Below are 55448 nucleotides of genomic sequence, written 5' to 3'. Positions count from 1 at the left end.
ATGAAGTACCTCCCCGCAGCGGGTGACTAACTATGAGTGCATTTAGCGCAATCGGCGACGACCGCGAGATAGAGCGAGACGAGTTCACACCGGGAATCGAACCGCAGGCGACCTGGTGTCCGGGCTGTGGCGACTTCGGCGTCCTCAAGGCGCTGAAACAGGCCATGCCGGAGGTCGGGCGCAACCCCGACGAGGTCGCGCTGTTCACCGGTATCGGCTGTTCGGGCAAGCTGAACAGCTACTTCAACAGTTACGGCTTCCACACCATCCACGGCCGCTCGCTGCCCGTCGCCCGGGCCGCGAAGCTGGCCAACCCGGACGTGGAAGTCATCGCCGCCGGCGGCGACGGCGACGGCTACGGCATCGGTGGGAACCACTTCATCCACACCGCTCGTGAGAACCACGACATGACGTACATCGTGTTCAACAACGAGATCTTCGGCCTGACGAAGGGGCAGACCTCGCCCACGTCGCCGAAGGGTCACAAGTCCAAGACCCAGCCCCACGGGTCGGCGAAGACGCCGATCCGACCGCTGTCGCAGTCGCTCAACGCCGGTGCGACCTACATCGCCCGGACCGCCGCCGTCAACCCGAACCAGGCCAAGGAGATCATCGCCGAGGCCATCGAACACGACGGCTTCGCGCACATCGACTTCCTGACCCAGTGCCCGACCTGGAACAAGGACGCGAAGCAGTACGTCCCCTACACGGACATCCAGCAGTCCGACGACTACGACTTCGACGTCTCGAACCGGCAGGAGGCCTCCGAGATGATGTTCGAGACGGAGAACAAGCTCCACGAGGGCGAAGTGCTGACCGGCCGCTACTACGTCGAGGACGGCCGCCCCTCCTACGGACAGGAGAAGCGCCAGATCGGCGAGATGCCCGAGGAGCCGCTCGCAGAGCGGTACTTCGACGAGGACGCCGAGTGGGAGCGGACCTACGACAACCTGCTCGAACACCACAAGTAAGGGTCTCCCGGTCAGGGCGACCCCACCTTCGACGGCCAGAACGCCGGTTTCTGGTTCGGAAGATATTTTTTCTTGCATCGTAAATATTGCTCCATGAGTGCCGAGTCTACGGAGCGTCGGATCCTGTCGGTCCTCGAAGAGGACGCACAGGCATCATACGCGGAGATCGCCGATCGGGCCAACGTCTCGAAGCCGACGGTCAGAAAGTACATCAAGAAACTCGAAGACGAGGGCGTCATCGTCGGGTACTCCGCGGATATCGACCCGAAGAAACTCGCCGGACAGTCTATCGCGATGGTCGGCATGGACGTCGCGAGCGAACGCTACGTGGAGGCGACGCGCAAGCTCAAGGACGTCCCCGCCGTCGAGGCGCTGTACACGTCGAGCGGCGACCACATGCTGATGGCGGAGGTCCGAGCGGACGACGGGGACTCGCTGGCCGCCGTCATCGAGGAAGAGATACTCACGCTGGACGGCGTCACCGCCGCGCATCCGTCGTTCCTGCAGGAGCGATTGAAGTAACGGGTTTTTAGGGACTCCGACGCCGACAGAGAGCTATGCCGTCTCGGTTGGTACTGGGAGCCGGGTCCACCGCGCTCGCCCTCGTCGACGCTCTCAGTGACGACAACGGATCGATTCACGTCGTGACCGCCGACGAGCACCGCGCCGAGACGTTGCGAACCGAGGGAACCGCCGTCACCGTCGGCGACACCGCGGACCGCGCCGTTCTCGACGGGCTCGACGTCGTCCCGGAGACGGTCATCGTCGCCACCGAGGACGCCGCCGACAACGCCGCGGCGGCGGCCGTCGTCGGTGAGCTATTCGCCGACGCGTTCTGTCTGTGTTACACCGGCTACGACGTCTCGATGGAACAGCGGGCCGAGATCGAGGCGAACGCCGACAGAGTCGTCGACCCGGCGAGCATCGTCACCGAGCGACTCGGTCGGACGGTCGGGACAGACGGGACCCGCGCCCGACAGCTCCAGCGCGCTCTCCGGGACGTCGAGGGCCACCTCGCCATCGTCACGCACGACAACCCCGACCCCGACGCCATCGCCAGCGCCGTCGCGCTCGGGGCCCTCGCCGAACGGGTCGGCTGTACCGTCTCGGTCTGTTACTACGGTTCGATCTCCCACCAGGAGAACCGCGCGTTCGTCAACCTCCTCGAGTACGACCTCGTGAACTTAGACGCCGAGGACCCGGACGCGCTGGACCACTACGACGGATTCGCGCTCGTCGATCACTCCCGCCCCGGCGTCAACGACCAGCTACCGGAGGACTTAGACGTCGACGTCGTCATCGACCACCACCCGCCGCGGTTCCCGGTCGAAGCCCGGTACGTCGACCTGCGGAGCGCGGCCGGAGCGACGAGCACCCTGCTCGTCGATTACTTCCAGCGCTTCGAGATCGAGATCCCGGAGCCCATCGCCACGGGACTGCTCTTCGGCATCCGGGTCGATACCAAGGACTTCCGGCGGGAGGTCTCGGCCGAGGACTTCGAGGCCGCCGCACACCTGGTCTCGCGGGCAGACATGGGAGCGCTCCAGCGCATCGAAGACCCGAGCGTCAGCGCCGAGACGCTCTCGATAATCGGCCGCGCCATCGACAACCGCGAACAGGAGGGGTCGGTGCTGTTGAGTTGCGTCGGCGAACTCTCCGACCGCGACGCGCTGGCACAGGCCGCGGACCGGTTGCTCGACCTCGAAGACGTGCAGGCGACGATGGTGTACGGCGTCCTCGACGGAACCATCTACGCCTCCGCTCGGGCGCGCGGAGCCGACATCGACCTCGGCGAGGCGATGCGCGACGCGTTCGGACAGATCGGCTCGGCGGGCGGTCACGCCGACATGGCCGGCGCACAGATCACCCTCGGCGTCCTCGATTCCGTCGAGGACCGCGAGGAGTCGCTCGAAGACATCGTCCGCTCGGTCGTCAACGATCGGTTCCTCGACGCCGTACAGTCGCGATCACACCGCCTGCTCGGGAGCGTCTACACCGCCACGGAGTTCGGCCCGGAGAAGTACGCGGAGGTCACGAGCGACGCGGACCCGACGCTGCTAGAGGACGCCGACGCCGACACCGACACCGAAGAGGAGTAGCCGAGGCTTTTTCTCGCTCGGTGGAGTAATCGGAGCGATGGAAGAACCGAGTCGTCCGACGGTCGGGGAGTACATGACCCGCGACGTGGCGACCGTCGAACTCGACGACACCGTCGCCGAGGTGGCCAAACGGATCGCCGAGAGCGACGACTTCAGCGGCTTCCCGGTGACGGACGGCCGGCGCGTCGAGGGGTTCGTCAGCGCGCGCGACCTCCTGCTCGCGGCCGACCACGAACCGATGTTTCGGGTGATGAGCGAGAACATCCTCGTCGCCCACCCGGACATGGCCGTTCAAGACGCCGCTCGGGTCATCCTCCGGTCGGGCATCCAGAAACTGCCGGTAGTCGACGACGCGGGTCACCTCGTCGGCATCATCTCGAACGCCGACGTGATCCGGTCGCACATCGAGCGAGCCACGCCGGACAAGGTCGACAAGCTCGGCCGGACCTTGGAGAACATCCACGATATAACGTCCCACGAGGACCACCGGCAGGTGACGCTTTCGGACCTGACGCCGACGCAGACGACCGTGTACGCGGACGAGCTGGAGGGGCGGGTCTACGAACTCGAACGTGGACTGGCCGAACCGCTCGTCGTCATCGACAACGACGGGGACCTCCTGTTGGCCGACGGACACCACCGCGTGAAGGCGGCGGCCCGCCTGGATATCGACGAGATGGACGCCTACGTCATCGTCCTCGACGAACCGGTCGAACTGGGGATGGCCGAGACGGCCGCCGACTCGGACCTCGAACGCATCGACGACATCGAAGTGGTCGACTACGGGAGACATCCGCTCGTCGAGACGACACAGCGGTTACAGGACGAGGAGTGAACCTTCGGGCGGCGCGTGCGTACACTCTCGGTCGCCCGAAAACTCTTGCTAACTGGTGACAAATTGCGCGGTATGTTCGACGAGGAGGACCTCCGGTCGATTCGGGAGTCGAAGGACGAGTGGGAAGCCGAGACGCTCGATCCCGCCCTCTCGACCCACGGCGAACGGCGCGACCGGTTCGCCACCGTCTCTAACCTCGAAGTCGACCGCCTGTACACGCCGCTTGACGTGAGCGATATCGACTACGAAGACGACGTCGGGTTCCCGGGCGAGGAGCCGTACACGCGCGGCGTCTACCCGACGATGTACCGCGGTCGTCAGTGGACGATGCGTCAGTTCGCCGGGTTCGGCACCGCCACCGAGACCAACGAGCGGTTTCACTACCTCATCGACGAGGGACAGACCGGGCTCTCGACGGCCTTCGACATGCCGACCCTGATGGGCATCGACTCCGACGACGCGATGGCCGACGGCGAGGTGGGCAAGGAGGGCGTCGCCGTCGACACGCTCGCGGACATGGAACGACTGTTCGACGGCATCGACGTGGGCGAGGTCTCTACCTCCTTCACCATCAACCCCAGCGCGCCGGTCGTCTACGCGATGTACCTCGCGCTGGCCGACCGGCAGGGCGTCCCTCGCGAGGAGATCCGAGGCACCCTCCAGAACGACATGTTCAAGGAGTTCATCGCACAGAAGGAGTGGGTCGTTCCGCCGGAACCGTCGCTGAAACTCGTCACGGACGTCATCGAGTTCGCCTGCCGAGAGACGCCGAAGTTCAAGCCCGTCTCCGTCTCGGGCTATCACATCCGCGAGGCCGGATCGACGGCCGTCGAGGAACTGGCCTTCACCCTCGCCGACGGCTTCGCCTACGTCGAGGACTGCATCGAACGCGGCCTCGACGTCGACGAGTTCGCGCCCCAGCTCTCCTTTTTCTTCAACTCGCACAACTCCATCTTCGAGGAGGTCGCGAAGTTCCGCGCGGCCCGGCGCATCTACGCCCGCGCGATGGACGAGTGGTACGGGGCCGAAGCGGACGCGAGCAAGCAACTGAAGTTCCACACCCAGACCGCCGGGCAGTCGCTGACCGCCCAGCAACCGCTCAACAACGTCGTTCGCGTGACGATCCAGGCGCTCGCGGGCGTGCTGGGCGGCACGCAGAGCCTCCACACCAACAGCTTCGACGAGGCGCTGGCGCTCCCGAGCGAGGAGGCCGTCCGGGTCGCGCTCCGCACCCAGCAGATCATCGGCGAGGAGTCGGGCGCGGCCGACATCGTCGACCCGCTGGGCGGCAGTTTCGCCGTCGAGGCGCTGACCGACGAGATGGAGGAGAAGGCGATGGCTCACATCGACCACGTCCGCGAGGAACTGGGCGACGGATCGGTGAGAGAGGGCGTCCTGACGGGCATCGAACAGGGATACTTCCAGCGGGAGATACAGGATTCGGCCTACGAGTACCAGGAGCGCGTCGAACGCGAGGAGGAAGTCGTCGTCGGCGTCAACGCCTACGCGGTCGAAGAGGAGACCGAACCCGAGGTGCTGAAAGTCGACGAGGCGGTCCAGGAGCGCCAGCGCGAACGGTTGGCCGAGGCGAAGGCCGATCGGGACGAGAGCGAGGTCGAGGCCGCGCTCGACGACCTCCGCGAGCGCGTCGAGGCCGACGAGAACGTGATGCCCGCCGTCGTCGACGCCGTCAAGGCGTACGCGACGATGGGCGAGATCATGGCGGTGTTCGAAGCGAAGTACGGGAGCTACCGCGAGACGGCGGGCGTGGCGTGATACGAACTGCTGTGGTTTTCAGATAGCGCCGACGAGGTCGACGCGTACCGGTAGATCGCTACGGCGATCCGGACGAGCTACTGCGGCTCGCGCTCGCCGCCCGCGCCCTCGGTTCGCCGCGAGACGTAGACGACCAGCGCCAACAGTATTCCCAGGCCGGTCCCGACCGTTCCGACGCCGTACAGCGCCACGCCGAACGGCGTCGGCGGGAGTTGGATGACCCCGAACAGTTGCGGGTCGAGGTCGGCGGGGCGGATGGTGCCCAGTACGAATCCCATCACGCCCGATAGCGCGACGATGATCACGTACAACTGGGCGACGACTTTCTCGCCGGGCGTCCCCGCGTGCTGTTCGGTCATGGTCGGTGGTAGGCGGGCGAGACGATTAGCCTTTTTCACTTCGGTCCCGTAGTCTCGCTATGTCACAGAAAGAACTGCTGTTCGTCGTTCTCTCCGGTATCGCGCTGATGATGTTCGTGACGGCGATCGTCCTCGTCTCGGGCGCGGCGTGATCTCACCGTCGAACGATCGCACGCGAAAAGGCTTCGAGCGTCGCCGCCGTCAGTCGTCGTCTTCAGGCCGCCCGCCGTCGGGCAGCATCGACTGCTCTTCCTCGTCTTCGCCGCCGTCCGTGACGGCGGTCTGAAGCTTTCGGTCGAACCACTGGAACTCGCGGTCCAGCATGTCGTCGCGTTCGAGGTTCCACGGGTCGCCGTCCTCGACTTTCGGCGCTTCGAGCCAGGACTGGACGATGTTCCAGACGAAGAACAGCTGGCCGATGAAGAGGATGACCGCACCGACGGAGGCCAGGATGTGGAACGTCTCGACCTGCGCCAGCGGCGCGATCGCACCGTTGAATTCGTAGGTCGCGTACCGGCGCGGCATTCCGAGGTAACCGAGCGCCAGCATGGCGAAGAACGTGACGTTGGTCCCGATCATCGAGAGCCAGAAGTGCGCTTTCCCGAGGGTGCGCTGGTACATCCGGCCGGTGAAGATGGGGAACCAGTAGTAGATGCCGGCGAAGGCCGCGAAGCCGATGGCGCCCATCACGACGTAGTGGAAGTGACCGACGACGTAGTAGGTGTCGTGAAGCACCATGTCGACGGGAATCGAGGCGAGGAAGACGCCGGTGACGCCGCCGATGATGAAGTTAGAGACGAACCCGATGCAGAACAGCATGGGCGTGTTCAAGCGCAGCCGGCCGTTCCACAGCGTCGTGATCCAGTTGAACGTCTTGACGGCGCTCGGTATGGCGATCGCCAGTGAGACCGCCATGAACGAGGCTCGCAGGCGCGGGTCCATGCCCGTCGAGAACATGTGGTGAGCCCAGACGCCGAACGAGAGGACGCCGATAGCGAGCGTCGAGTAGACGACGAACTTGAAGCCGAACAGCTTCCGACCCGCGAACTTCGGCAGGATGAGGCTCACCAGTCCCATCGGCGGGAGGACGAGGATGTACACCTCGGGGTGGCCGAAGAACCAGAACAGGTGTTGCCACAGCAGCGGTCCGCCGCCCTCCACGGCGAAGAACGCCGTCCCGAGGTTCCGGTCGAGCAGCAGCATGACGATAGCGCTTCCGAGCAGCGGGAACGCGAAGAGGATGAGCGCCGACTGGGTCAGCATGGTCCACGAGAAGATGTCGAGGTTGGCCCAGGTCACCTCGGTGTCACGCTCGGTGAAGATGGTGGCGATGAAGTTGATCGCACCTATGGTGGCGGCGACACCGGAGAGGTGCAGCCCGAGCAACATCAGGTCCACGCCGGGGTTCGCCTGCTCGACGGACAGCGGCGTGTACATCGTCCAGGCGGTCTGGGCGGGTTCGATCATGTTCTCGGTGACCGGTGCGAGGAAGAACCCGGCCCAGATGAGGAGTGCTGCCGGAGGAAGCAACCAGAACGCGATGGCGTTGATGCGCGGGAACGCCATGTCGTCGGCCCCGATGAGCAGCGGGATGAAGTAGTTCGCGAACGCCGCGATGATTGGCGTCCCGAACAGGAACAGCATCGTGATGCCGTGGCTGGTCAGGATGGAGTTGTACGCGCTCGTCCCCATGAGCGCGCCACCCGGGGTGACCAGCTGGAGGCGAATCGCCATCGCCATGAGACCGCCGACCGCGAAGGCGATGATGCCGTACGTCCCGTACAGCAGTCCGATGTCCTTGTGGTCGACCGTGGTTAGCCAGCGAATGATGCCTGTGGGCTTCTCCCGATGCACGACGGTTTCGCCCGTCGCGGTCCCGCCGCCCGCGAGCGGCGTATAGGACCGCCAGTTCTCGATGCGCGTGAGTAGCGCGGCGACGGCGACGAGGAGGAAGGCCATCAACCCCGTCAACACTAGATCTCCTGCTGCCATGGTCGCACCTCAGGACTGGGCGATAATGAAAGGGGCGGTTCCGGCGCGGTTCGCTCGACCGCTCTCGATTAGTTGTCGTCGCTCTCGCCGTCTTCGAGGGCGCGTTCGTCCTCGACGCCGGTGTCGTCGAGACCGGTCACTTCGCCCGGCGGTTCTTCGACGGCGCTGGCCTGCTGGGCGTTCCGCTCCTCTTCCTCGGCGCCCTCGATAGCCCGGCCGGCGTAGTACGTCAGAATCGCCAGCAGAACGACGTGGACGAATATCAGGAGGAACTGGAGTGTGCTGAAGAGAACGTTGGTCCCGAACGCGGGCACGACCAAGAACAGCCCGATGAAAAAGACCATGATACCTAGCGGGATGACGTTGACGGTAAGGTCGAGCAGGGTATCCCTTTCGAACCCGAGTAGTGCCATGTATGTTCCCGGGTTAGCGTAGGCCGGTAAATAGACTGTTGGTTTCGCTCAGACTTTGGTCTGTTCGAGAACCGATCCGACGCCGCCCATCGCCATCATCACGACGCCGGCGACGACGACGGCCACGAGCCGGGTAAACAGCGGTCCCTCACCGACGTTCGCCACCGTGAACGCGGACATCGGTAGCTGGAGGACGCCGATCGCGAGCGCGAGGACGGAAAGAATCCCGCCGACGGCCAGCAGCGTCGGCCACGGCCGCTCGGCGTAGCCCGACTCGGTGAGGATGCCGGCGATGCTCCCGCCGAAGAGAATGAGGCCGAACACCGCGACCGGGAACAGACCGATGAAGACGCCGATCTCCGAGAGTGTCAGTCCGAGGGCGACGAACACCGGCCACGGACTGGCCGTTCGATACTGGTCGCTCAACCCCGGTTGCTCTTCCATACCCGACGTTGGCAGTCGGGCGACATATGCCCATCGGAGTCCCGCGCCCGCAACGCGAGCGCGAGCGGCGGCGCGGACCGGCCGTTCCGCCGAGCGTCTGACGGGGGCACAAACTATTTGTCTACCATGCGGTTTGATGAAGGTAATGAGCACGCGCACGGTAGAACTGGTTTCAGAGTGGGAGTCGGTGCCCTTCGAGGGCGGCTACGAGGGGCTTCGGGCTCTCGCCGCCGATGAGTTCTCCGGTGCCGTCGTCAGCGGGCCGACGCGGCTGTTCATGGTGGGCGGCACGGTCGTCGGCATCTTGGAGGGCGATATCGAGGACTTCGAGGGCGGGGACGGCACCGCCCGGCGAGCGCCCCACGAGGCGCTCCCGTTGCTCGCGGTGATGCAAGAGCGCGCCGACGAGGTCCGGGCGAAGTACTACACGCAGGACACGCCGCTCTCCGAGGTGAACGAGACGCTCTCGGACGGCAACTTCACCGGGTTCGTCGAGCTCTCGGAGAACGTCCTCTCTGGCGATTACTACCAGGTCTACCACGGCGGCCGGTCGATGAGCGTCGCCTGGGTCGGTAGCGCCGACCGCCTCGTTACCGACGACGACGCGTTCGAACAGGCCGACGACGAAGTCGGCATTTACGAGGTCAAGCCGGTCGACATCTCGCCGGTCGAAATCCCGGAACCCGCCGAACCGGATACCGGCGGAGCGGCGGCCGGGGCTGTCGGGACCGCCGAAACGGACGACGCCGACGCGAACGAGGCCGAGACGGAACCGGTAGCGAGCGAGGGAGAGTCGGCCGACGAGACCGCGGAACCGATCGGCTCGGGCGAGGCGGTCGATTCCGACGATTCGGTCGAGACGGCCGACCAGTCCGAGTCGCCGACGGCGGCCGACGCGGCGGATGACGCGAACGACGACCCGGCGACCGAACGGAGATCTGGACCGGCGACCGGCGGGCCGCCGGGGTCGAAGGCGGCGGGCACCGACCAGGGAGTCGCGGGCCCCGATGCCGAGAGACGGCGGTCGAGTTCGGCGGCACAGCCGACCGAGCGCGAGCAGACGGACGGAGCCGAGGCGACCGAGACCGGGGAGTCGACGACCGACGGCTCGACGACGGGTTCGTCCGAGTCGTCGCGGCAGTCCGCGCCGGAGACGGCCGAGACGACGGCGAGTGCGGAGCGAGCGTCCGAGACGAACGGTCCCGCGTCGCAGTCCTCGCCCGGCGGCGATTCGGCGGCCTCGGGTCCGACAGATCCGGCGCAGCCGCCACAGACGGCGCCGAAAGCCCGTGAGACCGCCCAGTCGCCGACAGCGGCGAGCGGCACCGGCGGCGCGACGACGACGGACCTCGAAACCCGGTCGATCCCCTCGCTGGACCCCGACCGCTCGACGGCTGCGAGTACGAGGGCGGCCGAGTCGGCGGTCGTTTCGAACGACGTCGAATCGTCGGCCGCCCCGCAGGAGACGGAAACGACGACGGAGCGTTCGGCGGACGCGGCGAGTTCGGCGGCACGGCCGCGGGCGACCGACGAACAGCGAGACCGGCCGGCGGCGGACCGGCAGCGGGAACGGGTCGAGGAAGTCGAGAGCGAACTCGACGCCAAGGAGGCCGAGATCGGTCGGCTACGCACCGAGCTGGACGACCTCTCGGCGACGAACGACGACCTCAGAGCCGAGCGCGACCGGCTCCAGACCGAACTCGACGAGGCGAAGACCGAGATCCAACGGCTGGAGCGGCGGCTGGGCGACGCGCAGGAGGACGCCCCCGACGCCGGCACGCGGCTGTCGCCGGCCGAAGCCATCGACGGGACGAACCTCTTCGTCCGCTATCACTCGAAGGGCGAGGCGACCCTGGAGAAGGCCCACGCCGGCGACGCCGACCGCTCGCAGGTCGAGGAGAACCTCCGACTGGAGTACCACACGCAGTTCGACGGGACCGACGCCGTCGTGGACGGCGAGGAGTTCGAGACGTTCCTCCAGGAGAGCATCCACTACCGGTTCGTCGACTGGCTCGTGCGGAACTTGCTGTACGAGATCAGAGACACCGGGCACGCGAGCGCGATGCGTGACCTGTACGACGCGCTCCCGGAGATAGACCGCGCCGAACTCAACGGAAACGTCTCGGTCACCTACACCGAGGACGGGAAGCAACACCGCTCACAGGAGCAATTCGACGTGGTCGCTCGCGACCGGATGGGCAACCCGCTGGTCGTGGCGAACATCAACGACTCCCGGCAACCGGCGACGGACGGACAGATGACCGACATCGTCCGCGACGCGGAACGGGTCGGCAACGCGTCGGGGTCGCTCGCGGCGGCGTTCCTGGTCACGAGCAGTTTCTTCGAACCCGGCGCGCTGGAGACCGCGGAGGAGGCGACCTCGAGCGGGCTGTTCAGCCGCGATAAGCGAAAGAGCTTCGTGAACCTCTCGCGGAAAGACGGCTACCACCTCTGTCTGCTCGAGGCGAGAAACCGGGAGTTCCACCTCGCAGTACCGGAACTGTAGAGAACGGGGTTACCCTTCGATCTCGGCGGCGTCTTCGATCTTCATTCCTTCGAGCTTCTCGATTATCTCGTCTATCTTCTCGTCTAGGTCGTCGACGAACTCGCCCGTCTGTTCGGTCGTGATGGCTCCCTGACTGGAGGGCTCGATGAGGTTCTCCTCCTCGAGGACGCGAAGCGAGTAGCGGACCTTGTGGTGGGGGTAGCCGGTCTCGTTGGACATCTTCACGATACCGATAGGCTCGTTCTCAATAACCATGCGCAGCACCTGCAGATGGCGCTCCAGCATGTCGACTTCCTTCTCAAGCCTGTCTATCATGGCAATTGTTAACTTGTGTTTGGAGGGTTTAAAAGTTCCCCTCGGCTACCCGCCTTTGCCGGTTTCCGGCTTCGGAGAGCGGGGTATTAAAGCCGTCGTAACGTCTCACATGGGAGACGATAGCGTTCTGATACTGGTTTCCAGCCGACGAGGGACCGTAATCTGTTTATCACGGCCCCCGAAAGGTGCGGGCGATGACCGTAACCATCGTCGGCTCGCAGCTCGGCGACGAGGGGAAGGGCGGCATCGTCGACCTGTACGGCGACGACGCGGACGTCGTCGCGCGCTATCAGGGCGGCGACAACGCCGGCCACACCGTCGTCCACGAGGGCGAGGAGTACAAGCTCTCCTTGGTCCCGAGCGGAGCCATCCGCGGCAAGGTCGGCGTCCTCGGCAACGGGTGCGTCGTCAACCCGCGTACGCTGTTCGACGAGCTAGATACGCTGCAGGAGCGCGGCCTCGACCCCGACGTTCGCGTCGCGGAGCGCGCCCACGTCATCCTCCCCTACCACCGCGTGCTCGACGGCATCGAGGAGGAGGTCAAGAGCGAGTCCGGCGACGAAGTCGGGACGACCGGTCGCGGGATCGGCCCGACCTACGAGGACAAGGCCGGACGGCGCGGCGTTCGCGTCGGCGACCTGCTGGACTCCGAGGTCCTCCGGGAGCGACTGGAGTACGTCGTCCCCCAGAAGCGCGCGCTCGCCGAGGACGTCTACGGCCTCGACGTCTCCGAGTTGGAGGACCCCGACGCCTTCGACGTCGACGCGCTCTACGAGGAGTTCCGCGAGGTCGGCCGCCGTTTCGAGGAGGAAGGCATGACCGTCAACGCGGGCGCGTTCCTCACCGACGCGATGGCCGACGGTCAGAACGTCATGTTCGAGGGGGCACAGGGGACCATCATCGACATCGACCACGGCAACTACCCCTACGTCACGTCCTCGAACCCGACGGCGGGCGGCGCGGCCGTCGGCACGGGCGTCAGCCCCGGCGTCGTCGGCGGCGGCGAAGTCATCGGTATCGTGAAGGGGTACCTCACGCGCGTGGGGAGCGGCCCGCTGCCGACCGAGCTCGGCGGCGTCGTCGGCGACACGCCCGGCTACGACGAGCAGGGCGAGGGCGACGACGAAGAGCTGGCCCGCTACATCCGCGAGGAGGGCGGCGAGTACGGCACCGTCACCGGTCGCCCGCGTCGGGTCGGCTGGCTGGACATGCCGATGCTCCGCCACGCGACTCGCGTCTCCGGCTTCACCGGGCTGGCGATAAACCACCTCGACGTGCTCGCCGGACTCGACGAGGTGAGGGTCGGCCACACGTACACGCTCGACGGCGAGGAGCGCGAGTCGATGCCCGCGACGACGGAGCAGTGGGCGCGGTGCGAGGCGAACCTTCGGACCTTCGACGGCTGGGAGGCGTTCGACCCCGCCGAGACCGCCGCCGAGGGGTACGAAGCGCTGCCCGAGAACGCGAAAGCGTACGTCGAGTACATCGAGGACGAACTCGAGACGCCCGCCTACGCCATCGGCGTCGGGCCGGGCCGCGGCGAGACGATCGTCCGAGAACGTCCCTTCTGAGACGAGCGAGTTCGGATTTTCCGGGCCGCCGGTCACGCGGCACGCGTACTCAGAGACCGAGCCTTGCAACCGACAGTACAACGCTCAAATGGCTCCGCCTCGAAGGGCGGGTTAGCCAGATGACCGCAGCACACACGCGCCGGGTGGTCCTCACGGGCATCGTCTTACTCCTCGCGTTGGGGGCGAGCGGCTGTCTCACGCTCCAGCCGACGGTCGCGGGACCGAGCGACTCCGCCGTCTTCGACGGCATCTCGACGAGCGAACCGTGGAGCAGCGGGCACGTGACCACGACCGTGAAGCTCTCGGAGGCGGCGACGACCGACAAGGGGGTCACGAAGCTCACGGTCGTCGACGCGAGCGGCGAGTCCTACGACACCGCGACGCTCGACAGCGGACAGACCACGACGACGATGTTCTTCCCGACGAACCAGACCTCGACGCTGCTCGCGACCAACACCGTCAACGGCACCGTCGTCGAGAAGCGTTCGGTCACCACCAGCGGGAACAAGCTCATCTGAGGGCGCTATCGGAGCGGTTCGCCGTGATCCGTGGCGACGCTTGGCAGACAGTACGCTTTTAGGGACACCGGACCCACTCTCGGGTATGAAAGAGGATCTGATGGACATCATCTGCTGTCCGCTGGACAAGCACGACCTCGAACTGGAGGTCGAAGAGCGCGACGACGAGGAGATCCTGTCCGGTCGACTGGTCTGTACGGAGTGCGGCGAGTCCTTCCCCATCGAGGACGGCATCCCGAACCTCCTCCCGCCGGACATGCGCGACGAAGCGCCGGCGTGACCCGGACGCACTCCTGAACCTTTTTCTCGGGTCCCCGCGACTTCCGAACGTGCCCGACTCGTTGCCCGTCCACATCAACCGGCAGGAACTCCACGGGCTGGAGGTCCCGGATACCTTCGAGACGAGCGATAGCTTCGACGTGCGCCTCATCAACCACGGCGAGTCGACCCACGTCCACTTACATCTCGACGATTCGCTCTCGGAGCTCGCCGCCCTCGAAGCCACGAACTACCACGTCGACCGGGACAGCGAGCGGCGCGTCCGCGTGACGGTCGACGGTGACGGCGAGACCCGCGGGAACCTGAAGGTCGTCACGGCCTACGGGAGCACGACCCGCTACGTCGACGTTCGGATCGCGGAACCCGAACCCGAGGACGAACCCGTACAGGTCGACGAGGACCTCGCCAAGCCACAGCCGAAGCGCGACTCGAACTCGGAGTTCGCGCTGGCCGACGTTCCCGACGAACAGGTTCTGGCGGCCGGCGGTGCCGTGCTGTTCTTCGCGGTGCTGGCCGCGTTCCTCTCACAGAACCTCCTCGTCGTCTCCCTCGCGCTACTGGTCGCCATCGGCACGCTCGTCGCCGTCTACGCGGCCGCCGCTCGGTGAGTCGCTTCGCTCGCGTCGCTCTCAGTCGTCGGTTTCGACGCCCGAGAGGTCGCCCTCGTCGTCGAACAGTTTCGCTCGGAGGAACCGCGTCCGATAGCGGTTCGCGCCGTCGTAGATGTCGGCCTCCCGGACGTCCGCCGTGCGGCCGTCGGCCACGGCGTCGATGATCTCCTCGACCTGTTCCTTCTCGCTGGGCGTCAGTTCGAACTCGTAGGTCCGCGATTCCTCGCCCTCGAGTTTCGTCCACTTGCGAGCGGCGGTGATGACGAGCGAGCAGGGTTCGCGACAGGGGAACTCGCCGGCGTCTCGCTGGTCGCCGTCGGGGTCGAGTTCCGTCTCCTCGTCGTACTCCCACTCGCGCCGCTTCAGACACTGCGAGTCGTCACAGCAGGCCTCCGCGACCCAGTCGACGTGTTCGTGGCCCTCGCCGCGGTCCCACGTCTGGATCACGCCGTAGATGCCGGTCTGGCGCTCGACGGTCTCGTGCCAGTGGTTCACGTCCAACTCGCCCTCGCGCTCCCGATACCAGTTCTGGACCGTCGCCGGGTAGAAGGCGTGGACCGCCTCGACGAGGTCGGCGGCGTCGAGTTCAGTGAACTCCCACCCCGTCTGGAGGGTGGGTGCGGTCTTGAGCGGCCGGTACTGTCCGTCGTCGTCGTACTTGGCGAGCTCGCGGGCGTCGAGCGGGTCCTCGTAGGTATCGAGCGACGGGTCTTCGCCGCGGTCGATCTCGGCTTGGTCGTCCTCGTGACGGAGGTCGTAGACGCGGTCGCCGCCCTCGCTCAGCGAGGCGGTGACGGCGAGTTGTCCCCACGTCGTCGTCAGGCCCGCCCGCAGGCGGTCGTACCGCTCGGGGACCGGCGTCGAGTCGGCCCCCTCCACCCACCGGAGGAACGCCCAGCGAGCCCCGGTCTGCGGAGCCGTCGCGTGCCAGAAGTACCAGTTCGTGACGTACTCGTCGTACTCCGCGGCCACGTCGGCGAACTCCTCGGTGGCGACGGCCGTCGCCGACCCGTCGGCCGCCTCGACGGCGTATCTGTCGCCCTCCACCCGCGCCTCGATGCCGTCGAACGCGACGCCGTCCGACGCGGCGTCGGCGAACGCTTCGACGTGAGACTCGTCCATGTCCGCGAGGTAGCGGTCGGAGCGCAAAAAGCCGCTCGTTCCGGCAGGGCGGCGTGACGGCGGAGATTCCGCGCCCGGATCAGTCGCCGCTCGCGACGCGCTTTCTGGTCTCCTCGCGAACCCGTTCGATGGCCTCGCGCACGTCGGCCCCGGCGTCGGCGGCCTGTTCGAGTAAGACGTCGGCCATCAGCGGCTCGGTCCCGACGGCCCCCGAGTACCAGATGCGGTGGCCGTCGACCTCGGCGGGCGTCTCCCACCCGGTCCGGTAGTCCTCGGTCAGCCCCATGTCCTCGGGGATGTCCTCCTGCGTGTGGTAGCCGTCGGCGATGAACAGCGGGACGACGACGACATCCTCGCTCTCGAAGAACTCGGTCACGTCGTCGACCTCGGGGTCCTCGTCCATGAACAGCGCCTCGACCTCGTCGAAGCGGTCCATCCCGCGGATGCGGTCGGCGTGGTACTCGATGGCCTTCGCCGAGTTCTCGTTGCGCTCGGTGCCGTGGCCGACGACGGCGAGACCGAACCCCTCGCCCACGTCGGGGTCGCCGGTGACCGACTCCGCCCGCTGGACGATGACGTCGCTCATCGAGTCGTGGGTGCCGACCGGCCCGCAGTAGTGGACCGTCTGGCCGGTGTCCGCGGCGGTGAGCGTCGCGTGCGTGGCGCTGGTGCCGTCGGAGTCCCACAGGTCCGGGTCCCACCCCTCTAGGCGGAACTCTCGGGGGATGACCTGCTCGGTGAAATAGCCCTCGGAGACGAACAGCGGGACGAGATACACCTCCTCGGCGTCGACGGTGCGGAGCCCCTCGCGGAAGGACGGCTCCTCCTTCCAGAACGTCTCGCGGACCTCGTCGAACGCGCCCGTGGCGCGGATCGTATCGGCGTGCGTGAACGTCGGCGCGCTCGACTCGGCGTTCAGATGCGAGCCGTGAGCCGCGATGACGAGTGCCTGTCTCATACGATTCGCTTGGGACGACCCGCTCTTAGGGGCTTCGTTGGTTTCGTCGGGTAGACTTTTGATGCCGCGTCGCACGCTACTTCGTATGTCACTCGCCGCCGCGACGCGCGACGCCGTCCGCGAGCGCCCGTTCCTCTACGACGCGCTCCGGGCGGGCGTCGTCAACTACACCGCCGCCGCTCGAACACTCGACGTGGCGGGGGAAACCGACGCCGTCGCCACCGCGCTGCGCCGCTTCGCCGAAGAGTTATCTGACGACCCGGCGCACGACAGCGAGGCCCGCGTCTCGATGAACAGCGGCCTCGGCCGAACCGACGAGACGGCCGACGATACCGAGGCGTCGCCGCTGCTCGTCGTCGGCGACGCGGCGTTCGCCGACGGAGCCGGGTCGCTCACGGGAATCGTCGCCAGCGGCGACCTCTCACCGGCCGCGCTCGGCGACGTTCTCGGGCGACTGCGGGCCGCCGACGTGCCCGTCGAGGCGGCCGCCGTCGGCGACGAGACGCTCGCGGTCCTCGTCGAACGCCGTTACGGTCCGGACGCGCTGCGAATTACCGAGAGCGCCGTCGGGCGGTGAGCCCGCACCAGCGGTCTCGCACCGGGTATCCGACGGCTTAAAGCGGCCCGGCGCAGTCCACTCCCACAATGACGCTGCGCGTGACGAACACGCTGACCGGCGAGACAGAGCCGTTCGAGCCGCGCGACCCCGACTCCGTCCTGCTCTACTACTGCGGTCTCACGACCTCTGACCCGCCGCATCTGGGCCACGCCCGCGGCTGGGTCCACGTCGACGTGATGTGCCGCTGGCTGGAGTGGCTCGGCTACGACGTCCACCACGTCGAGAACTTCACCGACGTCAACGAGAAGATCGTCGCCCGCGTCGGCGAGGACGGCGACAGCGAGGCCGACGTCGCTCGCCACTACGTCCGGCAAGTCATCGAGGACATGCGCTCGCTCAATCTCGACCGGGCGGAGGTGTACCCCCGCGTCTCCGAGCACATCCCCGAGATCATCGGTCTCGTCGAGCGACTCGTCGAGGGCGGCCACGCCTACGAGGCCGACGGCTCGGTGTACTTCGACGTGACGAGTTTCGAGGAGTACGGGAAGCTCTCGAATCAGTCCGTCGACGAGATCGAGGCGCAGGGCGAGGACGCCGAGTCCGAGAAGCGCCATCCGGCCGACTTCGCGCTCTGGAAGGCCGACGGCGTCGCGCCAGAGGACATCGAGGAGCACCGCCATCCCGAGGCCGCGTCCGCCGAGGAGGCCTGTCAGACCGCCCAGACGTGGGACTCGCCGTGGGGCGAGGGGCGACCGGGCTGGCACATCGAATGCTCGGCCATGTCGATGACCCACCTCGACGAGACCATCGACATTCACGTCGGGGGGCAGGACCTCGTCTTCCCCCACCACGAGAACGAGGTCGCCCAGAGCGAAGCGGCGACCGGACAGCGTTTCGCCGACTACTGGCTGCACGTCCGGCTACTGGAGACGAAAGGCGAGAAGATGTCCTCCTCGCTGGGGAACTTCTTCACCGTCAGCGCGGCCGTCGACGAGTTCGGCCCCGACGTGCTTCGCACGTTCCTCCTCTCGACGGCGTACACCTCGCGGGCGACCTACAGCGAGGAGACCATCGCCGAGGCCGAGGAGCGCTGGGACCGCCTCCGGCGCGGTTACGAGCGAGCGGTCGAGGCCTGCGACGACGTCGACGCCTACGCGAAGGTCGAAGACGGGGCGTTCCGCGACGCCGTCGACGCGGCGCGCGAGGACTTCGAGGCGGCGATGAACGACGACTTCAATACGCGCGAGGCGACGACGGCGTTGCTCGACCTGACGAGCGCGGTCAACACGCACGTCGACGGGACGGAGGAGTACGACTACCGCGCGCTCCGCGAGGCCGTCGAGACGTTCGAGGAGTTCGGCGGCGGGATTCTCGGCCTCTCGTTCGGCGACGCGGGCGGCGAAGGCGACGTGACGCTCGCCGGCGATATCGTCGAACTCGTCCTCGACGTGCGCGAACGGGAGCGGGAGGCCGGCAACTACGAGCGGGCCGACGAGCTGCGCGACGAACTCGAAGCGCTCGGCGTGGAGGTACAGGACACCGACGACGGCCCGAGCTATCGACTTTGAGAGCTGCGGCGGGGGACTTATCTTTCCCGACTGTATCACTTCTCGTATGCGTAAACCGCTACTGGGTGTCCTCGTCGCTCTCCTCGTCGTCTCCTCCGGCTGTGTCGGCCTCATCACGGGCGAGACCGTCGCGTTCGAGTCCGCGCCGACCAGCGTCGACGACAGCGTCCTGGAGTCGACGGGGTACGAACTGACCAACTCGACCGAACAGAACGTCACTCGAACCGTCGAGTTCGCCGGACAGGAGCGGACGATCCGCGTCGTCAGTCACGTCGACCAGTACCGGCGCGGCATCGACTTCGGGCCGCTCGGGACGGTGCAACTGTCCCGCTTCGTCGTCGTCTCGACGCCCAACGCCGAGGTGGCCGGGCAGAGTCTCAATCCCGCCGCGCAGTGGTCGAACCGAGAGGTCGTCGCACAGGTGGCCGCTCGCGCCGGCGGCGTCCGCGACATCCAGTTCGAGAGTAACCGCACTACTCAGTCGCTCGGCGAGTCCCGACAGGTCAGCACGTTCTCGGGAGTGATGACCGTCTTCGGACAGGAGATCGACGTCCGAATGCACGCTGCTTCCTTCGAGCACGAGGGAGACGTCATCGTCGTGTTCGCGGTCCATCCCGACGAGATAGACGAGCAGGCCCGCGTCGACACGATGCTTCGGGGTCTGGAACACGAGGGGAACTGAGTCGGTCCGCGGCGTGGAGTACGCTTTTCATCCGCCACTGTGATTACAGCGCCATGGATTCCGTCTCCCTCGCGGGGGCGGCGCTGACCGGTGCCGGCCTCGTGGGCTACGTCGCAGGCGTCGTCGTTCCCTATCCCGGCCGTGAACTGTCGCTGCCGGCGCTCATGGTCGGCTTGACGGCGGTCGCGGTCGGTCGCTCCGGGAGGGCGGAGACGGCGTGATCTCCGCGCTGGTCTACGCCGACCGGGAGGCCGTGGCCTACGACGACCTGACCGCCGCCCGCCGCGCCGTCGGGACGACGTGGGTCCACGTCGCCGACGCCGACGACGAGGAGTTCGCCGCGGTCACCGAGGCGTTCGACCTCCACCGCCTCGCTATCGACGACCTCCGCAACGGCGTCAGAGCCAAGACCGAGGAGTTCGCCGACCACACGTTCGTCCTCCTCAAGAGCGTCACGCTCACGCCCGGCGAGACGACCTTCGAGAAGGAAGTCGCGACCAGCCCCGTCGGTATCTTCATCGGGCGAGACTGGGTCGTCACGCTCTCGCCGGGGCAGGTCGGGGCGGTCCAGCGCGTGATGGACGCCGCCGAGCGCGGCGACGAACGCCTGCTCCACCGCGGACCGGACTTCACCGCCTCTCGCGTCGCCGACGTCATCGTCGACGCCTACTTCGACCTGCTCGACGAGGTCGAGACCGACATCGAGGAGATAGAGGAGGAGGTGACCGTCTCGACGGACATCGAGACGCTGGAGAAGATAAACGACGTGCGCCGGGACCTCCTCTCTTTCCGTAAGCAGGTCTGGCCGGCTCGCGAGGCCGTCGGCGCCCTCGCTCGGGGAGACCCGCCACAGGTCCAGCAACAGACGGAGAAGTACTTCCGCGACATCCACGACCACCTCGTCCAGATCGTCGACCTGACCGAGACGTACCGCGACTTGGTGTCCGGCGCACGCGACATCTACCTCAACACGCTCTCGCAGTCGACCAACGAGGTGATGAAGGTCCTCACCGTCGTCGCCACGATCTTCATCCCGCTGACCTTCGTCGTCGGCGTCTACGGGATGAACTTCGCCGGCGGTCCGTACAACATGCCGGAACTTGGCTGGACGTACGCCTATCCGGCGACGGTACTCGGGATGGCGCTGATGACCGCCATCATGTTGGTTCACTTCCGCCGTCGGGGGTATCTTTGACAAAGAAATAGAGCACATGCCTCCGCCTGAGGGCATGGATCGAACGGTAGGCGGCTACCCGCCGTCAACTAACTACTGCTCGTCCCACTCATCCATCCACAGACATCTTTCTCTCTTTGAGGAGAATCCCCCCTGCCTAAGTCCGCGGTATTTTAGTTCTCTTAGTCGATCCTACTTTCATCGAATTCTGCCCACATCTTAATGTACTGGATTAATCATATGTTTATATATGTTTTCAACCCAATGAGTAGTTGATGAAGCGGGCCAACACGTTTGTTGTACGCCCCCAATCCGAACAGGATCGGGAACTGCTCTACGAACTATTGGACGCTTCTGCCAGCCTCTGGAACGAACTTACCTACGAACGCCGCCAGCACTATTTTGAGGGCCAAAATGTTTGGGATACTGCCGACTACCGCAAACGGTATGTCGGCGTCCTCGGCAGTGCTACTGCTCAACAGATTATCCAAAAGAACAAGAGCGCGTGGAGGTCTTTCTTCGCTCTCATGGAGAAAGACGAGAACTGTTCTCCGCCGGGCTATTGGGGGAACGAGGACGACGGACGCACGTTACGGACCTACATTCGCAACGATCAATACACACTAGAGAATAGCGATCGCTCACGTCTCGAGATCCCGGTTGGGAAACAACTCAAAGAGAAGTATGAACTCGGCTATACCGAACGTCTCCGTCTCGAAGTTGCGGGTGTTCCAAAATGGAATGGCAAGCAGGGACGGTTGGAACTGTACTATGACGAATTCTCGGACCAATTTCGAGCCTTTCAGCCAGTCACCGTGGATGATTCTAGACTGGATTCACCACTGGCGGACGAAACCGCCGCTCTAGATATTGGTGCGAACAATCTCGTCGCCTGCACGACTACGACTAGCGAGCAGTATCTATATGAAGGACGCGACCTCTTTGAGCAGTTCTGTGAAACGACGCGAGAAATTGCACGTCTTCAGTCGAAGCTTCGCGACGGTCGGTACTCGTCGACTCGAATTCGGCAACTCTACCGACGCCGGACGCGACGGCGTAACCATGCACAGGACTCGCTTGCACGCGATTTGATCGAACGGTTGTACGCCGAGGGCGTCTCGATAGTGTACGTTGGCGATCTCACAGACGTACTGGAAACGCACTGGTCAGTGCGGACAAATCAGAAGACGCACAATTTCTGGGCGTTCCGGCAGTTCGTCGGACGACTCGTCGATACCGCCGAAGAGTATGGTATCACCGTCAAAGTCCGGTCCGAGGCGTGGACGTCACAAGAGTGTCTGAACTGTGGATCCACGACAGAGACGACGCGCCACCAAGATACACTTACCTGTCCATGCGGATTCGAGGGGCATGCGGATCTGGTCGCGTCAGAGGCGTTCTTGAGGCGGCACGAAACAAACTTCCCATGGCCGATGGCACGGCCCGTGCGATTCGAGTGGGACGACCACAGGTGGTCGGGGATATCACACCCTCACGAAAGTCCCAAAGAAGTGCGCACAAACCGAAGTATTCACGGGTAGAAGAAAGTCGCTCGCGTGGTGGGTCGGCATACGCCGAGACTCCAGCGCGAGGATTCCCGCGCCGTTAGGCGCGCGGTGGATGTCAACGGGAACATACGCCTGTTGACCCTGCTCCGGTACTTGAACCTCCGGACGACGTAGAAACAGCGCCGCGGCTACCCGATCGCGCGAAAGAAAATGCGTGTCTGGAGCGCCGAATTAACCGAAGAGTTCGCCGAGGCCCTCGCCGCTGGCCTCGTCGTCCTCGTCGTCGTCGCCGTCGTCTTCCTCGGCGGCTTCTTCCTCTTCGGCCTCGTCGGACTCCTCGTCGACTTCCTCGTCTCCGGCGGCAGGTGCACCACCGGCAGCGCCGCCTGCGGCGGCGGGTGCGGCGGCGGCCTCCTCGACGGCCTCCTCGATGTCGACGTCTTCGAGGGCCGCGACGAGCGCCTTGACGCGGGATTCCTCGACGTCGACGCCGGCGGCGTCGAGCACGTCGGTGAGGTTGTCTTCGTTGATCTCTTCGCCCGATTCGTTCAGGATGAGTGCAGCGTAAACGTATTCCATTGTTCTGTCGTGTGAGTTGTGTTAGAACATCGCTCCGAGCGCGTCGCCGGCGTCTTCGTCGTCGTCATCGTCGTCCTCGGCCTCGTCGGCTTCGGACTCGGAATCGGCTTCGGCGTCGTCCTCGGAAGCGGTGTCGTCGTGGTCATCAGCCTGTTCCTCTGTCGCCGGAGCGGTCTCCAGCTCCTGGAGTTCCTCCGGCAGGGCCTCTTCGTCGTCGATCTGCGCGGCGAGCGCACGGACCTGCGCGTCGGCCTTGCTCACGAGGTCGGGGACGACCTCGGGGTCTTCGATGGCGGCCGCGAGCGCGAGGCTCTTGGCTTCGCCACGGGCCGTCTGCAGCATGGTCGTGACGGTCGTCGAAGTGGGGAACTCGGCGTTGACCGAGAGGTTGAACGCCCCGCTGACGGCCGCCTTGATGTCGCTCTCGTACTCCTCGACGTCGAGTTCCAGTTCGTCCGGCTCGAAGCGCACGCCGTCGGCGTAGACGGCGCGCAGGTCGAGACCGACCTCCTTGGGCTCGATGCCCAGTTCGTTGAGGACGTTGGCGAGGTCCTGTGAGACCTCTTCGCCCGTCTCGAGGACGGTCGAGTCGGAGAGGACCTGAATCGACCCCTCCTGGATCCGAGCGTCCGCGCCGATGCTCTGGAGTTCGCCGACGAACGGGCCCGGGTCGACGCCGGTGTCTCCCTCGGGGATGACGATGTCGTTCGGGGCGGTCTCTCCGGCACCGATCGGTGCGGGCGTCTTCGACGCTTCGAGTTCCTGGTACAGCGAGAACGGGTTGCTGTCCGTGCCGATGAGGCCGACCTGTCCGGTGACGAACTCGGTCAGCTCTTCGAGGCCGTCGTCGACCTCCTCGAGCGCGCGCACGAGCAGCGTGTTCCGGGAGACGCGGAGCTCCGCGGTGCCGTGAAGGTCACGGCGCATGTCCTGGAGCTGTCGGGAGGGAATGCCGGTGATGTCGACGACGCCGACGCTCTCGTAGGACTGGAGCATCTCGGCGATCGCGTCGACTTCCTCCTCTTTCCACTGCGGGATGGTCTCCGTTTTGCGTTCGCTCTCGGCGCTCATATCAGGCCACCTCCATGGCGGGACCCATCGTCGTCTTCACGAAGACGGAGTCGATGTTGAGCGGCCCCTTCTCGAGGTCGGCGTGCAAGCGCCGCAGGATGACGTCGATGTTGTCGCCGATGTCCTCGGCCGACATGTCCTCGGCACCGACGCGCGTGTGGAACGTCCGTCGCTCCCCGCTGCGGAGCTGCACGGTGTTTTTCATGCGGTTGACGACCTCGACGACGTCGTCGTCGGGGTCGAGCGGCTCGGGCATCTTCCCGCGCGGTCCCAGCACGGTCCCGAGGTATCGACCGATGTCCTGCATCAGGTCTGTCTCCGCGATGAAGAAGTCGGTATCATCGGCGAGGTCCTTGGCGGCGTCGTCGTCGCCACCCAGTTCCTCGAGGTCGTTCTGGTCGAGTACGTCGTCTGCGACCTCCTCGGCACGGAGGGCGGTCTCGCCCTCTGCGAAGACCACGATGGTGGTCTCCTGTCCGGTACCGGAAGGAAGGACGACAGACTCGTCGACACGATTCGACGGGTTGTTGAGGTCAAGGTCGCGCAAGTTGATAGCGAGGTCGACCGTCTCGCGGAAGTTCCGCTCAGGTGCGTCCTCGAGTGCGCGAGAGACTGCGTTCTCTATTTCCTGGTCTGCCATTGTTCACCTCCGTAGTGCGCCAAACGGCTTCTACGGGTCAGTGAAACAGGCGGATGCCTGTCTCGTACGGTGAGAGGCCAATGCAACACTTAAAGCCGTCGAACCGTCTCCTCCGTTTCCTACGCGGCGCTGTCGCTATCACGTAGTCTCAGACCGGCGAGCGCGAGAAAGAATAGACCGCCGTCGAGAGGGTCGTATAACGCTCGTGCCTTCCGCTGACACATCGTCAGAGCGACACCGAAAACTCGCTTCGCTCGCTTTCGAGCGTTCGCGGCTTACGCTGCCGCTTCCTCAGCGAAGATATCGTCGTACTCGCCCTCGTCGATCCGCTTCTTGAACTCGCGGGGGTTGTTCCCCTCGATGGTGACGCCGAGCGAGGTACAGGTGCCGACGACTTCCTTCGCGGCGTTCTTCAGGTCGTAGGCCAGCAGGTCGGACTGCTTCTGCTCTGCGATCTGTCTGATCTGGTCGGCCGAGAGGTCGGCGACGAAGTCCTCCTGGGGTTCGCCGCTGCCCGTCTCGAAGCCCGCCTCGTCCTTGATGAGTTCGGCCGTCGGCGGCACGCCGACCTCGATGCTGAACGAGCCGTCGTCGTCGTAGTCGACGGTGACGGGGACTTCGGTGCCGTCGAACGCTTCCGTCTGGTCGTTGATCTCCTGAACGACTGCCTGCACGTCCACAGGCGTCGGTCCCAGTTCGGGACCGAGAGGCGGGCCAGGGTTGGCCTGCCCACCGGGGACGAGCACTTCGATAGTTCCAGCCATGTACGGTCAATCCTCCGCGGCAGTTTAAAGGATTGCGTTTCAGCACCGTGCGCGTGAGGGCGGCACACGGTCTGGGTGGGCTAATTCGTCGTTGGCAGCGTTCCGGTCTGGTAGCAGTATCGCGCGATATCCGTGTCTCGTGGCGTCGACAGAGGAACTCGCCTCTCGGACGCCGTCAAGCAAGCTATAACGAGCGGAATTACTCCCCTCGCTTTCCGTACGCTTCCTCGCCCCACTCATAATCGGCGGCTTCGTCGTCCCGTTCGAGGTAGTCCTCCAGTACCTCCCGTACCGCTTGGCCGAGATCAGCTAACTCACCGTCGATCATCGAAACCGTGCTCGAATCGAGCGACTCGGTCGCGTTTCGCTCCCGCCAGTCGTCCGGAATCACTGGAGTGTCGAAGCGAAGGCGGTCTTCGGTCGGGTCCCAGTAGAAGTCGAACGCCCGGAACAGGCCGAGGTCGCTGACGATTCGAACGTGCTCTTCGTCGAGGTTCGTGTACTCGGCCCACTCGTCGAATCCCTCCTTCCACGCGCCCTCTTGGAGCAAATCTTCGATGTCCTCGCGGTAGAAGTCCTCTGACCCGAGCGTCTCTTCTTGCCACTCAAAGTCGCGCGGCGTCCCTCGGTTCGACAGGTCCGGTGGTTCCGGGTCCTCTATATCGAGTGCCATACCGGTAGTTCCATTGACAGCACAATAAAGCCCATAGCGCTACCCGACCAGACGAATGAGATGCCTCTCGCGAGAGAGATTCGCCGTCAGAGCGAAGTCGTCCGAAAGACGCAGAGCGCCCTTCGGAACGAGTGTGGGACTCGCCGAGTCCACGGAATCCTCAACGGGCGGCGAAACCGCCCGTGAGAGGACGGCGAGAAGGCGTCGCTCTCTCGAATTACCCGTCAGGAGCCTACTTCTGGCCGCTTTCGCGAATGAGGGTCCGTGAACACTCGTAGCAAGACGGTTCAAGCGAAGGTGACGCCGTTCATCGCCAGGAAGTCACCGGCGTCTTTGATCTCCACCGGAGAGCCGATAATTCGCACGTGCTCGCCTTCACGGCGAATCGTAACCGTGAACCGGTCCTCGAGTTCTTCGCGAATACCCTCTAGTGTTCCTACTGGCAACTGGATTTGCGTGCTGTCACGGAACCGGTCAGCACTCGCCATTATCGATTTCTGTTCGCGGAAGTCGTATAGGTGTGTCGAAATCTCTAGCACAGGCGTTCGACGCGTCCGAGCCGTTGCTATCGACTGTGCTCTCCGCAGAAGTATTCTCGAACGCGATATTGTGGCTTTCACGCGGTGAGCGGGTCCCGACTGGTCGGTTCCGTTCGGCGAGGGAAGAAAGTCTTATTCGGCGCGAGAGGCCGACGTACAACTGATGGGGCTCGACGAGGAGATACAGGAACTCGAGGAAGAAATCGCCAGTACGCCCTACAACAAGTCCACAGAGGCCCATATCGGCCGACTGAAGTCGAAGCTCGCGGAGAAGAAAGAGAAACTGGAACAGCAGTCCGGATCCGGCGGTGGCGGCGGCTACGCCGTCGAAAAGCACGGCGACGCGACCGTCGCGCTGGTCGGATTCCCGAGCGTCGGGAAGTCCACGCTGTTGAACGCGCTGACGAACGCCGAGTCCGAGACCGGATCCTACGAATTCACGACGCTCGACGTCCACCCCGGTATGCTGAAGTACAAAGGCGCGAACATCCAGATTCTCGACGTTCCGGGGCTCATCGAAGGGGCGGCCGGCGGGCGCGGTGGCGGGAAGGAGGTGCTGTCGGTCGTCCGCACCGCCGACCTCGTCGTCTTCCTCGTCTCCGTCTTCGAGATCGAGCAGTACGACCGCCTGCGAGAGGAACTGTACAAGAACAAGATTCGCATCGACACCGAGCCACCGCGCGTGACGATTCGGAAGAAGGCCAAAGACGGCATCTCGGTCAACAGCTCCGTCGATCTCGACTTGGACGAGGAGACGATAAAGAGCGTCCTCCGCGAACACGGCTACGTCAACGCGAACGTCACCGTCGGCGAACAGGTCGACATAGACCGCCTCATCGACGGCGTGATGGACAACCGCGAGTACGTCCCCTCCATCGTCACCATCAACAAAGCCGACCTCATCGAGCCGGACTACCTCTCGACGGTAAACGAAGAGCTAGAAGAGCGAGACATCGACCCCGAGGAGGCCATCTTCATCAGCGCCGAAGAGGAGAAGGGTCTCGACGGGCTGACCGAGCGGATCTGGCAGGAACTCGGGCTCATCCGGATCTACATGGACAAGCCGGGGCGAGGCGTCGATAGAGAGGAACCGCTCATCCTCCGGCGAGGCGATACGGTCGACGACGCCTGCGAGAAACTGGGCGGGAGCTTCGACGAGCGGTTCCGCTTCGCCCGCGTCTCCGGTCCGAGCGCGAAACACGACGAACAACAGGTCGGCCGCGACCACGAACTGGCCGACGAGGACGTCCTGCGCATCGTCGCTCGAAAGTAGCGACCGCACTTTGCTTTTGCCTTCCTGTCCAACGTTACCGTCTCCCTCCGCTAGTGAGGCGTATTTGGACAAGAACTCTCCTTAGAAGACGATGACGTGCGATGAGACGGAATGTGGGAACACCCTCGCGTAGACTGGCCGCTACCGAGCGTCTGTATGCCCCTCCGATAGCGCACCCAGATCTAGTCAATTCCCGGAGTAGTTCCAAGGTTAGCGAAACCGGGAGACGGTGCCAACCTTGGACTCGTCTTCACTGAAAGTAGTGCGATATCAGACATACTCGGCGGTCGAACGACGGAGACTCGATACGCAGAAAAGCCTTCTATAGGCGGCCTGAGGGGGCGTTATCGCTTCTTGAATCCCCATGAGACGCGATCACATATTCGTGGTTTCAGCGGCGCATAGGTACTCTGACTGTCAGTCTAATTCCTATTGGCGGGGCGTCCGGCCAAGGTTGGTCGACGAAAGGGAGTCGTGACCTCTCTCCTGCGATAGGTGGGTCACTCCCGTTACTATAGGGGATTCTGAATCGCGCACGTACGCGAACAAAGCACCTTTCCCTCTCTCAGGGCTCGGATATGCATATGGTCGCTGGCCCTCGTCGTCGACTTTTCGCAGTGGTCGTCGCCGGCCTCGTGCCGTGGACCGTCCTGTTCGTCGGCGGCGAGCTGACGATACTGTTCACGTTCGGTCTCTTCACGACGAGCCCGCCGGAACTGCTCCCGATATACGACTATTTCTTCCGGTTCACGCGGCGGCTGCCCCGATTCATCGAGTCGTGGGGCACCGGCGTGCTGTTGTACCTGCTCGCCCTCGCCAGCGCGCTCTCGGGAGCCGTCTGGCGAGAGGACCCCCGCATCACGGCGCTCTCGCTCGTCGGCGCGGCGCTCTCACAGATCGGGGTCGTCCTCGGGTTCAGCCGACGAATCGGGTACGTCGCGCTCCCCGTCGGAACGGTCGTCCTGTTGGGCGTGGCGTGGTGGTACTACTGGCCGTTGCTCGGATTCTCGGCGGACGGAGAGCCCGCGACAGAGTAACCCGTCGCTCGCCGCGTGCGGTACTCTTTTCGCTCGTCCGGCCCACTCGCAGAGTATGCTGACACTCGACCACACGATGATGCGCGTCGAAGACTTGGAGGCGTCCATAGACTGGTACCAAACCTATCTCGACTACGAGGAGAAGAGCCGCTGGGAGGCCGACACGTTCACGAACGTCTTCCTCGGCCCGGAAGACGTCCACGACGAGGGGGCACTGCTCGAACTGACGTACAATCACGACGGGCGCGCGTACACGATGGGGGATTCGTGGGGCCACATCGCCGTCCGCGTCGAAGACGTCTACGACGCCTACGAGGAACTGATGGACGCCGGCGTCGAGGACTACCGCGACCCCGACTCCTGTGGCGGCTCGTATGCCTTCGTCACCGACCCCGACGGCCACGAGATCGAGATCGTCGAGCGGGACCACGGCGCGAAGTGGTCGCTCGACCACACGATGCTCCGCGTCGAGGACGCCGACGAGGCGATCGGCTGGTACACCCGCAAGCTGGACTACGAGATGTTCCGCCGCTCGGAACACGACAGTTTCTCGCTGTACTTCCTCAAGCCGAGAGACGCGGCCGACGAGGCGATGTCGGTCGAACTCACCTACAACTACGACGACCGGTCCTACGAGCTGGGCGACGCGTGGGGACACGTCGCCGTCAACACCGACGACCTCCACGAGACGTGGGACGAACTGCTGACGCGCGGTGCCGAAGACTACCGCGACCCCGAGAGCTGTGACGACCGCTACGCCTTCACGAAAGACGCCGACGGTCACGAGATAGAGATCGTCACCAACTAGCCGAAACTCGCAGTTCGACAGACAGAGCCCACTTTTTCTCGCCACTCTCTCGTCAGTTCATCCCGCTTTCGACGCCGCGTCTGACGGACGTATGACGAGATTTTGAAACGAACCACAAAGTGCTTATAATCCCACGATATCGCCTGTATCGGTCGAAAACCGGCATGATATGTTCTCTCATCCCGCATATCTGACCACAAAACATTTATAATGTCCCGCTTTGGTTAGAAGCGTACCCCTACCCAAGGCGACAGAAGTGAGTACACGGGTTCGGTCTATGCGCGGTCACGTGGACCGCGCACCGACCAAGTGGAAAACGGCTGACGCCGCCCGATAGCAAACCTACAAACTATGACAGATACAAACGAAAAAATCCGCAGCCTGTTCCTGACAGCGCTGATGGTCTTCGGCGTATTCGCCGGGACCGTCGCGTTCACCGGGGGCGCTGCGGCAGCGAACATTTCCTCCTCGACTTTCTACAGCGGTCAGGAAGTCACGGTGGAAGACTTGCCCAGTAACAACATTGACTACCAAGTTCGTACCGTTGACGAAGACAATAACGTCGGATCACTCGCTCGTACCCTCACGCCTCAGAATAATGAGGTTACCTTCGACACTGACGGTCGTCTGAGTGAGGGTTCCTTTGTCATCGTCCGAGCAGACAACCAGAATGTTATCGACCTTTACGGTGATGGTAACGCCTCTGCGGCCAATGACCAGTTCGAGGTCGTCGCACAGGACCTCACCGCTGAGTTCGACGACGACACGGCTGGCACCAGCGGTGACAGTGCCAACGTGGACTTTGAGATCGCCTCCGACGTTCGGAACGACTACGACGTGAACGTTTCCGCTGAGGGTCTCGACGCCGAAGAGCTTGAGAGCATCTTCGGTGAGAACAACGTCAGTAACGTTGACACCGAGGAAGAACGGATCACCATCGACAACGCTGAAGCCACGTGGGAACTTGACTTCACAAACGTCGACACTGGCAACTACACATTTGAGACGAACGTGACCGACGCTGACGCGTCCGACGCTGACACCATCGAAGTGGTCAGCACGGACGACGAGAACGCAGGCTTCGCACAGTCTGTCGTCGAGGAGCAGCGCGGTGACGTCGCCGAAGTGACCGTCCAGCTCGAGAACACCGACACTGCGCTCGTGCAGATCGGTGACGAGTCTGACGACGGGTACTACCTCACCGCGGAGGTCGAGGACGGTAACGACGACGGCGAGGTTACCGTCGAGTTCAACAGCTTCCTCGCTGGTGCTGTTGCTGGGGACGATGTCGTCTCCCCTGCTGACAGCGACGACAACGTTGACGCTCTCTCCCAGGGTGGCGACTTCACCGACGTCACCAACAAATCCGCCGGTGGCGACGTCCTCGCAGCCACTGACTACGACATCCTGGCTGCTGCTGGTTCGCAGAGTTCCGACGCCTACAACAGCACAACCGGTACCATCGAGGATGAGCAGTCCTTCGCGACGCTCTCGCTGACCGAACGGTCCACCGACGGCCTGCAGGTCTGGACTGCTCCTGAAGACTCACTCAACAACGACCTCAGCGATGCTGACGCCGCTGATGTCTATAGCCTCGTTGAGAGCAACAACCTGACGCAAACTGACACGATTGCCGAGGAAGACGTCGCAGTCATTCAGGTCCAGGCCTCCGGTCTGGAAGGTGCTGTCGAAGCAGACTCCTACGCGAACCTGAGCGGTACTGCCTTCGAACACGAGATCGAGGCCGCCGCAGCGAACCCGAACTCGGACTCTGCCTCCGTGTCCGTTGCGAGCGTCTCTAGTGATGTCATCTACGACGAAGCAAACGACACGCACTTCGTTGTTATCGATAGTACGGCAATCACTAACGAGTTCAACCACGACGATGGTGACGAGTACGAAGCTAACTTCACGATGCTGGACACCACTGACCTGAGTGAGGATAACGTCTCAGTCAGTGACTCTTTCACCATCGAAGACCGCGACGCGACGCTGAACGACGGTGAGGACATCACCGTCGAAGCCGCTGACGACCAGCAGGTTACCGGTCAGACGAACGTTGCACCCGGCACGGAACTGACCGTCCGGATGCGCAGCACGACGTCCGGTAGCCCGTTCCTGGTCCAGCCGACGACCTACGTTGGCGCAAACGGTAGCTACACGGCTACCGCGGACTTCAGCGACTACAGCCCCGGCGCGAACTTCACCGCACAGACCCGAATCAGCGGTGACAACCTCGGCGACGAGGTCGACGGCTCCATCGTGGAAGCCACCAACGACTCGGACAACGGTACCGCCACGCCGACCCCCGGCACCGAGACCGAGACCGGTACGGACATGACCGAGACCGAAACCGGCATGACCGAGACCGCGACCGAGGGTGGCGCATCGCCGACTGAAGGCGGCATGAGCCCGACCGAGGGTGGCGACACCCCGGCAGCTGGCACCGAGACGCCGACGTCCGGTGACGGCCCCGGCTTCACGGCCATCGTCGCTCTCGTCGCGCTCGTCGCCGCTGCGCTGCTCGCAGTCCGCCGCGACAACTAACGGGAACTTCCCGTCCCTGACTTTCGCCCTTTCTTTGGCGCGCTACTCCGAGTAGCGATAGCTCCATCGCGAGTGGCTTCGATCCGCACGCGTCGGCACAACGACAAAGCATATAGGCCGGATTGGCCAACGTAGGCACGAATGAGGCCTCCGCTCTTGCAGTCTACCGTGACGTTCGGCGGGCTGTCCTTCGACCCGCTCGTGTGGTCGGAACCGCTGATGTGGCTGGTACTGTCGGCGTTTCTCGGCAGCGCCGCGCTCGTCAGGTACGATGAAGCGTGGGCGCGTCGCGTCGCGGTCGCCGGCTGGGGGCTGTTCGCGCTGTTCTGGCTGGTGCTCATCCCGCACTTCACGCTAACACAGAAGAGCGTCGTCGAGGGCATCGGGAGCCTCGCGGCGGTCCCGCTCTCGCTGTACGCGGGCTATCTCCTCTGGAACGGCCGCGACTCGCTGTTCGCGCTGACGCGCGCCATCGGCGTGATGGGCATCGTCTACGTCCCATTCCTCACCATCGGGCCGCTCAGACAGTGGCTGGTCGAGGTCGTCACCGACCAGACGGCGTTCCTGATCTCCCTGACCGGCGCGGACCCGCTGGTCGTCGACGGCTACTCGCACAACGGCATCGAGATCGCGACGAAGCAGTACCCCTACGAGAGCACGTTCTGGTTCGACCACGAGGCCGGTCCCATCACGTACAACATCCTGCTGGCGTGTACGGGGATGGGGAGCATCTCCATCTTCGCGGGCGGCATCCTCGCGGTGTCCGCGCCGTGGCGGCGAAAGCTGCGGGCGCTGGCGCTGACCGCCTCGCTCATCTACGTCCTGAACCTGTTTCGGAACGTCTTCATCGCGATCATGTTCGGCCAGCAGCGGATGCAGTGGTTCGAGGGGACGATCATGTCGCTGTTCGGCCTGAGCGACCCGCGGATGGTGTCGTACTACATCGCCGACCGCATGCTGGCGCAGTTCGGCTCGGTCGTCGCGCTCGTCGTCATCACGTGGTTCCTCGTCCGCGAGCTGCCGGAGATAACCGTCCTCGTCGAGGACCTGCTGTATCTCGTGACCGGGACGGAGTACGACCTCTCGAGCGCGTTCGACATCGAGCGGGAGCCCGGTGAGGCCGTGACCCGGCCGAGCGACGACTAAGCGTCGGCGATCGCGTCGAGCGTCTCTTCCTCTACCGGATGGAGTTCGCCCGGGATCACGAGCAGATGGAGGGGGTCGCCGAAAGAACGCTCCGCGAGTTCGGAGAGCGTCCCGGCGGCGACGACCGGATTCGGACTCCCAGCGCGGGCGACGACGACGGCGAGCGTCTCCGGGAACTCCTCGGCGAGCAGCGTCGCGGCGCGGTCGGCGGTCATGTACGTATCGTCGCCGTCGTCCCAGTGCGGGTCGTCGACCTTGATATCGAGGTAGACGAGGGTGTGGAGGTCGCGCGAGCGGTTGTCCTCGATGACTCGGACGACGCTGTCTGGGACGCCATCACCGCCGTGAGCGCGTTCGAAGGGGAGCGTCGTCGCCTTCCCGAAGCGGTAGTTCTGCAACCCGGTCAGCGATGCCGCGGCGGTCTGTGCGGTCGTGCCGTGGACGACGTGCGTCTCGATGCCGCGCTCTTCGGCGCGCAGACGGAGGTCCGTGTGCGTCGTCGAGACCATCGTGTCGCCGGCGGTCAGAAACGCCACGTCCTCGCGCTCTGCGGCGTCGAGGATCGGCTCGGGGTCCCGTTCGATACCGGCGCGGTCGCGGACCTCAATGTCCGTCTCGTGGAAGGCTTCGAGCGATTCGAGGTCGGTGCCGACGAGGCGGCTCGTGTAGAACTCCGCGAACACGCGGTCCGCTTCCCGAATGGCGTCGCGTCCGGCGATGGTGACCGACCGCTCGTCGTAGAGACCGAGACCGACGAAGGTGAGCATACCCATCGTGGGACGGCGGCGGAGATAAAGGGCGCGAAGCGTCAGGCTTACCGCCCGCGCCGGGGGAGAGGTGGTATGGGCGTTCCAAGCGTTCGCGTCGCCCGCGAGGACGGCGAGGCGACCCGCACGCGACTCGCGGAAGCCGACCTCGTCGACGACGGTCACGACATCACGGTCGAGGACGGGTCGCTTTACATCCCGGTCACGGATCCGGCGGCCGTCCCCGACGAGTTCGACGTCGTGGAGTTCGACGCGCCCGTCCGCGAGTCACAGACGATGCCTGCCGACCGCCTCGGGTTCGACCCGAGCTACGAGCGGATCGGCGACATCGTCATCGTCGACGAGGACGACCCGGAGCGTGCGAGGGAGATCGCCGACGCGATCGTCGCTTCCGATTTGCCAGTCGAGGGCGTGTTGAACCGCGCCTCGAAGATCAAAGGCGAGACGCGCGTCCGGGACTGGGAGGTGCTCGCCGGGGACACCACCGAAGTCGTCCATCGGGAGTACGGCTGTACGTTCGCGCTCGACCTCGCGGAAGTGTACTTCTCGCCGCGGCTCGCGACGGAACGCCACCGCGTCGTCGAACAGGTCGAGGCGGGCGAGCGGGCCTTCGACATGTTCGCGGGCGTCGGCCCGTTCGTGATTCCGTTCGCCAGGGCGGGCGCGACCTGCGTCGGGACGGACATCAACGAGACGGCCGTCGAGTACCTCCGCGAGAACGCCGAGCGAAACGGCGTCGCCGACCGGGTGACCGCCATCTGCGGCGACGTCCGCGAGGTAGCGGCCGACTACGAGGGATGGGCCGACCGCGTGGTGATGAACCTCCCGCACAGCGCCGACGAGTTCCTCGAGACGGCCGTCTCGCTGGTCGGGGACGACTGCACGCTTCACTACTACGACATCCAGTCCGACGACGACCTCTACGGGCCCGGCGAACGAGCGATACGGACGGCCGCCGAACCCGAGTACGAGGTTACTATCGAAACCCGGCGAGCGGTTCGGTCCTACGCGCCGGGCGAGCAGAACGTGGTTCTGGACGTTCGACTGCGCCGTTGAGTGGCAGGCCAAACGATCGGCTAAAACCCACCGTTGAGCCGTCGCCACCGTGTGAGTCAGTGTCTCGTCGCTGTTGATTCGCAATCCTTATTGCGGCTATCGGCACAACGTACGAGTGCCGAGTGACACACTGACGACGTGCTGTTGGCACGCGAGACCGGTCGTCGTGTGTCTGTCGCGCCGGTGTAGCTCAGACTGGCAGAGCGAATCCTTCGTAAGGATTAGGCCGAGGGTTCAAATCCCTCCACCGGCTCTCTTTCGTTCGAATGATACTAAGTTCTGTAGAGAATCTGAATAAGTGAAGCGGCGCTCCTCTGCTGCTGCGATCTCTCGGAGAAAGGGTTCATCGCCTTCTGCGACCGCAACCGATGTGACTCAGTCCGCGCTGTGAGGCGGCAGGAAGCCGCAGTTCGAACAGCCGGTGTGTTTCGTGCGCTGATAGCTCAACTCGGTGCCGCAGTCCGTACAGTCGTACTGAACGTGTTCCATCAGGACACAATCAATTCTATTTACACATATACTTTGCGTGAGTCCGGTTCACGTCCGTCGTGGTCGGTCCGTCAGGCGGTGTCGTTAGCCGCCGTCGCGTTCGAAGGGGCCTCTGGCTGCGTCTCGGCGGCCCCCGTCGGGTTGATCGGGACCGTGGTCCCGGACTCGCTGATGACCGGTTTGAGGACGTACTTCCCGCTGTTGCCGGCTTTCACGACCGAGATGTCGAAGACGAAGTTCACTTCGGTGCCGTCGCGGACGGTGAACTCGTCGTTCAGTTGCAGTTTCTCGCTCGGGAGTTTCACGCGGACGCGCTCGCCGTCTTCGAGCGTCGCGTTCACCTCGCTGACGTAGACGAAGACCTTCCCGTAGGTCGCGTTCGGGAGCCTATAGGCGTCGACGAGCGTGGCGTTTTCCCCCTGAAGGGTCGTCAGGTCGAGGGTCGTGTTGCCGGCGGAGAACTCGACCCAGCCGCCGCTCTCTTCGCCCGTCCCCGTCCGTTCGAAACCGACCCGCGAGACCGTCACGTTGAGGTGTCGGAAGTCGCCGATAGCGTTCTTCTCGTCGCTGACGTAGAACGCGACTGTGCCGCCGGTGGTCGCGGTCGTCGTAGTTGTCGTCCCCGACGTTCCGGAACGGTCCGCCGAGGCGGTCGGTGAACCGGGCGAATCGGAGATACCGCCGGCGCATCCGGCGAGGAGGAGCGCACCGACGATCAGTAGGACGCGGAGTGAGTGGCGTGGCATACGACTCTCGTAGCGACCCCGATACCCTAAACCACCCAGACCGTTCGCCGGCTTTCAATCGGTTCAGGACCGTTCATTCGGCGGCGTCAGCGTATCCGCGTTCGGTATCGGCCCGGCCGTTCACTCGCCGAGGTCGAACTCGAACCGGGTGATACGCCCGCGCCAGTACGGGAGATCGCCGCTCGGGAGGTTCCACTCGACTTCGGCGCTCGTCGGGACGAGCATGCCGTCCCGCCGTTCGTAGTCCGCGAAGCGGCCGGTCCATTTCGACCGTTCGAAGCCGTCGCCGACCGCGCGGAACCGGTTCTCGGCGACGACGCGGTCGACCAGATTCGCCTCGTCGAAGTGGAAAACGAGCGACACCGTCGTCCCGCCGTGAGTGAGCGTCGCCCGCGCGGCGTCGTCGTCGACCGGCTCCCACTCGACGCCGTTCGTCGGGAGGAGCGCGGTGGGGAACCAGACGGCCTCGGCGAGATAGCGGCTCAGTTCGCCCGCGGCCAGCTCCGGCGTGGGGGCGGCGTCGGCGACCGGCACCGTCCAGAGCAGGCGAGCGGAGAGCGTGGGTATCCCGTCGACGTAGCTATCGACGACCTGCGTCGGGAGGACCGACCCCAGCCGTATCGTCGCGTCCCAGACGAAGCCCGGCGGCGAAACCGCGTAGTGTTGGGTCGCTTGCAGCGGATGCCACGCCGACTCGCTGTCGCCGAGGCGGAACTCGCCGCGTTGTTTCAGTCGCGCGGTCCGGATGTGGGACTGACCTGGTTCGAGAACCGTCTCGAAGTATCGACGCACCGGGTCGGGAAGATCGGCGTAGTCTTCGGGTGTGACGGTCCCCACTGGTCGCTCGCTGGCAGTTTCCTGTAACTCCTCGACCAACTGCGCGCGCTGGCGTCCGGTCCGTCGCCTGCCCGCGAGGACGCTTCCCAGCGACAGGCCGAGAAAACCGTAGAGGGCGGTTCGAGCGGAGAGACCGGGGAGCCGGCGGTCGCGTTTCGAGGCGGAGGGTTCGTCCGACATCGGGATCCGATACGTCGTCCGGGCAAAAATAGCTGGCTGGCGGCCGCGGAGACTGCCGCTCCGGCGATCAGCGGTGAACCGCCTCGGGGTCAAGCCCCGAGGCACTCGGCCTGCTCCGCCTGTAGATAAACGCCCCTCACAGGTGGCGCAGTAGAGCGAGTAGCTACCGGCGTGAATCGTCGAACGAACGCCATGAGGCGACTCCACCACCGACGAATCGATTCGGCGACCGGTTCCGCGTCCCGGGGAGGTCGCTGACGTGTCGTACCGGAACGCCTGGCACCGCGAGGACTCGACGGTCGTCTGTCTCGCCTGCGGAGAGGCGGTCTCGCGCGACGACGCCAGGGAGTACGACAAGCACGGCGACCGCTGGGACAGAGAGGAAAAGGAGTTCGAATACCTCTGCAAACCGTGTTACCGTGAGTGCTCTCACAGTCCGCGGCGGGGGTTAGAGGACCGACTCGTCGAGGCCGGCGCAGGCACGGTCGACCGCGCGACGTTTCTGCGGCGGTACTGTGCACTCTCGAAGGAGGACGCGCCCCCCGAGAACCGCCGCGGTTAAGCGACGCCGACCTACGGCGTGATGACGGCCCGCCCGTCGATCTCGCGGTGTTCCAGTTTCTCGGCGACGGTGTTGATCTCGTCTAAGCCGTACTGGGTCGTGTGTAACTCGACGGCGTCGCGTTCGACCAGCGCGACCAGTTCCTGGAGTTCGGCGTAGCGGCCGACGATGTTGCCGACGAACGAGAACTCTCCATTGACAAGCGCCTGTGCTGGTTCGTGGATGTGGCCGCCGTAGCCGATGATGTGGTGGTCGCCCCCGGCCGCACAGACGTCGGGAGCCAGTTGCGTCGTCTCGTCGGCCCCGACGAAATCCAGCACCTGGGCCGCGCCGACGCCGTCGGTGATGTCCTCGATTTCGCTCGCCACGTCGTCGCTTTCGGGGTCGAGCGTGTAGTGCGCGCCGAGGTCCGACGCGAGGTCGCGCGCGGACTCCTTGAGGTCGACGGCGACGATGTCGGCGGGGCTCATCGCTTCGAGACACTGGAGACCGATGTGACCGAGCCCACCGACGCCGATGACCACGGCGGTGTCGCCGGGGTTGAGACCGTCGTCGGCCTTCTTGACGGCGTGATAGGCGGTGATTCCGGCGTCGGCGTGGGGCGCGATGGTCGTCGGGTCCACGCCGTCGGGGAGCGGAATGACCGACCGCTCGTTCGTGAGCAACTCGTCGGCGAAGCCGCCGTCGGTCGTCAGGCCGTTGAACGACTGGTTCTCGCAGTACATCGTCTCGCCCTGCCGACAGGGCCGACACGTCCCGCAGGTCTGGACCGGGTGACAGATCACTTGATCGCCCTCCGAGACCAGTGTCACTTCCTCGCCGACGGCGACCACCGTCCCGGCGTTCTCGTGGCCCAGCGTCATCGGGAGCGTCTGCTCGACGTAGTCGGTCCACATCCCTTCGATGATGTGGTTGTCCGTCTGGCACCAGCCGGCCCCCTCGACTTCGACCACCACGTCGTCGCTGTTGGATACCTGCGGTTCGTCCACTTCGTCGATGGAGAGTCCGTTCGCCATGTCGTCGGTGTACTCGTGGAGTCTGGCGGCGTGCATCGCGTGGCAGTACGTAGCACACGAACAAAAACGTCCGCCGTGGCAACTCCTCGATGCGTCGCGGTTGTCGTCAGTGGGTGAGCAAGAGCAACTGTTCGTCGGTCCGGACGAGACAGATCGGGCTGCTCGGCTCGCCGAAGGTGTTCGTGCGATTCTCGCTGACGAACAGGCGGTCGAAGGGGTCGCCGCAGGCCGGACAGGCGAAGTCGTTCCGATTCTCGAGGGTCATCGACCCGCGGTCCTGTTTGAGCAGCTTCAGACCGTGGCGGTAGTCGTGGACGTCGAAGCCGCCGCTGACGTCGAGTCGCTCCATAGAACAGAGAGTTCCGCGGGTCGCTTAAGGCTTAGACCAGGTTCGCGCCCATGTAGAGGACGACGACGAGGAAGATCCAGACGACGTCCACGAAGTGCCAGTACATCGAGGCCGTCGAGACGGAGGTGTGCCGTTCGGGGGAGTACTGCCCGTAGTACGCCCGGACGAAGACGATCCCGAGCAGAACGGCACCCATCGTGACGTGGAGACCGTGCAGACCGGTCAGGCCGTAGAACGCGGAGCCGTAGATTCCCTCGCCGAGACTGAAGCCCTCGTGAACGATGAACTCGTAGTACTCGTAGACCTGCCCGGCGATGAAGACGATGCCGAGCAGCAACGTCACGCCGAGGAGTTTGAGGAACCGCGAGCGCTTGCCGTTCAGCAGGGCGACGTGGCTGTAGTGCAGCGTCACCGAGCTGATGATCAGGATGACGGTGTTGACGACGACGAGCGATCCCCACACTTCGGGGATGGCGGCGTCGAGCCACACGTCGGAGCCCCGGACGAAGAAGTAGTAGGCGAAGCCGGCGCCGAACGTCGCCACTTCCGAGCCGAGGAACAACAGCATGGCGAACTTCAGGGTGCGCCCGGAGTGGTGGTCAGTCCCCCGCTCCCAGAAGTTCGAGACGAAGGCGTGATACAGCCAACCGTAGATCCCGACCAGGAACAGGCCGACGCTGGCGACGGTGGCGGCGGCACCGATGGTCGTGCTCACGAGCCCCGAATCGCCCAGCGCGAGGACGAAGAGCGCCGCGCCGACGTAGATGCCCGACGCGCCGATGGCCGTGACGAACGGCCACCAACTCGCCTCGCCGAACCCGTGGGGCCAGTCCTCCGTGGCCGGGAGGTGGTGCTCCCCGTGTCCGCTGTCCGTGTGTTCTTCCGGCAGACTCATACCGGCCTCTTATGGAGCGATTACTAAAAGCCCATCCAATTACTCGCGCGGGCCGCGCGCCGATGTCGGAAGCTACTCGGGAGCGAGTGACCTAGGGCCGTCGATGACAACGCGCCGACGCCCCGCGGGGACGCTGGCGGGGACGATTTGCCTGCTCGTCGCCGTCGGCACCGCGAGCGCCCACGGCGGCGCGCTGGCCGCCGGCGGGCGCGAACCGCTGACGATCCCGACGTGGCTCTTTCTCACCACCGGCGGGGCGGCCGTGGGGGCGTCCTTCCTGCTCGCCTCCTTCGTCACCGACCGCTCGTTCGTCGAGCGCATCCACGACTGGGGTCGCCCGCTCCTCGACGGCGGGGCGCGCGTACCGACGCTGGCGGGTCGAGCCATCGGACTGGTGGGACTGACCGCCGTCCTCGTCGTCGGCTTCGTCGGTCCCGATACCCCCCGAACCAACCTCGCCATTCTCTTGGTGTGGGTCGGCTGGTGGGCCGGACTGGCGATGACGACGTATCTGATCGGGAACGCCTGGCGCGTCCTCAACCCGCTGACGACCATCGCCGCGGCGCTCCCCTCGCTCGACCGGGACTACCCCGAGCGACTCGGCGCGTGGCCCGGCGTCGTCGGCCTCCTCGCGCTCGTCTGGCTGGAGGTGGTGAGCCCGCTGGCCGACGACGCCGAACTGCTGGCGACGGCGGTGCTGGGCTACTCGGTCGTGACCCTCGCTGGCGCGGTGGTCTTCGGCCGCGAGACGTGGTTCGCCGAGGCCGACCCGGTCGAGCGCGTCTTCCGGTACTACGGCCGCGTCGCGCCGATCGGCCGCGACGAGAACGGACTCCGGTTGCGCCTGCCGGGGATGGACCTCTCGACGCCGCGGCTGGTCGACGGAGCCGACGAGGTCGCCTTCGTCGTCGCCTTGCTCTGGGTGACGACCTACGACGGCCTCGTGACCACGCCAGCCTGGCGCGACCTGACGACGCCGCTGGTCGCGGCCGGACTCCCCCCGCATCTGCTCTACCCGATCGCGCTGCTCGTCGGCTTCGCGCTCTTTCTGGGCGTCTATCGACTCGCCGTGCGAGCGAGTACGCGGGTCGCCGAGACCTACCTCGCGCCCGCCGAACTCGCCGAACGGTTCGCGCCACCGCTGTTGGCCATCGCCGCCGGCTACCACTTCGCGCACTACGTCGGCTACTTCCTCTTTCTCGCCCCGGCGCTCGGAACGGCCGCCCTCTCGCCGCTTTCGAGCCCCGCGACGGTGCCCGTCTACCAACTGCCGGGCTGGTTCGGCGGCCTCTCGCTGGCCGCCGTCATCGTCGGCCACCTCGTCGCCATCTGGGTGGCCCACGCCGCCGCCTACGACCTCTTTCCCAGCCGCCTGCAGGCCATCCGCTCGCAGTACCCCTTCATCGCCGTCATGGTGTTCTACACGATGACCAGCCTCTGGGTCGTCTCCCAACCGGAGGTGCCCCTCCCTCACCTATGAACTCGGAACGCTTCGACGACGACCGCGACTACGAGTACAGGTACGACGTGCCCGCCGACGCCCCCGCCTACGACTGTGCCTACTGCGGCCGCCCGTTCGCCCGCGAGGAATGGCGCACGCTCCACTACGGGCTGGAACATCCAGCCGAACTGGACGACGAGGAGGTGCGGGCGTTTCGGGAGGCCTACGAGGACGAGGCGGACGACCTCGGGACCTTCCGCCTGCAGGCGCTCGCGGTGTTGGTTGCGATCTACTTCTGTCTGCTCATGGTCTACGCTCTAGTGTAGGCGTTTGAACGACGTGCTCTCGCCAGTTCGCTAGCAGTCGCTGAACCGCACGACGTGACCTCGAAAGCCCTCGACCGCCCGCTAGATTTCGTTTCCGTACGGAACGCTACGTCCTCGAAAGCCCTCGACCGCTCGCGGGTGCTGTGCGGGATATTCTCGCTACGCTCGGATAGGGGTCGCGCAGCGCCCGCCACCGGTCTCGCCCTTTCAATCCACCGAGGACAGCACCACAATACCGCCACATGCCTCCCCAACCGACTCTGTCGCTCCCGTTGGTCGCTCCGTCATCCCTCGCACAGTTTCGTCGCTCGGCGGAGCGAGCGACAGCGCGCGCCGGGCCGAGAGCGCGTTTCATCGCGCGAAGGCGGGGAAGGGCAGGCCTGCTGTAGCGGTTTCCTCGGCGGACTGAAAGGGCGAGACCGGTGGCGGGCGCTGCGCGGGCACTATTCGAGCGAAGCGAGAATATCCCGCACAGCGCCCGCGAGCGGTCGAGGGCTTTCGAGGACACGTCCCTCCGTCGAAGTGCAGCGCTCCACGAACCAGAACCACGCGAAACAGAAGCTAGAAGCGACACGTTGATGGGTCGGAGACGCACACTGAGGGGTATGGACCTGCGCGTCATCGACAAATCTGACACGGAGCTCTCTCTCGAGATCGCGGGCGAAGACCACACGTTCATGAACGTCATCAAGGGCGCACTGCTGGAGACCGAGGGCGTCACCGCGGCGACCTACGACGTGAACCCCGAGCAGTCCGGCGGCCAGACCGACCCGGTCCTGACCGTCAAGACCGAGGAGGCGGTCGACGCACTGGACGCCTTAGAGGACGGCACCGACCGCGTCATCGAGAAGGCCGACGACTTCACCGCGGCGTTCGAATCGGCGGCATAGAGCGTACCGGCCGACGCGAGCGTCTTTTCAGCAGACGACGTACGTGACGAAGACGGTGCCGCCCGGCGCGACGTGGACGTCGACGCCGACGGTGCCCGCCTCGGCGGTACGGAACGGCGTCCCGCGCTCGACGTAGCTATCGACCAGCGAGGCCGCCAGCGCGCTCTCGTTCTCGAAGTCGCCCACCGACCGACCGGTCCGCTCGTAGGCCACCTGATAGGCGACGATGGACGGTCGTTCGCAGGCGAGTCCGAATCCCGCTATGGCCTCGCGGTCGGGGCCGGAGCCGTCGCCGACGCGGGCGTCGACGAGGGCCTTGTTGTAGTAGGCCGCCGCGGCGTCGGCCGTCTCGTTGCGGGTCAGCGCACTCGCGCCCGCGTTCGCCCGGCGGTCGTTCAGCGCGTCGACGTAGGCGTCCTCGACGGCGGCCAGCGAGAGACCGTCGGCGGTGTCGGCGCTGCCGGGCGCGCTCGGGATCTCGGGCGGTCCCGAGGAGCCGCCGAGAGTGGGCAGGGAGACGACGCCGAGGACGCCGAGGAGGATGACCCCCAAGACGACGGCGACGGCGGCGTAGCCGAGGACGTACTTCGTTTCCAGGACGTCCAGCCAGCCGGTGCCGATCTCGTCCAGCGGGTCGGTTTCGGGCGGGCCGACGCGGCGCTCGAAGTCGGAGCCGCCGCAGCGACTGCAGGGCGGAGAGTGTTTCTGATGCTCGCGGCCGCAGTTCTGACACACCCACACCGGCCCGCCCTCGACCACTTCGTGGCTGACCTGTTCGACCGCCCGCTCGAAGGTGCCGTGGCCGCAGTTGTCGCAGGGCGGGTCGTTCTCCTCGTGTGGTTTCCCGCACCACTTACACCGCCATTCCATTGGGTTACCCTAGGTGACCGAGCTACAAAGAGTGCGCGGACGCGGTTCTCCGGGCGCTTTCGGTGCGGTCGGTCCCTATCCGTCGAGGGTCGCGCTCGAGCGTCTCACAACCGTACCGGAATGCCCTTGCTATCGAGATACTGCTTGGTCTCTTCGATGGAGTACTCACCGAAGTGGAAGATAGAGGCCGCCAGCCCGGCGTCGGCACCGGCCTCGACGAACACCTCTTCCATGTCGGCGGGACTGCCACATCCGGAGGAGGCGATGACGGGCGTCGAGACGGCGTCGCAGACCGACTTCATCAGCGGGATGTCGTAACCGTCCTTGGTGCCGTCGGCATCGATGGAGTTGACGAAGATCTCGCCCGCACCGCGCTCTTCTGCTTCCATCGCCCACTCGACGGCGTCGAGTCCGGTGCCCTCGCGGCCGCCCTTGACCGTACACTCGAACCAGCAGGACTCGCCGTCGACTGTCGCGTAGTGTTCGCCCTCCTCGTCGAAGCGCCGACGGGCGTCGAGCGAGATGACGATGCACTGGCTGCCGAAGGCCGCCGCGCCCTCGCCGATGAGGTCCGGTTCCGCGATAGCACCCGAGTTGATCGAGACCTTGTCCGCGCCCGCCCGGAGCGTCTCTTTGATGTCCTCGCGGGTGCGGATGCCGCCGCCGACGGTCAGCGGGATGAACACCTCGTCGGCCACCGACGAGACGGTCTCTAGCATCGTCTCGCGGCCGTCGGCGGAGGCGGTGATGTCCAGGAAGACGAACTCGTCGGCCCCCGACTCGTTGTAGGCCTTCGCCATCTCCACCGGGTCGCCGGTGTACTCTAAGTCCTCGAAGTTGACGCCGGTGTAGACGGCGGCGTCCCCGTTCTCGTCGACGTCGACGTCGATACAGGGGATGATGCGTTTCGTGAGCGTCATTCGATACCCGGGCGTTCGCCGCAGGGCCGTTTGACCGTTTCGGCTGGCGCGATACCCGCAGCGGAATCCGACAGCTACAGGTGTCCGCTCTCGGTAGACGCGAATATGGCAGACGAACACGCCGAGGAAAACCGTCCGAACTACGACCCCGAGAACGTCGAATTACCGGACAAACAGGCCCCGCTGCGCTCCACTTCGCCGCAGAGCCCGTTCACGATGGGGCAGGTCGGGCAGGGCATCGCCGTCACGCTCGTCGGCCTGGTTCTCACGTTCGGTATCGCGCTGGCGCTCGTGTGAACCGCTTCGGGGTCAAGCCCCGAGGCACTCGGCCTGCTCCGCCTGTAGAAACGATGGGCTTTGTTTTCGGCGCGGTCAGGCCAGTTCGTCGGTGATCGTCGAGCGCAGCGCGGCGATCTCCTCGGCGTCGTACTGCAGCGTGTCGTCGTTGACAGTGATATCGAGGTGGTTCGACCCGTTCGCCTCGCCCAGTTCCGTCACCGGCGCGACGCCGTCGAACAGTTCGTAGACGGCCTCGGGGTCCGTCGTCTCGAAGACGACGCGGCCGGGCTGCTCGTTGAAGAAGAGGCGCTTTCGCGTGCCGCGGTCGACGGTTTCTATCTCCACGTCCGCACCCGCGTCCCCGTGAACCATCTCGGCGAGCGCCACCGCGAGGCCGCCGTGGCTCACGTCGTGACTCGTCAGGACGTGGTCGGCGTCGGCTACCTCGGCGATCGTCTCGATCAGGCTCGTGGGGTCCGCGGGCAGGTTCGGGAAGGCGTCGGTGCCGCCGAACTGCGCGGTGTACTCGGAGCCGCCGAGACGCGGGTCGGTCTCGCCTTCCAGCGCCCGGTCGCCGACGACGACGAGCGTCCCCTCGCCGGAGAGCTTCGCCGGCGGCGCGTCGTAGCCCTCCTTGACGCCGACCAGCGCGAGCGTCGGCGTCGGCGGGATGGGACCCGCGTTCGAGTCGTTGTACAGCGAGACGTTGCCGCCGACGACGGGCACGTCGAGTTCGGCGCACATGTCGGCGAGTCCGTCGACGATTCCCTTGAAGCCGCCGTAGACGTCGGGTTTCTCGGGGTTCCCGCCGTTCAGGCAGTCGACGGCGGCGTGGGGGAGCGCACCCTTCGCGGCCACGTTGGTGGCGTTCTCCAGTGCGACGGCCCGCGCGCCCTCGTAGGGCGCGGCGTCGGTCCAGTTGGGGTCCGCGCCCGCGGAGAAGGCCAGTCCGGTCCCCGCCTCGCGGATCGCGAGCAGCGAGGCGTCGTCGCCGGGCAGGACGCTCGTCCGGACCTGCACCTCGTGGTCGTACTGGCGGTAGACCCACCGCTTCGAAGCGGTGTTGGGACTGGCGACGATACGCTCGAACGCCTCTTCGAGGGCGACCGTCGGCAGGTCCCGCTCCTGTGTGGCCGGGTCCTCGGCGGGCAGGTCGTTCATCGGCGCGCCGTCGCCGAGGAACTCGGCGTCGACGTCGACGACGATCTCGCCGTCGAACGTGCAGATGTAGTTCGTCCCGGCCTCGGTGAGGTCGCCGATGACCGAGCAGCCGAGGTCGTAGCGCTCGGCGAGTTCGGCGACGCGGTCGACGTTCTCGGGTGCGACCTCGTAGACCATCCGTTCCTGGCTCTCGGCCAGCAGGTACTCCATGGCGTTCATGTTCGGTTCGCGCTCGTGGACGCGGTCGAGTTCGATGCGCGCGCCGAGGCCGCCCTTGGCGACGAGTTCGGAAGAGGCACCGCCCAGCCCCGCCGCGCCGAGGTCGCGGGCCGACTCGACGAGGTCTTCGTCCAGCAGGGCCTCGTTGCACTCGATGAGCAGCTTCTCCGTGTAGGGGTCGCCGACCTGCACCGCGGGGCGGTCCTCGGTCTCCGCGTCTTCGGCGAGGTCCTCGCTGGCGAAGGAGGCCCCGCCGAGGCCGTCGCGGCCGGTCGAGTTTCCGACGAGGACGAGCTTGTTGCCGGGCTCCTGCGCCTCGGCGGTGATGGTCCGCTCCGGCTCCAGCAGGCCGATACAGGAGACGTTGACGAGCGGGTTCCCCTCGTAGCGGTCGTGGAACGCGACCGACCCCGTGACCGTCGGGACGCCGATGCAGTTGCCGTAGTGCGAGATGCCCTCGACGACGCCCTCGAAGAGGTAGCGGGAGTGCTCGCGCTCGAAGTCGCCGAAGTACAGCGAGTCGGCGAGCGCGATGGGATAGGCTCCCATCGAGAGGGTGTCGCGGACGATGCCGCCGACGCCGGTGGCGGCCCCGTCGAACGGGTCGACGTAGGAGGGGTGGTTGTGGGACTCGACGCCCATCGTGATGTACCTCTCCTCGCCGTCGTGGCTCGGGAGCGAGACGACGGCGGCGTCGTCACCGGGACCGATGACGACCTGGTCTCCGTCGGAGTCGAACGCCGAGAGCAGCGGCCGCGAGGAGCGATAGGCGCAGTGCTCGCTCCAGAGGTTCTCGAAGAGAGCGGCCTCCGCTCGCGTCGGCTCCCGACCGATCTCCTCGACCACGACGTCGCGGTCAGCGTCGGACAGGCTCATTAGGTGGTGGTGGCCCCCGGCCGGCTAAATCGCTTTCCATGCGCCCGCGTTGTCGGCGCGACGGCCCGGAGCCCCTCGCGGAGGTCCGTCTCCGGTACGACGCTCACGGAGGACCTCTCCGCTGTGGTCCTATCGGTGGTCGGGAGACCTCAATCCGGCCGAAGGTCCTCCGAAGTTCGGAGAACTGTCGGCCCGATGGCGAGCGTCCGCTTCGCGATAGTGGCGATCCGAAGGACGTACGAGAGGAGGACGAAGAACGGAATCGTCCCGATGGTTATGCCCGCGGAGACGAGCCACACGAGGTTATCGATGCCGAGCGTCGCCCCGGGAAACGTCGTCGCGTCGACGTAGAAGGGGACCGCATAGACGATGGTGAGCGCTGGTACGGCCGCGTATATCACTCGGCGCGAGAGGTCGACTAGCTCCCACTGGAAGTACATCGTCTTGATGTGTTCCCGGAGGGGACTGAAGAGCTCGAGCGTCGTGATGAGCTCTTCTAAGGTGTCCTCTATCTCCGGGGGGAATCGCCGTCGCCCTCGTGCTTGATTCGGCGGGCCTGGTAGATCTTCCAGGAATAGGTCAACTACCACACCCTACTTCGCTCACCCTGACGGGTTCGCTCGTGGAGGGTGGGGCTTGTCCATGAACTCGGCCTCGAACCCGTTCGGGTGGGCGGTGAATTCGCCACTCGGCGTTCACGAGAGCGGAGCTCTCGTGCAGCCCATCAGGTTTCTACGAAACCTGAGGACGTCACAGTTCCAGACTTTAGGGCAAGCTGACTGTTGCCCGTCCGCCGAGACGACTGTTGGCCCCGGCGGACATACCGCATCCCGATGTTCTTCGCCGCATTGTAGTCCGCGTTCGCTTCCGACTCGCACTTCTGACACTGGAAGTCGGTGCGAGTCGGGCGATTCTCGTCTGCCGTAAATCCACACTCGGCGCACCGTTTCGACGTATATGCCGACCCGACTTGCTTCACCGAGATACCTTCCGCTTCGGCCTTGTACTCCACTTGCTCGTAGAGCGTTCGGAACGCCCACTTGTGTCCCCACGACGCCCCTGTTCGGTCGCGAATATGCGTCAAGTCCTCGAACGCTATCACGTCGCACTCGTACCGTAGTGCTTCGTCTACGATGGCGTTCGACGCTCGGTGGAGTACGTCACGGACGTATCGTAGTTCGCGTCCACTCGACTGTTCGAGCGTTCGGTGGGCGCTTCTCGTCCCGGTCTGTTGGAGTCCGGCGCGTACCTTTTCGAACTCGCGGAGGTGGTGGGTTAGCTCCCGCCCGCTGAAGAAATAGGCGGTGCTGGTGACGGCGAGGTTTTCGATACCGAGGTCAACCCCGAGAACCGTTCCGTCCTCGGCGGTGTTCTGCTCGGTCTTGTTCTTAAGTCGGCGGAAGCCGATATGTAAGAAGTAGTCGCCGTCACGGGCGGTGAGTGTGCTTTCAGTGACGCTCCATTCATCCGAGTCGAGGTACTGTCGCTGGTAGCCATCGGTGTCCTCGGGTAAGGCAAGGTCGCATCGGACGCGACTCTCCGTGGTGGCGAGCGACACCGTGTCGTCGTCAAACAGCGTCATGGTCCGGGTGTCGTACTTCACCGTGGGTACGGTGAAAGTCGGCTTGCTAACCTTCTTTCCGTTGGCGCGGCGCTCGATACAGCCGGTGATGGCTTGTGAGGCTTGGTGCGTAGCGAGAATCGCATGTTGACTACCGAGGTCGGTGTGTTCGCGCACGTCGTCATATGCGAGGGGTTGTACGTCGCTCTTGGCGTTGCACTTCCCCCACGCCATATCCGTGGCGATTTGGCAACCACGCTTCCACTCAGAGATGGTTTCCTCAAGCAACTCGCGTTGCTCACCGTCCACCGAGAGGCGGGTGATTGCTGTTCGACGTACGTAGTCGTCTACCACAGTTTCAATGTAGTTGTATGGCTATTTATAGATTGGTGTTTGTATCCGATATGAACGCGCTCCTCCCCTCCCTACTCGCTCCCTTTGGTCGCTCGTTGAGGAAAGGGGCTTAGCGCCCTCAATTCAGCTAAGACGTAGAGGTAGTACTCGCTCTCCCCGGCGCGCTTTCGCATTTTGTTCGCGATTCTACGGCTCATCGTTCGTTCCGACGTTCGGTGGTCCGAAGGTTAAGGAGAGGGGTTCAGAGAGGGACGTGTCGGTCACGGTTCCGGGAAAGGGCAATACCGGAAGCGAAGCGGCGGTCAGCGAACGTACAGCGAGTAGAGGATGATGCCGAGACCGATGGCGGTCAGGGAACTGGAGACGAAGACGCTCGTGTAGATGAGGTCGCCGGCCGTGTACCGTTCGATGCCGAGGTCGAGGACGCCACCGAGCACCGCGCCGAGCGTGACGATACCGAAACCGGCGGTGAGCCACTTGTGTTCCGGTGATCCGGTCCTGCTGTAGGCCTTGTACGAGTAGTACGTGATGAGGCCGCCGATGATGAGGATGAGAGTCTGTGCGACGACGACACCGATCTGTGAGCCGGGGATATGTACCATGATTAGGTCTCCTTTCGGACCTCCGACCAGATGTTCTCGAGGCGCTGATCCGGGGTCCGCGCCCGGTGAGCGATCTCGACGTCGAAGGCGTTGTTCTCGTCGAGGAGGATGACGACTTCCTCGAAGTCGATGTCGTAGCGGCTGGCGTGTTGGCCGTCCGGTCGGACCTCCACGCCCTCGTAGAGGAGCGAGGACTCGGTGAGCAGTTCTAGCTTTCGATAGGTCGTCGAGAGGGGGACGCCGCTCTCGTCGGATATCTCGCTCGCCGTCATCGGTTCGTCGAGGACGCTGACGATGTCGCGACAGTCCTCGTCGTCCAAGGCGTCGAGAACTGTCGTCAGCTCGGGTGAGTCGTCGTCACCGAACGGGTTCCGGACCATCCTTGTCTGAAAGTCGACAGTCCCCGCTTTTAATGTCACCGACTCGTGGCATACGAGTTCGCTCGGGATATCGACCTCGCGGTGTCGGGGCGTTCGAGGGAGGAGATTACTAAACGGCCGGGCGGTTCCCAGATTCTGAGAACGGTTCTACCGGCGCGGGAACGCCCCTCTGGGGGTTTATGGGTAGCCTGTCTACGTCCACCTGTAATGAGTGAACGCATCGGTGCACCCGGTTCAGGTATCTCGCGTCGCGACTTCGTGAAGGCGTCCGGTCTCGGCGGCACGCTCGCGCTCGCGGGCTGTACGGCCCCCGGCTCTCCGAAGGAGTCGGTCGAGACGGGCGCGAACGCGAATGCCAACGCCGCCAGCAGCGACCTGCCGACCACGTCGCCGCCGGAGGTCGTCGACGTCGACGAGCAGGGCGGGAAAGTGACGCTCTCGTCGGTCCCCGCCCGTCACGACGCCCACCCCGGTGACTCGATGGGCGGCCCGGTCGAACTCCCGCAGGTGTGGGCGTTCAAGGCCGACGACGGGAACCCGAGCGTTCCGGGTCCGATCCTCCGGACGACGGAGGGCGAGGACATGGAAGTGACCCTCGACAACACGGACGGGATGCGCCCGCACACGATCCACTTCCACGCAGTCTCGAAGAAGTGGGAGGACGACGGCGTCCCGACGACGACGGGCGTCCGCGTCGACCCCGGCGACAGCCACACCTACACCATCCCCGCGAACGTGCCCGGGACGCACCTCTATCACTGCCACTACCAGACCCATCGCCACATCGACATGGGGATGTACGGCATCTTCCGCGTCGACCCGAAGGGGTACGAACCGGCCGACAAGGAGTACTTCATGACGCTGAAGGAGTGGGATTCCCGGCTCAACCGCCAGATGGCGGGGATGGACGCCACCTACAGCCCGCGCGATCGGAACCCGGACACGTTCACCATCAACGGGAAGTCTGCGCCGCACACGCTCCACCCCGAACAGGGGTCGCCCATCATCGTCGAACAGGGCGATACGGTCCGCCTCCACATGCTCAACGCGGGCTACATGGACCACCCGATGCACATTCATAACCACCGCTTCGAGGTGTCCCACAAGGACGGCGGCGAGATCCCCGACGTCGCCCGCCACGAGCAGGACGTCTGCTCGATTCCGCCCGCCGGTCGCCGGACCGTCGAGTTCACGGCCGACGCCGACCCCGGCATCTACCTCATGCACTGCCACAAGGTCAACCACGTCATGAACGGCACCGCCTACCCCGGCGGGATGCTGACCGGCCTCGTCTACAAGGAAGCGATGGGCACGGACATCTTCAAGAAGTTGATGGAGTACGCGGGATACGAAGGCTGAGCGGAAGGAAGCCTTCAAACAGAACGGCGCCCAATGGGAGCCGTGAGTAGCGAAGGCTGAGCGGAGGGAAGCCTTCAGAATATGCGAGTGGCGTAACCGCGAGCAGCGAGGGTTGAGCGGAGCGAAACTCTCGTTACAGACGAACGGGGAGCGAAGCGATCCGCGAGCCACGAAGGGTGTGAGCTGGACGGCCGACCATCGGTTCCCATCGGTAATGCGCGACTCTAGCTGCCATCGTCAGACTGCGTTTCGTCGGCATCGTTGTCGTCCTCGCCGTCTTCGAGCGCGTCGAGTACCGAAGGTAGTTGATGCTCGAAAGTCCACGACGTGACCCGGTAGACAGCGTACGCAAACACCAGCAGGAAGACGAGATCGAGTATGTACAGTTCGAGCAAGGCAAGTGGAGTGACGTCACTCAAGAGGAGATCGCCGGAGAGAATGAGAAATTCCAGAGTCAGGAGAACAAAGAAGGCCGGTGCAAAGATCACCAGTAGGCCGATGATAAGTAGTGACAGGCGAGTCTGTGAGTCTGACGAGACCATGCTAATTTTTGCCTCTCACGCTACAAATATCCGGTGACTGTCATATGTCGAGCGGTATACATCCCCGATTGTGAGCGGAGAGACGCCGGCCCGTATGCGCCCCGTATCTCGCACGCTGCTCCGGACGTAGCCTGTTTCGGGATGGAGTGCGTCGAACCGATGGGATCTTGACGGAGCCGATCCGCGGAATGAGCACGGCGACTGTCGGGAGCCGTGAGCAGCGAGGGCCGACCGCAGGGGCTTTCGGACGAACGAACAGGAGAGCGACGCCCGCGAATCGCCCGCCACGCGTACCGAGTTGCTTTTGGCCCGTCCCCCAATAGGGAGAGTCGTGCTGTCGGTCGAGCTACACACGCATTCCGCGCTCTCTCACGACGGCCGAGACTCCGTCGAACTGCTGTTAGAGCAAGCGAGCGGTATCGGCCTGGACGCGCTCGCCATCACCGACCACGACGAGATCGGGGCGAGCCAGCGGGCGGCCGAACTCGCGCCGGAGTACGGCATCGTCGGTATCACTGGAATGGAGGTCACGTCCACCGCCGGTCACGTCCTCGCGCTGGGGATCGACGAGGCGGTTCCGGCCGGGCTCTCCTTCGCCGAGACGCTCGACCGCATCCGCGAACAGGGCGGCCTCGCCGTCGTCCCACATCCCTTTCAGGAGTCCCGCCACGGCGTGCTCGAACACATCTCGAAGGACGAACTCGCCGAGGCCGACGCCATCGAGGTGTACAACTCCCGGCTGCTGACCGGCCGCTCGAACCGACAGGCCGAGCGGTTCGCGCGCCGCCGGGGGCTGCCGATGACCGCCGGGAGCGACGCCCACATCGCCGAGATGGTTGGCCAGGCGGTGACGAAAGTCGACGCCGACGAGCACTCCGTCGAGGCCATCTTAGACGCCATCCGAGCGGGCCGAACGACCGTCGAGGGCGAGCGAACGCCGTGGCGCATCAGCTTCCGGCAGGCCGCCGGCGGGGCCAAGCGCCGCGTTCAGAGCCGTATCGGGAGATTTCTGGGCTGAGCGATGCAGGGTGCCGACGAGCGCGTCGTCCGCGAGGCCGTCGAGAGCGGCGACGCGCTTCCGGGCGGGGGCGGTTTCGCCGGAGAGCTGGACGGGGCGCTCATCCGCGACGTACTGGGGCGGTATCCGCTGTACGCCGAGCGGGGAGTCTCGGACCCTGTGGACGCGTGGAGTCACGACCCGACGGCGCTCGAAGACCCGGTGTCCGTTCCGGCGGGCCACGCGTGGGACGCCGGCGGACGACGAAAACTCTGGACTCTGCCTGACCCCGACCCCTTCGCGGACCGAGAGACCGCCGTCGAGTCGGTTCGAAACGCCGTCGAGACGAGCGTCGATGCCGCGGACGCCGACGGTCTCGCTATCGCCTTCTCCGGCGGCCTCGATTCTGCGTTGCTGGCGGCCCGCCTCGACGCGCCGCTGTACGTCGCCGGCTTCCCGGAGAGTCACGATATCGAGGCCGCCCGGTCGGCCGCCGACCTGCTGGACCGCGAGCTACGGGTCGTGGAGTTGACCCACGCCGCCATCGAGCGAGCGGTCCCCGAGATCGCCGCCGCGACGGGGCGGACGAACGCGATGGCCGTCCAGATCGCCCTGCCGCTATATCTGACCGCCGAACGGGTCGCGTCGGACGGGTTCTCCCGACTCGCGCTCGGACAGGGCGCGGACGAGCTGTTCGGCGGGTACGCGAAGGTGGCGAAAGCGCCCGAAGACCCCCGCGTCGAGGCCGAGACGGTTCGCGGCGCACAGAGAGAGGTACTCGAAACGCTCCCCGAGCAACTCCCGCGGGACGTGTTGGCGTTGCGAGCAGCGGGCGTCGAACCGGTCACGCCGTTGCTCCACGACCGGGTGGTGTCGGCGGCGCTCCGCCTCGACGACGGGATGCTGGTCGACGGCGAGACGCGCAAGTGGGCGCTCCGGAGAGCAGCGCGTCACTCCCTGCCGGACGCGATCTCGACCCGAGAGAAGAAAGCCGCGCAGTACGGGTCGCTGGCCTCGCGGGAACTGGACCGACTGGCCCGACAGGCCGGATACAAGCGGCGGATGGACGACCACGTCACGCGGTACGTCGAGTCGCTGGTCGAGTGACTACTCCGCGGACGCGCCGCGGCCGGTCACGGCGACCGGTCGCTCGGAGTCGAGGATGACGGCCTGACTCACGCTCCCGAAGACGAGCGCGCCCAGCGGCGAGCGCTTGCGCCCGCCGAGGACGATCATATCGACGTCGAGTTCCTCGGCGACGGCGATTATCTGCCTCTCCGGGTCGCCGTGGCCGGAACGAGCGTTCGCGGTGACGCCGGCTTCCAGCAGCTCCTCCATCACTACCTTTCCGGCGCTCGTCTGTTCGACGGCGGTCTTCTCCGCGGTTTCCTCGTCTCCGAAGACGTGCAAGACCGTTGCCGTCACCGACTCCTCGGCGTGAGGGAGTCCGACCGTCGCAGCCACTTGGGCTCGTGCCCGTTCCTCGCTGTTGTCGAGGGGGAGCAAGACGTGGTACATAGCGTCGAGGAGACGACCGTCGTGCGATTAGTTACCACCCACTTACCCGCGCGTCGGGAGTGCCCCGCCGAGGCGAACGCGACACACCGCTCGGTCGCCGCCGGCAGCGGTGGGGCCAGACCCCTAAGCATAATTACTACTTACTTCGATTAGGTGTGGTATGGGGTACGCTTCGCGGGTCATCGACCGCGTCGGTGGGCGACGGTTACTCTTGGGTCTCGGTGGACTCTATGTCCTCGTCGCCGCGGTTTTCCCCGCTACGTTTCTCCTCGGTGACAGAACCGCGAACTCGGTCGGTATCATCTCCGTTCTCACGGGTGCGGCCGGTCTCGCCCTCTTTTACGGCGGCTATCGGCTCCCGCGAACCGACATCCGAGCCGACCTCTACGCCGACGTCGCGGAGTGGAGTGTTCGGGGTATCGGGGCCATGCTCGCCATCCTCGGGTTCATACAGTTAGTAGCCGGTCTCAACGACGTTGCCGCGAACGTTCTCGTCCTCACGTCGCTCGCGGGTCTCGCCGGGTTCGGGATGGGCAACCACGATGCGCGAGCGAAGACCCGGGCGTTAGTCGCGGAGGAGCGACGGCGCGAGGCCGAACGCTACGGCCGGGAACTCGAACGCTACCACACTATCGTCGAGACGGTCAACGACGGCATCTACGTCGCCGACTGCGACGACCGGTTCACGCTCGTCAACGGGGCGTACGCCGACATGACCGGCTACGACCGCGAGGAACTCGTCGGCTCACCGGTTTCGCTCGTCCTGGACGAAACGTCCGTGACGGCGGAGATTCGGGACGATCTGGAAGCCGACATCGCCGGGCGGCAGACCTACACCGCGACGATGCGGACGGCGGGCGGTGAGCGGAGAGACATCGAGGCGAACGTCGCGCGGCTGCCCGGGACGGACGGCGGCCCG

At 65.1% G+C, this 55448-nt stretch carries 59 protein-coding genes, 1 tRNA gene and 1 pseudogene (2 of these 61 running past the window's edge); 33 read left to right on the top strand and 28 right to left on the bottom strand.

The features are described 5' to 3' along the window. From EGH23_RS07215 to EGH23_RS07190, 6 genes are all read left to right on the top strand, one after another. A protein-coding gene (locus EGH23_RS07215; protein ID WP_220579342.1) for a 2-oxoacid:acceptor oxidoreductase subunit alpha crosses the window boundary here: on the top strand, window positions 1-30 show its 3' end. It extends 1869 nt beyond the left edge of the window; only the last 30 of its 1899 coding nucleotides appear in the window; its start codon lies beyond the left edge, outside the window; its stop codon occupies window positions 28-30. Window positions 31-32: 2 nt separating this feature from the next. Continuing rightward, on the top strand, window positions 33-971 hold the full coding sequence (locus tag EGH23_RS07210) for a thiamine pyrophosphate-dependent enzyme (RefSeq protein WP_220579341.1): 939 nt from the start codon (window positions 33-35) through the stop codon (window positions 969-971). Window positions 972-1064: 93 nt separating this feature from the next. Then, a complete protein-coding gene (lrpA1, locus tag EGH23_RS07205) occupies window positions 1065-1493 on the top strand; it encodes an HTH-type transcriptional regulator LrpA1 (RefSeq protein ID WP_135304551.1) in 429 nt (142 codons plus the stop codon). Window positions 1494-1528: 35 nt separating this feature from the next. Continuing rightward, complete coding sequence (locus tag EGH23_RS07200) at window positions 1529-3070, top strand: DHH family phosphoesterase (protein ID WP_220579340.1); 1542 nt, start codon at window positions 1529-1531, stop codon at window positions 3068-3070. A 37-nt stretch (window positions 3071-3107) separates the two neighbouring features. After that, window positions 3108-3905, top strand: a complete 798-nt coding sequence (locus tag EGH23_RS07195; RefSeq protein ID WP_220579339.1) for a CBS domain-containing protein — start codon at window positions 3108-3110, stop codon at window positions 3903-3905. Between the two features lie 72 nt (window positions 3906-3977). After that, window positions 3978-5681, top strand: coding sequence for a methylmalonyl-CoA mutase family protein (locus EGH23_RS07190; protein ID WP_220579338.1), 1704 nt, complete (start codon window positions 3978-3980; stop codon window positions 5679-5681). A gap of 77 nt (window positions 5682-5758) precedes the next feature. On the opposite strand, the gene EGH23_RS07185 is transcribed toward EGH23_RS07190, so the two are convergent. From EGH23_RS07185 to EGH23_RS07170, 4 genes are all read right to left on the bottom strand, one after another. Beyond that, window positions 5759-6040 carry a DUF7520 family protein gene (locus tag EGH23_RS07185; RefSeq protein ID WP_220579337.1) on the bottom strand — a complete coding sequence of 94 codons (282 nt, stop codon included), beginning with the start codon at window positions 6038-6040 and terminating at the stop codon, window positions 5759-5761. A gap of 201 nt (window positions 6041-6241) precedes the next feature. Next, window positions 6242-8032 (bottom strand): cytochrome c oxidase subunit I, encoded by a 1791-nt coding sequence (locus EGH23_RS07180; protein WP_220579336.1) that lies wholly within the window; start codon window positions 8030-8032, stop codon window positions 6242-6244. A 68-nt stretch (window positions 8033-8100) separates the two neighbouring features. Beyond that, window positions 8101-8445: a DUF6684 family protein gene (locus EGH23_RS07175; RefSeq protein WP_236044704.1), complete on the bottom strand. Its 345-nt coding sequence runs from the start codon at window positions 8443-8445 to the stop codon at window positions 8101-8103. Window positions 8446-8493: 48 nt separating this feature from the next. Continuing rightward, the gene (locus EGH23_RS07170) at window positions 8494-8889 is read right to left on the bottom strand and encodes a DUF7541 family protein (RefSeq protein ID WP_220579335.1); all 396 of its coding nucleotides are present in this window, start codon (window positions 8887-8889) and stop codon (window positions 8494-8496) included. A gap of 145 nt (window positions 8890-9034) precedes the next feature. Here EGH23_RS07170 and EGH23_RS07165 point away from each other — a divergent pair, with 145 nt between their 5' ends. Next, window positions 9035-11395, top strand: a complete 2361-nt coding sequence (locus EGH23_RS07165; RefSeq protein ID WP_220579334.1) for a DUF7527 domain-containing protein — start codon at window positions 9035-9037, stop codon at window positions 11393-11395. A gap of 9 nt (window positions 11396-11404) precedes the next feature. Here EGH23_RS07165 and EGH23_RS07160 read toward each other — a convergent pair whose 3' ends face one another. After that, on the bottom strand, window positions 11405-11710 hold the full coding sequence (locus EGH23_RS07160; protein ID WP_135304560.1) for a hypothetical protein: 306 nt from the start codon (window positions 11708-11710) through the stop codon (window positions 11405-11407). A 194-nt stretch (window positions 11711-11904) separates the two neighbouring features. On the opposite strand from EGH23_RS07160, the gene EGH23_RS07155 reads away from it, so the two are divergent. From EGH23_RS07155 to EGH23_RS07140, 4 genes are all read left to right on the top strand, one after another. Beyond that, complete coding sequence (locus EGH23_RS07155) at window positions 11905-13281, top strand: adenylosuccinate synthase (RefSeq protein ID WP_220579333.1); 1377 nt, start codon at window positions 11905-11907, stop codon at window positions 13279-13281. Window positions 13282-13400: 119 nt separating this feature from the next. Then, on the top strand, window positions 13401-13799 hold the full coding sequence (locus EGH23_RS07150; protein ID WP_220579332.1) for a hypothetical protein: 399 nt from the start codon (window positions 13401-13403) through the stop codon (window positions 13797-13799). A gap of 85 nt (window positions 13800-13884) precedes the next feature. Beyond that, window positions 13885-14079, top strand: a complete 195-nt coding sequence (locus EGH23_RS07145; protein ID WP_220579331.1) for a methytransferase partner Trm112 — start codon at window positions 13885-13887, stop codon at window positions 14077-14079. A gap of 49 nt (window positions 14080-14128) precedes the next feature. After that, window positions 14129-14686: a DUF7524 family protein gene (locus EGH23_RS07140; RefSeq protein ID WP_220579330.1), complete on the top strand. Its 558-nt coding sequence runs from the start codon at window positions 14129-14131 to the stop codon at window positions 14684-14686. A 21-nt stretch (window positions 14687-14707) separates the two neighbouring features. Here the strand turns inward: EGH23_RS07140 and EGH23_RS07135 are convergent, their stop codons facing one another. Further along, window positions 14708-15811: a DR2241 family protein gene (locus EGH23_RS07135; protein ID WP_220579329.1), complete on the bottom strand. Its 1104-nt coding sequence runs from the start codon at window positions 15809-15811 to the stop codon at window positions 14708-14710. A 79-nt stretch (window positions 15812-15890) separates the two neighbouring features. Continuing rightward, on the bottom strand, window positions 15891-16769 hold the full coding sequence (locus EGH23_RS07130) for a CbiX/SirB N-terminal domain-containing protein (RefSeq protein ID WP_220579328.1): 879 nt from the start codon (window positions 16767-16769) through the stop codon (window positions 15891-15893). An 85-nt stretch (window positions 16770-16854) separates the two neighbouring features. Between EGH23_RS07130 and EGH23_RS07125 the strand changes: the two genes are divergently transcribed. From EGH23_RS07125 to EGH23_RS07100, 6 genes are all read left to right on the top strand, one after another. Beyond that, window positions 16855-17346 carry a DUF7523 family protein gene (locus EGH23_RS07125; protein ID WP_220579327.1) on the top strand — a complete coding sequence of 164 codons (492 nt, stop codon included), beginning with the start codon at window positions 16855-16857 and terminating at the stop codon, window positions 17344-17346. Window positions 17347-17414: 68 nt separating this feature from the next. Next, window positions 17415-18896 (top strand): cysteine--tRNA ligase, encoded by a 1482-nt coding sequence (cysS, locus tag EGH23_RS07120; RefSeq protein WP_220579326.1) that lies wholly within the window; start codon window positions 17415-17417, stop codon window positions 18894-18896. Between the two features lie 46 nt (window positions 18897-18942). Further along, a complete protein-coding gene (locus EGH23_RS07115; RefSeq protein WP_220579325.1) occupies window positions 18943-19578 on the top strand; it encodes a DUF6517 family protein in 636 nt (211 codons plus the stop codon). A gap of 53 nt (window positions 19579-19631) precedes the next feature. Further along, window positions 19632-19799 carry a hypothetical protein gene (locus EGH23_RS07110; RefSeq protein WP_220579324.1) on the top strand — a complete coding sequence of 56 codons (168 nt, stop codon included), beginning with the start codon at window positions 19632-19634 and terminating at the stop codon, window positions 19797-19799. Beyond that, window positions 19796-20773 (top strand): magnesium/cobalt transporter CorA, encoded by a 978-nt coding sequence (corA, locus tag EGH23_RS07105; RefSeq protein WP_220579323.1) that lies wholly within the window; start codon window positions 19796-19798, stop codon window positions 20771-20773. Before EGH23_RS07110 ends, corA begins: the two co-directional genes overlap by 4 nt. Window positions 20774-21027: 254 nt before the next feature. Next, on the top strand, window positions 21028-22293 hold the full coding sequence (locus EGH23_RS07100; protein ID WP_220579322.1) for an RNA-guided endonuclease InsQ/TnpB family protein: 1266 nt from the start codon (window positions 21028-21030) through the stop codon (window positions 22291-22293). Window positions 22294-22491: 198 nt separating this feature from the next. Here the strand turns inward: EGH23_RS07100 and rpl12p are convergent, their stop codons facing one another. The 6 genes from rpl12p to EGH23_RS07070 all read right to left on the bottom strand — a co-directional run bounded on the left by rpl12p (window position 22492) and on the right by EGH23_RS07070 (window position 26475). Then, window positions 22492-22839, bottom strand: a complete 348-nt coding sequence (gene rpl12p / locus EGH23_RS07095; protein WP_220579321.1) for a 50S ribosomal protein P1 — start codon at window positions 22837-22839, stop codon at window positions 22492-22494. A 21-nt stretch (window positions 22840-22860) separates the two neighbouring features. Further along, window positions 22861-23910, bottom strand: a complete 1050-nt coding sequence (locus EGH23_RS07090) for a 50S ribosomal protein L10 (protein WP_220579320.1) — start codon at window positions 23908-23910, stop codon at window positions 22861-22863. 1 nt (window position 23911) lies between these two features. Then, entirely contained in the window at window positions 23912-24550 is a 639-nt protein-coding gene (locus EGH23_RS07085) for a 50S ribosomal protein L1 (RefSeq protein ID WP_220579319.1), read from the bottom strand. A 275-nt stretch (window positions 24551-24825) separates the two neighbouring features. Then, the gene (locus tag EGH23_RS07080) at window positions 24826-25314 is read right to left on the bottom strand and encodes a 50S ribosomal protein L11 (protein ID WP_220579318.1); all 489 of its coding nucleotides are present in this window, start codon (window positions 25312-25314) and stop codon (window positions 24826-24828) included. Between the two features lie 199 nt (window positions 25315-25513). Beyond that, window positions 25514-25987 carry a DUF7992 family protein gene (locus EGH23_RS07075; protein WP_220579317.1) on the bottom strand — a complete coding sequence of 158 codons (474 nt, stop codon included), beginning with the start codon at window positions 25985-25987 and terminating at the stop codon, window positions 25514-25516. A gap of 287 nt (window positions 25988-26274) precedes the next feature. Next, entirely contained in the window at window positions 26275-26475 is a 201-nt protein-coding gene (locus tag EGH23_RS07070) for a VNG_1110C family protein (protein WP_162319110.1), read from the bottom strand. 214 nt (window positions 26476-26689) lie between these two features. Here EGH23_RS07070 and EGH23_RS07065 point away from each other — a divergent pair, with 214 nt between their 5' ends. The 5 genes from EGH23_RS07065 (at window position 26690) to artA (ending at window position 33337) form a co-directional block, all read left to right on the top strand. Beyond that, window positions 26690-27799, top strand: coding sequence for an OBG GTPase family GTP-binding protein (locus EGH23_RS07065; protein WP_220579316.1), 1110 nt, complete (start codon window positions 26690-26692; stop codon window positions 27797-27799). A gap of 578 nt (window positions 27800-28377) precedes the next feature. After that, entirely contained in the window at window positions 28378-28836 is a 459-nt protein-coding gene (locus tag EGH23_RS07060) for a TIGR04206 family protein (protein WP_483867103.1), read from the top strand. A 55-nt stretch (window positions 28837-28891) separates the two neighbouring features. Further along, the gene (locus EGH23_RS07055; RefSeq protein ID WP_220579314.1) at window positions 28892-29644 is read left to right on the top strand and encodes a VOC family protein; all 753 of its coding nucleotides are present in this window, start codon (window positions 28892-28894) and stop codon (window positions 29642-29644) included. Between the two features lie 351 nt (window positions 29645-29995). After that, on the top strand, window positions 29996-32191 hold the full coding sequence (locus tag EGH23_RS07050; protein WP_220579313.1) for a DUF7827 domain-containing protein: 2196 nt from the start codon (window positions 29996-29998) through the stop codon (window positions 32189-32191). Between the two features lie 141 nt (window positions 32192-32332). Beyond that, window positions 32333-33337, top strand: a complete 1005-nt coding sequence (gene artA / locus EGH23_RS07045; protein WP_220579312.1) for an archaeosortase A — start codon at window positions 32333-32335, stop codon at window positions 33335-33337. On the opposite strand, the gene dph5 is transcribed toward artA, so the two are convergent. Further along, the gene (gene dph5, locus EGH23_RS07040; protein ID WP_220579311.1) at window positions 33334-34104 is read right to left on the bottom strand and encodes a diphthine synthase; all 771 of its coding nucleotides are present in this window, start codon (window positions 34102-34104) and stop codon (window positions 33334-33336) included. The two genes, artA and dph5, sit on opposite strands and share 4 nt — an antisense overlap. A 75-nt stretch (window positions 34105-34179) precedes the next feature. Between dph5 and EGH23_RS07035 the strand changes: the two genes are divergently transcribed. Beyond that, the gene (locus EGH23_RS07035) at window positions 34180-35160 is read left to right on the top strand and encodes a class I SAM-dependent methyltransferase (protein ID WP_220579310.1); all 981 of its coding nucleotides are present in this window, start codon (window positions 34180-34182) and stop codon (window positions 35158-35160) included. A 179-nt stretch (window positions 35161-35339) separates the two neighbouring features. Further along, window positions 35340-35413 (top strand) — tRNA-Thr (locus tag EGH23_RS07030). 307 nt (window positions 35414-35720) lie between these two features. Here the strand turns inward: EGH23_RS07030 and EGH23_RS07025 are convergent. Beyond that, the gene (locus EGH23_RS07025; RefSeq protein ID WP_220579309.1) at window positions 35721-36395 is read right to left on the bottom strand and encodes a DUF4382 domain-containing protein; all 675 of its coding nucleotides are present in this window, start codon (window positions 36393-36395) and stop codon (window positions 35721-35723) included. Between the two features lie 120 nt (window positions 36396-36515). After that, window positions 36516-37412 (bottom strand): DUF6920 family protein, encoded by an 897-nt coding sequence (locus EGH23_RS07020; RefSeq protein WP_220579308.1) that lies wholly within the window; start codon window positions 37410-37412, stop codon window positions 36516-36518. Window positions 37413-37671: 259 nt separating this feature from the next. On the opposite strand from EGH23_RS07020, the gene EGH23_RS07015 reads away from it, so the two are divergent. After that, window positions 37672-37974 carry a DUF7562 family protein gene (locus tag EGH23_RS07015; protein WP_220579307.1) on the top strand — a complete coding sequence of 101 codons (303 nt, stop codon included), beginning with the start codon at window positions 37672-37674 and terminating at the stop codon, window positions 37972-37974. Between the two features lie 11 nt (window positions 37975-37985). Here EGH23_RS07015 and EGH23_RS07010 read toward each other — a convergent pair whose 3' ends face one another. From EGH23_RS07010 to EGH23_RS07000, 3 genes are all read right to left on the bottom strand, one after another. Next, a complete protein-coding gene (locus tag EGH23_RS07010; RefSeq protein WP_220579306.1) occupies window positions 37986-39026 on the bottom strand; it encodes an NAD(P)-dependent alcohol dehydrogenase in 1041 nt (346 codons plus the stop codon). A gap of 70 nt (window positions 39027-39096) precedes the next feature. Next, entirely contained in the window at window positions 39097-39339 is a 243-nt protein-coding gene (locus EGH23_RS07005; protein ID WP_220579305.1) for a DUF7385 family protein, read from the bottom strand. 31 nt (window positions 39340-39370) lie between these two features. Next, entirely contained in the window at window positions 39371-40234 is an 864-nt protein-coding gene (locus EGH23_RS07000; RefSeq protein ID WP_220579304.1) for a cytochrome c oxidase subunit 3, read from the bottom strand. A gap of 103 nt (window positions 40235-40337) precedes the next feature. On the opposite strand from EGH23_RS07000, the gene EGH23_RS06995 reads away from it, so the two are divergent. From EGH23_RS06995 to EGH23_RS06985, 3 genes are all read left to right on the top strand, one after another. Further along, window positions 40338-41714: a hypothetical protein gene (locus EGH23_RS06995; RefSeq protein ID WP_236044703.1), complete on the top strand. Its 1377-nt coding sequence runs from the start codon at window positions 40338-40340 to the stop codon at window positions 41712-41714. Continuing rightward, window positions 41711-42001 carry a DUF7410 domain-containing protein gene (locus EGH23_RS06990; RefSeq protein WP_220579303.1) on the top strand — a complete coding sequence of 97 codons (291 nt, stop codon included), beginning with the start codon at window positions 41711-41713 and terminating at the stop codon, window positions 41999-42001. Before EGH23_RS06995 ends, EGH23_RS06990 begins: the two co-directional genes overlap by 4 nt. A gap of 605 nt (window positions 42002-42606) precedes the next feature. Then, the gene (locus EGH23_RS06985; protein WP_220579302.1) at window positions 42607-42891 is read left to right on the top strand and encodes a DNA-directed RNA polymerase subunit L; all 285 of its coding nucleotides are present in this window, start codon (window positions 42607-42609) and stop codon (window positions 42889-42891) included. 27 nt (window positions 42892-42918) lie between these two features. On the opposite strand, the gene EGH23_RS06980 is transcribed toward EGH23_RS06985, so the two are convergent. Continuing rightward, window positions 42919-43761, bottom strand: a complete 843-nt coding sequence (locus EGH23_RS06980) for a zinc ribbon-containing protein (RefSeq protein ID WP_220579301.1) — start codon at window positions 43759-43761, stop codon at window positions 42919-42921. A 104-nt stretch (window positions 43762-43865) separates the two neighbouring features. Then, window positions 43866-44681, bottom strand: a complete 816-nt coding sequence (hisF, locus tag EGH23_RS06975) for an imidazole glycerol phosphate synthase subunit HisF (RefSeq protein WP_220579300.1) — start codon at window positions 44679-44681, stop codon at window positions 43866-43868. 105 nt (window positions 44682-44786) lie between these two features. Here hisF and EGH23_RS06970 point away from each other — a divergent pair, with 105 nt between their 5' ends. Beyond that, window positions 44787-44978, top strand: coding sequence for a DUF7550 family protein (locus EGH23_RS06970; protein WP_220579299.1), 192 nt, complete (start codon window positions 44787-44789; stop codon window positions 44976-44978). Between the two features lie 75 nt (window positions 44979-45053). Here EGH23_RS06970 and purL read toward each other — a convergent pair whose 3' ends face one another. The 5 genes and pseudogenes from purL to EGH23_RS06945 form a co-directional block, all read right to left on the bottom strand. Beyond that, on the bottom strand, window positions 45054-47216 hold the full coding sequence (gene purL / locus EGH23_RS06965) for a phosphoribosylformylglycinamidine synthase subunit PurL (RefSeq protein WP_220579298.1): 2163 nt from the start codon (window positions 47214-47216) through the stop codon (window positions 45054-45056). Window positions 47217-47365: 149 nt separating this feature from the next. Then, window positions 47366-47806 (bottom strand): DUF7972 family membrane protein, encoded by a 441-nt coding sequence (locus tag EGH23_RS06960; protein ID WP_220579297.1) that lies wholly within the window; start codon window positions 47804-47806, stop codon window positions 47366-47368. A gap of 12 nt (window positions 47807-47818) precedes the next feature. Then, window positions 47819-49131, bottom strand: a pseudogene (locus EGH23_RS06955) (RNA-guided endonuclease InsQ/TnpB family protein). A gap of 302 nt (window positions 49132-49433) precedes the next feature. Beyond that, entirely contained in the window at window positions 49434-49733 is a 300-nt protein-coding gene (locus EGH23_RS06950) for a DUF7521 family protein (RefSeq protein ID WP_220579296.1), read from the bottom strand. Between the two features lie 2 nt (window positions 49734-49735). Further along, entirely contained in the window at window positions 49736-50113 is a 378-nt protein-coding gene (locus EGH23_RS06945) for a winged helix-turn-helix domain-containing protein (protein WP_162319077.1), read from the bottom strand. 207 nt (window positions 50114-50320) lie between these two features. On the opposite strand from EGH23_RS06945, the gene EGH23_RS06940 reads away from it, so the two are divergent. Next, window positions 50321-51472: a multicopper oxidase domain-containing protein gene (locus EGH23_RS06940; RefSeq protein ID WP_220579295.1), complete on the top strand. Its 1152-nt coding sequence runs from the start codon at window positions 50321-50323 to the stop codon at window positions 51470-51472. Between the two features lie 224 nt (window positions 51473-51696). Here EGH23_RS06940 and EGH23_RS06935 read toward each other — a convergent pair whose 3' ends face one another. Further along, window positions 51697-52014 carry a hypothetical protein gene (locus EGH23_RS06935; RefSeq protein ID WP_220579294.1) on the bottom strand — a complete coding sequence of 106 codons (318 nt, stop codon included), beginning with the start codon at window positions 52012-52014 and terminating at the stop codon, window positions 51697-51699. Between the two features lie 331 nt (window positions 52015-52345). On the opposite strand from EGH23_RS06935, the gene EGH23_RS06930 reads away from it, so the two are divergent. Together EGH23_RS06930 and EGH23_RS06925 are read left to right on the top strand one after the other, a co-directional pair. Further along, window positions 52346-53032 carry a PHP domain-containing protein gene (locus EGH23_RS06930; protein ID WP_220579293.1) on the top strand — a complete coding sequence of 229 codons (687 nt, stop codon included), beginning with the start codon at window positions 52346-52348 and terminating at the stop codon, window positions 53030-53032. Between the two features lie 3 nt (window positions 53033-53035). Then, window positions 53036-54118, top strand: coding sequence for an asparagine synthase C-terminal domain-containing protein (locus tag EGH23_RS06925; protein WP_220579292.1), 1083 nt, complete (start codon window positions 53036-53038; stop codon window positions 54116-54118). On the opposite strand, the gene EGH23_RS06920 is transcribed toward EGH23_RS06925, so the two are convergent. Then, window positions 54119-54529, bottom strand: a complete 411-nt coding sequence (locus tag EGH23_RS06920; protein ID WP_220579291.1) for a universal stress protein — start codon at window positions 54527-54529, stop codon at window positions 54119-54121. It lies immediately after the preceding gene. Window positions 54530-54689: 160 nt separating this feature from the next. Here EGH23_RS06920 and EGH23_RS06915 point away from each other — a divergent pair, with 160 nt between their 5' ends. Beyond that, window positions 54690-55448: the 5' portion of a PAS domain S-box protein gene (locus tag EGH23_RS06915; RefSeq protein ID WP_220579290.1), read on the top strand. It continues 702 nt past the right edge of the window; the window shows 759 of its 1461 coding nt (coding positions 1-759); the start codon lies at window positions 54690-54692; its stop codon lies off the right edge, out of view.

Source organism: Haloarcula nitratireducens (assembly GCF_019599505.1).
This window is presented reverse-complemented; position numbering and strand designations above follow the sequence as displayed.

Bases quoted from the DNA above. Each gene is read 5' to 3' on its own strand.
- EGH23_RS07090 (WP_220579320.1), bottom strand. From the start codon at position 23,910: ATGAGCGCCGAGAGCGAACGCAAAACGGAGACCATCCCGCAGTGGAAA.
- EGH23_RS07010 (WP_220579306.1), bottom strand. From the start codon at position 39,026: ATGCACGCCGCCAGACTCCACGAGTACACCGACGACATGGCGAACGGA.
- EGH23_RS07165 (WP_220579334.1), top strand. From the start codon at position 9,035: ATGAGCACGCGCACGGTAGAACTGGTTTCAGAGTGGGAGTCGGTGCCC.
- EGH23_RS06925 (WP_220579292.1), top strand. From the start codon at position 53,036: ATGCAGGGTGCCGACGAGCGCGTCGTCCGCGAGGCCGTCGAGAGCGGC.
- EGH23_RS07195 (WP_220579339.1), top strand. From the start codon at position 3,108: ATGGAAGAACCGAGTCGTCCGACGGTCGGGGAGTACATGACCCGCGAC.
- EGH23_RS07075 (WP_220579317.1), bottom strand. From the start codon at position 25,987: ATGGCACTCGATATAGAGGACCCGGAACCACCGGACCTGTCGAACCGA.
- EGH23_RS07150 (WP_220579332.1), top strand. From the start codon at position 13,401: ATGACCGCAGCACACACGCGCCGGGTGGTCCTCACGGGCATCGTCTTA.
- artA (WP_220579312.1), top strand. From the start codon at position 32,333: ATGAGGCCTCCGCTCTTGCAGTCTACCGTGACGTTCGGCGGGCTGTCC.
- EGH23_RS07135 (WP_220579329.1), bottom strand. From the start codon at position 15,811: ATGGACGAGTCTCACGTCGAAGCGTTCGCCGACGCCGCGTCGGACGGC.
- dph5 (WP_220579311.1), bottom strand. From the start codon at position 34,104: ATGCTCACCTTCGTCGGTCTCGGTCTCTACGACGAGCGGTCGGTCACC.
- EGH23_RS07025 (WP_220579309.1), bottom strand. From the start codon at position 36,395: ATGCCACGCCACTCACTCCGCGTCCTACTGATCGTCGGTGCGCTCCTC.
- EGH23_RS07035 (WP_220579310.1), top strand. From the start codon at position 34,180: ATGGGCGTTCCAAGCGTTCGCGTCGCCCGCGAGGACGGCGAGGCGACC.
- EGH23_RS07155 (WP_220579333.1), top strand. From the start codon at position 11,905: ATGACCGTAACCATCGTCGGCTCGCAGCTCGGCGACGAGGGGAAGGGC.
- hisF (WP_220579300.1), bottom strand. From the start codon at position 44,681: ATGACGCTCACGAAACGCATCATCCCCTGTATCGACGTCGACGTCGAC.
- EGH23_RS06950 (WP_220579296.1), bottom strand. From the start codon at position 49,733: ATGGTACATATCCCCGGCTCACAGATCGGTGTCGTCGTCGCACAGACT.
- EGH23_RS07055 (WP_220579314.1), top strand. From the start codon at position 28,892: ATGCTGACACTCGACCACACGATGATGCGCGTCGAAGACTTGGAGGCG.
- purL (WP_220579298.1), bottom strand. From the start codon at position 47,216: ATGAGCCTGTCCGACGCTGACCGCGACGTCGTGGTCGAGGAGATCGGT.
- EGH23_RS07170 (WP_220579335.1), bottom strand. From the start codon at position 8,889: ATGGAAGAGCAACCGGGGTTGAGCGACCAGTATCGAACGGCCAGTCCG.
- EGH23_RS07115 (WP_220579325.1), top strand. From the start codon at position 18,943: ATGCGTAAACCGCTACTGGGTGTCCTCGTCGCTCTCCTCGTCGTCTCC.
- rpl12p (WP_220579321.1), bottom strand. From the start codon at position 22,839: ATGGAATACGTTTACGCTGCACTCATCCTGAACGAATCGGGCGAAGAG.
- EGH23_RS07145 (WP_220579331.1), top strand. From the start codon at position 13,885: ATGAAAGAGGATCTGATGGACATCATCTGCTGTCCGCTGGACAAGCAC.
- EGH23_RS06980 (WP_220579301.1), bottom strand. From the start codon at position 43,761: ATGGAATGGCGGTGTAAGTGGTGCGGGAAACCACACGAGGAGAACGAC.
- EGH23_RS07060 (WP_483867103.1), top strand. From the start codon at position 28,378: ATGCATATGGTCGCTGGCCCTCGTCGTCGACTTTTCGCAGTGGTCGTC.
- EGH23_RS07065 (WP_220579316.1), top strand. From the start codon at position 26,690: ATGGGGCTCGACGAGGAGATACAGGAACTCGAGGAAGAAATCGCCAGT.
- EGH23_RS07005 (WP_220579305.1), bottom strand. From the start codon at position 39,339: ATGGAGCGACTCGACGTCAGCGGCGGCTTCGACGTCCACGACTACCGC.
- EGH23_RS07190 (WP_220579338.1), top strand. From the start codon at position 3,978: ATGTTCGACGAGGAGGACCTCCGGTCGATTCGGGAGTCGAAGGACGAG.
- EGH23_RS06995 (WP_236044703.1), top strand. From the start codon at position 40,338: ATGACAACGCGCCGACGCCCCGCGGGGACGCTGGCGGGGACGATTTGC.
- EGH23_RS06990 (WP_220579303.1), top strand. From the start codon at position 41,711: ATGAACTCGGAACGCTTCGACGACGACCGCGACTACGAGTACAGGTAC.
- cysS (WP_220579326.1), top strand. From the start codon at position 17,415: ATGACGCTGCGCGTGACGAACACGCTGACCGGCGAGACAGAGCCGTTC.
- EGH23_RS06920 (WP_220579291.1), bottom strand. From the start codon at position 54,529: ATGTACCACGTCTTGCTCCCCCTCGACAACAGCGAGGAACGGGCACGA.
- EGH23_RS07160 (WP_135304560.1), bottom strand. From the start codon at position 11,710: ATGATAGACAGGCTTGAGAAGGAAGTCGACATGCTGGAGCGCCATCTG.
- EGH23_RS07020 (WP_220579308.1), bottom strand. From the start codon at position 37,412: ATGTCGGACGAACCCTCCGCCTCGAAACGCGACCGCCGGCTCCCCGGT.
- EGH23_RS07070 (WP_162319110.1), bottom strand. From the start codon at position 26,475: ATGGCGAGTGCTGACCGGTTCCGTGACAGCACGCAAATCCAGTTGCCA.
- EGH23_RS07050 (WP_220579313.1), top strand. From the start codon at position 29,996: ATGACAGATACAAACGAAAAAATCCGCAGCCTGTTCCTGACAGCGCTG.
- EGH23_RS07085 (WP_220579319.1), bottom strand. From the start codon at position 24,550: ATGGCAGACCAGGAAATAGAGAACGCAGTCTCTCGCGCACTCGAGGAC.
- EGH23_RS07200 (WP_220579340.1), top strand. From the start codon at position 1,529: ATGCCGTCTCGGTTGGTACTGGGAGCCGGGTCCACCGCGCTCGCCCTC.
- EGH23_RS07185 (WP_220579337.1), bottom strand. From the start codon at position 6,040: ATGACCGAACAGCACGCGGGGACGCCCGGCGAGAAAGTCGTCGCCCAG.
- lrpA1 (WP_135304551.1), top strand. From the start codon at position 1,065: ATGAGTGCCGAGTCTACGGAGCGTCGGATCCTGTCGGTCCTCGAAGAG.
- EGH23_RS06940 (WP_220579295.1), top strand. From the start codon at position 50,321: ATGAGTGAACGCATCGGTGCACCCGGTTCAGGTATCTCGCGTCGCGAC.
- EGH23_RS06945 (WP_162319077.1), bottom strand. From the start codon at position 50,113: ATGGTCCGGAACCCGTTCGGTGACGACGACTCACCCGAGCTGACGACA.
- EGH23_RS07080 (WP_220579318.1), bottom strand. From the start codon at position 25,314: ATGGCTGGAACTATCGAAGTGCTCGTCCCCGGTGGGCAGGCCAACCCT.
- EGH23_RS06985 (WP_220579302.1), top strand. From the start codon at position 42,607: ATGGACCTGCGCGTCATCGACAAATCTGACACGGAGCTCTCTCTCGAG.
- EGH23_RS06935 (WP_220579294.1), bottom strand. From the start codon at position 52,014: ATGGTCTCGTCAGACTCACAGACTCGCCTGTCACTACTTATCATCGGC.
- EGH23_RS07175 (WP_236044704.1), bottom strand. From the start codon at position 8,445: ATGGCACTACTCGGGTTCGAAAGGGATACCCTGCTCGACCTTACCGTC.
- EGH23_RS07100 (WP_220579322.1), top strand. From the start codon at position 21,028: ATGAAGCGGGCCAACACGTTTGTTGTACGCCCCCAATCCGAACAGGAT.
- EGH23_RS07210 (WP_220579341.1), top strand. From the start codon at position 33: ATGAGTGCATTTAGCGCAATCGGCGACGACCGCGAGATAGAGCGAGAC.
- EGH23_RS06970 (WP_220579299.1), top strand. From the start codon at position 44,787: ATGGCAGACGAACACGCCGAGGAAAACCGTCCGAACTACGACCCCGAG.
- EGH23_RS07000 (WP_220579304.1), bottom strand. From the start codon at position 40,234: ATGAGTCTGCCGGAAGAACACACGGACAGCGGACACGGGGAGCACCAC.
- EGH23_RS07110 (WP_220579324.1), top strand. From the start codon at position 19,632: ATGGATTCCGTCTCCCTCGCGGGGGCGGCGCTGACCGGTGCCGGCCTC.
- EGH23_RS07125 (WP_220579327.1), top strand. From the start codon at position 16,855: ATGTCACTCGCCGCCGCGACGCGCGACGCCGTCCGCGAGCGCCCGTTC.
- EGH23_RS07180 (WP_220579336.1), bottom strand. From the start codon at position 8,032: ATGGCAGCAGGAGATCTAGTGTTGACGGGGTTGATGGCCTTCCTCCTC.
- EGH23_RS07130 (WP_220579328.1), bottom strand. From the start codon at position 16,769: ATGAGACAGGCACTCGTCATCGCGGCTCACGGCTCGCATCTGAACGCC.